Annotated in this window: 30 protein-coding genes and 1 tRNA gene; 18 read left to right on the forward strand and 13 right to left on the reverse strand. The window is 36.1% G+C overall.

The window, feature by feature from the left end:
- The first annotated feature begins 225 nt into the window (after positions 1 to 225).
- Genes ABIZ51_11955 through ABIZ51_11975 form a run of 5 tightly spaced genes read left to right on the forward strand, consistent with a single transcriptional unit; the run spans position 226 to position 5,108 of the window.
- Positions 226 to 1,275 (forward strand): FAD-binding oxidoreductase, encoded by a 1,050-nt coding sequence (locus ABIZ51_11955; protein ID MEO7089499.1) that lies wholly within the window; start codon positions 226 to 228, stop codon positions 1,273 to 1,275.
- A 36-nt stretch (positions 1,276 to 1,311) separates the two neighbouring features.
- The gene (gene purT, locus ABIZ51_11960) at positions 1,312 to 2,481 is read left to right on the forward strand and encodes a formate-dependent phosphoribosylglycinamide formyltransferase (protein ID MEO7089500.1); all 1,170 of its coding nucleotides are present in this window, start codon (positions 1,312 to 1,314) and stop codon (positions 2,479 to 2,481) included.
- A complete protein-coding gene (gene mnmH / locus ABIZ51_11965; GenBank protein MEO7089501.1) occupies positions 2,482 to 3,507 on the forward strand; it encodes a tRNA 2-selenouridine(34) synthase MnmH in 1,026 nt (341 codons plus the stop codon).
- A gap of 3 nt (positions 3,508 to 3,510) precedes the next feature.
- Entirely contained in the window at positions 3,511 to 4,557 is a 1,047-nt protein-coding gene (gene selD / locus ABIZ51_11970; GenBank protein ID MEO7089502.1) for a selenide, water dikinase SelD, read from the forward strand.
- Positions 4,558 to 4,577: 20 nt separating this feature from the next.
- Complete coding sequence (locus ABIZ51_11975; GenBank protein MEO7089503.1) at positions 4,578 to 5,108, forward strand: RNA methyltransferase; 531 nt, start codon at positions 4,578 to 4,580, stop codon at positions 5,106 to 5,108.
- Between the two features lies 1 nt (position 5,109).
- Here ABIZ51_11975 and can read toward each other — a convergent pair whose 3' ends face one another.
- Together can and kbl are read right to left on the reverse strand one after the other, a co-directional pair.
- Positions 5,110 to 5,745 carry a carbonate dehydratase gene (can, locus tag ABIZ51_11980; GenBank protein ID MEO7089504.1) on the reverse strand — a complete coding sequence of 212 codons (636 nt, stop codon included), beginning with the start codon at positions 5,743 to 5,745 and terminating at the stop codon, positions 5,110 to 5,112.
- A gap of 8 nt (positions 5,746 to 5,753) precedes the next feature.
- A complete protein-coding gene (gene kbl, locus ABIZ51_11985; GenBank protein ID MEO7089505.1) occupies positions 5,754 to 6,950 on the reverse strand; it encodes a glycine C-acetyltransferase in 1,197 nt (398 codons plus the stop codon).
- 154 nt (positions 6,951 to 7,104) lie between these two features.
- On the opposite strand from kbl, the gene dcm reads away from it, so the two are divergent.
- Positions 7,105 to 8,340, forward strand: coding sequence for a DNA (cytosine-5-)-methyltransferase (gene dcm, locus ABIZ51_11990; protein ID MEO7089506.1), 1,236 nt, complete (start codon positions 7,105 to 7,107; stop codon positions 8,338 to 8,340).
- Here dcm and ABIZ51_11995 read toward each other — a convergent pair.
- On the reverse strand, positions 8,316 to 9,080 hold the full coding sequence (locus ABIZ51_11995) for an Eco47II family restriction endonuclease (GenBank protein MEO7089507.1): 765 nt from the start codon (positions 9,078 to 9,080) through the stop codon (positions 8,316 to 8,318). The two genes, dcm and ABIZ51_11995, sit on opposite strands and share 25 nt — an antisense overlap.
- A gap of 136 nt (positions 9,081 to 9,216) precedes the next feature.
- On the opposite strand from ABIZ51_11995, the gene rnr reads away from it, so the two are divergent.
- The gene (gene rnr, locus ABIZ51_12000) at positions 9,217 to 11,370 is read left to right on the forward strand and encodes a ribonuclease R (protein ID MEO7089508.1); all 2,154 of its coding nucleotides are present in this window, start codon (positions 9,217 to 9,219) and stop codon (positions 11,368 to 11,370) included.
- A gap of 51 nt (positions 11,371 to 11,421) precedes the next feature.
- On the opposite strand, the gene ABIZ51_12005 is transcribed toward rnr, so the two are convergent.
- On the reverse strand, positions 11,422 to 11,952 hold the full coding sequence (locus ABIZ51_12005; GenBank protein ID MEO7089509.1) for a hypothetical protein: 531 nt from the start codon (positions 11,950 to 11,952) through the stop codon (positions 11,422 to 11,424).
- 72 nt (positions 11,953 to 12,024) lie between these two features.
- Here ABIZ51_12005 and ABIZ51_12010 point away from each other — a divergent pair, with 72 nt between their 5' ends.
- Complete coding sequence (locus ABIZ51_12010; GenBank protein ID MEO7089510.1) at positions 12,025 to 13,002, forward strand: acyl transferase; 978 nt, start codon at positions 12,025 to 12,027, stop codon at positions 13,000 to 13,002.
- Positions 13,003 to 13,083: 81 nt separating this feature from the next.
- On the opposite strand, the gene ABIZ51_12015 is transcribed toward ABIZ51_12010, so the two are convergent.
- Both ABIZ51_12015 and ABIZ51_12020 read right to left on the reverse strand, forming a co-directional pair.
- Positions 13,084 to 13,575 (reverse strand): hypothetical protein, encoded by a 492-nt coding sequence (locus tag ABIZ51_12015; GenBank protein MEO7089511.1) that lies wholly within the window; start codon positions 13,573 to 13,575, stop codon positions 13,084 to 13,086.
- 82 nt (positions 13,576 to 13,657) lie between these two features.
- Positions 13,658 to 14,521 carry a class I SAM-dependent methyltransferase gene (locus ABIZ51_12020; protein ID MEO7089512.1) on the reverse strand — a complete coding sequence of 288 codons (864 nt, stop codon included), beginning with the start codon at positions 14,519 to 14,521 and terminating at the stop codon, positions 13,658 to 13,660.
- A 151-nt stretch (positions 14,522 to 14,672) separates the two neighbouring features.
- Between ABIZ51_12020 and ABIZ51_12025 the strand changes: the two genes are divergently transcribed.
- Positions 14,673 to 16,226 carry an aldehyde dehydrogenase family protein gene (locus tag ABIZ51_12025; protein MEO7089513.1) on the forward strand — a complete coding sequence of 518 codons (1,554 nt, stop codon included), beginning with the start codon at positions 14,673 to 14,675 and terminating at the stop codon, positions 16,224 to 16,226.
- A 468-nt stretch (positions 16,227 to 16,694) separates the two neighbouring features.
- Complete coding sequence (locus ABIZ51_12030) at positions 16,695 to 19,253, forward strand: adenosylcobalamin-dependent ribonucleoside-diphosphate reductase (protein ID MEO7089514.1); 2,559 nt, start codon at positions 16,695 to 16,697, stop codon at positions 19,251 to 19,253.
- A gap of 20 nt (positions 19,254 to 19,273) precedes the next feature.
- On the opposite strand, the gene hemN is transcribed toward ABIZ51_12030, so the two are convergent.
- The 3 genes from hemN to gltX are packed head-to-tail and all read right to left on the reverse strand — an operon-like array spanning position 19,274 to position 22,627.
- On the reverse strand, positions 19,274 to 20,632 hold the full coding sequence (gene hemN, locus ABIZ51_12035; GenBank protein ID MEO7089515.1) for an oxygen-independent coproporphyrinogen III oxidase: 1,359 nt from the start codon (positions 20,630 to 20,632) through the stop codon (positions 19,274 to 19,276).
- 33 nt (positions 20,633 to 20,665) lie between these two features.
- Positions 20,666 to 21,016: a dihydroneopterin aldolase gene (gene folB, locus ABIZ51_12040; GenBank protein MEO7089516.1), complete on the reverse strand. Its 351-nt coding sequence runs from the start codon at positions 21,014 to 21,016 to the stop codon at positions 20,666 to 20,668.
- A 60-nt stretch (positions 21,017 to 21,076) separates the two neighbouring features.
- On the reverse strand, positions 21,077 to 22,627 hold the full coding sequence (gene gltX / locus ABIZ51_12045) for a glutamate--tRNA ligase (GenBank protein ID MEO7089517.1): 1,551 nt from the start codon (positions 22,625 to 22,627) through the stop codon (positions 21,077 to 21,079).
- 1,030 nt (positions 22,628 to 23,657) lie between these two features.
- Between gltX and ABIZ51_12050 the strand changes: the two genes are divergently transcribed.
- Complete coding sequence (locus tag ABIZ51_12050) at positions 23,658 to 26,291, forward strand: tetratricopeptide repeat protein (protein ID MEO7089518.1); 2,634 nt, start codon at positions 23,658 to 23,660, stop codon at positions 26,289 to 26,291.
- Between the two features lie 106 nt (positions 26,292 to 26,397).
- Here ABIZ51_12050 and ABIZ51_12055 read toward each other — a convergent pair whose 3' ends face one another.
- The gene (locus tag ABIZ51_12055) at positions 26,398 to 27,228 is read right to left on the reverse strand and encodes an anti-sigma factor (protein MEO7089519.1); all 831 of its coding nucleotides are present in this window, start codon (positions 27,226 to 27,228) and stop codon (positions 26,398 to 26,400) included.
- Positions 27,225 to 27,818, reverse strand: a complete 594-nt coding sequence (locus tag ABIZ51_12060; GenBank protein MEO7089520.1) for a sigma-70 family RNA polymerase sigma factor — start codon at positions 27,816 to 27,818, stop codon at positions 27,225 to 27,227. Before ABIZ51_12060 ends, ABIZ51_12055 begins: the two co-directional genes overlap by 4 nt.
- Positions 27,819 to 27,908: 90 nt before the next feature.
- Between ABIZ51_12060 and ABIZ51_12065 the strand changes: the two genes are divergently transcribed.
- Genes ABIZ51_12065 through ABIZ51_12090 form a run of 6 tightly spaced genes read left to right on the forward strand, consistent with a single transcriptional unit; the run spans position 27,909 to position 37,992 of the window.
- Positions 27,909 to 28,520 carry a TetR/AcrR family transcriptional regulator gene (locus tag ABIZ51_12065; GenBank protein MEO7089521.1) on the forward strand — a complete coding sequence of 204 codons (612 nt, stop codon included), beginning with the start codon at positions 27,909 to 27,911 and terminating at the stop codon, positions 28,518 to 28,520.
- 28 nt (positions 28,521 to 28,548) lie between these two features.
- Positions 28,549 to 29,910 (forward strand): TolC family protein, encoded by a 1,362-nt coding sequence (locus tag ABIZ51_12070; protein MEO7089522.1) that lies wholly within the window; start codon positions 28,549 to 28,551, stop codon positions 29,908 to 29,910.
- A 24-nt stretch (positions 29,911 to 29,934) separates the two neighbouring features.
- Positions 29,935 to 31,068 carry an efflux RND transporter periplasmic adaptor subunit gene (locus tag ABIZ51_12075; GenBank protein MEO7089523.1) on the forward strand — a complete coding sequence of 378 codons (1,134 nt, stop codon included), beginning with the start codon at positions 29,935 to 29,937 and terminating at the stop codon, positions 31,066 to 31,068.
- 30 nt (positions 31,069 to 31,098) lie between these two features.
- Complete coding sequence (locus ABIZ51_12080) at positions 31,099 to 34,485, forward strand: efflux RND transporter permease subunit (GenBank protein ID MEO7089524.1); 3,387 nt, start codon at positions 31,099 to 31,101, stop codon at positions 34,483 to 34,485.
- A gap of 2 nt (positions 34,486 to 34,487) precedes the next feature.
- A complete protein-coding gene (locus tag ABIZ51_12085; GenBank protein ID MEO7089525.1) occupies positions 34,488 to 36,236 on the forward strand; it encodes an ABC transporter ATP-binding protein in 1,749 nt (582 codons plus the stop codon).
- Positions 36,226 to 37,992 carry an ABC transporter ATP-binding protein gene (locus tag ABIZ51_12090; GenBank protein MEO7089526.1) on the forward strand — a complete coding sequence of 589 codons (1,767 nt, stop codon included), beginning with the start codon at positions 36,226 to 36,228 and terminating at the stop codon, positions 37,990 to 37,992. Before ABIZ51_12085 ends, ABIZ51_12090 begins: the two co-directional genes overlap by 11 nt.
- Before the next feature lie 113 nt (positions 37,993 to 38,105).
- Here ABIZ51_12090 and ABIZ51_12095 read toward each other — a convergent pair.
- A tRNA-Ser gene (locus tag ABIZ51_12095) sits at positions 38,106 to 38,192 on the reverse strand.
- A 41-nt stretch (positions 38,193 to 38,233) separates the two neighbouring features.
- A complete protein-coding gene (locus ABIZ51_12100; protein MEO7089527.1) occupies positions 38,234 to 39,181 on the reverse strand; it encodes a CPBP family intramembrane glutamic endopeptidase in 948 nt (315 codons plus the stop codon).
- Between the two features lie 54 nt (positions 39,182 to 39,235).
- Here ABIZ51_12100 and dusB point away from each other — a divergent pair, with 54 nt between their 5' ends.
- A complete protein-coding gene (gene dusB, locus ABIZ51_12105) occupies positions 39,236 to 40,228 on the forward strand; it encodes a tRNA dihydrouridine synthase DusB (GenBank protein ID MEO7089528.1) in 993 nt (330 codons plus the stop codon).
- Positions 40,229 to 40,415 lie beyond the last annotated feature (187 nt).

Below are 40,415 nucleotides of genomic sequence, written 5' to 3' on the forward strand. Positions count from 1 at the left end.
GCTTCAAAAAATTAATTTTTTGAAGCCGATTTTTCAAATTATTAAATGAATTTATTCTCGTTGCGTTTGTTTTTGCTTTATCTCATCCATTTCCATCCTCTTATTTGTTATTTTACAGCAACTAAATTTCCATTTTATCCTGAGATGATTCAGCACCTAACTAATTTATAATACTTTTGGCTCTTCCTTTGACCGCTTTCTCAGCTAAAATGTAAATTCTCTTAAATGAAAAAATACGATTACATCATCATCGGACAAGGTATTGCAGGCACATCGTTGGCATATTTATTACTGAAAAATAAAAAAAATATTTTAGTGATGGACGCGCCAAATACCACGTCTGCGTCCGAAATTGCAGCAGGAATGTTTAATCCTGTTGTGTTTAAACGTTTGGTGAAAAGTTGGAAAGCGGATGAGTTTTTACCCTTCGCGAAAAAATTTTTTTCAGAAGCAGAAATACTACTCGGCGAAAAAATTTTTTTTGAAAAACCCATCGTAAAATTATTTTCCGAAGAGCAAGAAAAAACACTTTGGCAAAAAAAACAATCCACTGAAATCGGAATGTATCTTTCTGATATTTCTGAAAAATTATTTTTCCCAGAACACATTGAAAATCCTTTAGGATACGCTGAAGTAAAACATTCTGGTAACGTTGATATTTCCCTTTTTTTGAAATTGTTTCGAGAAAAACTAATTACAGAAAATATTTTTCTTTCTGAAAAAATGGAATATGATTTATTGAAAATTTCGGATGAGAAATGTGAATACAAAAATGTCTGCGCTAAAAAAATAATTTTTTGCGAAGGCTCCAAAAGCACTGAGAATCCTTATTTTAATTGGCTTCCTTTTAAACTCACCAAAGGCGAGCTTTTAACGGTTCGCATTAAAAATTTCAACACAGAAAAAATTGTGAATAAAGGCGTTTTTATTTTACCGATTGGAAATGAATTGTTCAAAGTTGGCGCTACGTACGAGTGGAACGACTTAACGGAAATTCAGACCGAGAAAGGGAAAAATGAATTGATTCAAAAATTCGAAAAAATAATAAAAATACCTTATATAATTGTCAATCACCAAGCAGGCATTCGCCCCACGGTACTCGACCGCAGACCGTTTATCGGCACGCATCCAAAACATCCGCAATTATCTATTTTCAACGGAATGGGTACCAAAGGTGCTTTGATGGCTCCTTTTTTCGCGCAACATTTTATTGAGCATTTAGAACACGGAAATCCGCTGGATTCGGAAGTAGACATTGCGCGTTTTCCGCTGTAAGATTTTCGCTATTTTTACATCTCACACGATTAAAATATGCGAAAGAAAATCTTATTATTAGGTTCCGGAGAACTCGGAAAAGAATTGACCATCGCGCTGAAACGCTTGGGACACTTCGTAATTGCAGTTGATTCGTACAACGATGCGCCAGCGCAACAAATGGCGGATGAGCGCGAAATTATCAATATGTTGGATGGAAAAGAGTTGGATAGAATTGTGGCGAAACATCAACCCAATATTATTATTCCAGAAATTGAAGCCATTCGCACCGAGCGTTTTTACGATTACGAACAACAAGGAATTCAAGTTGTACCAAGTGCAAAAGCGGCTCATTTTACAATGAATCGAAAAGCAATTCGTGATTTGGCTGCAAAAGAATTGAATTTAAAAACGGCAAAATATCAATATGCAAATAGCTTAGCCGAATTAAAATCGGCTGTTGCAAACATTGGAATTCCTTGTGTGGTAAAGCCTTTGATGAGCTCCTCTGGAAAAGGACAATCCTATATTAAAACAGAAAATGAAATTGTAAAAGCTTGGGATTATGCACAAACAGGCAAACGTGGCGATCAAACAGAAGTAATTGTAGAAGCTTTTCTAAAATTTAATTCGGAAATAACACTCCTTACTGTAACACAAAAAAATGGCAATACATTATTTTGCACACCCATCGGACACCGCCAGGAGCGCGGTGATTACCGCGAGAGTTGGCAACCAGCCGAAATAAAACCAGCGCAATTAAAAGAAGCGCAGCGTATGGCAAATGAAGTAACAAAAGCCTTAACAGGATTTGGAATTTTTGGAGTCGAATTTTTTCTGGCAGATGACGGAGTTTATTTCTCAGAACTCTCGCCACGACCACACGATACTGGTATGGTAACGCTTGCCGGCACACAAAATTTTTCGGAATTTGAATTGCACGCACGCGCTGTTTTAGGTTTGCCAATTCCTGAAATTACATTGGAACGCGTTGGCGTGAGTGCCGTTATTTTGGCGGATAAAGAAGGAAAGAATCCTGTTTATAAAGGAATGGAAAAAGCACTTAATTTTCCTAAAAGTGATGTTCGAATTTTCGGAAAGCCATTTACCCGACCTTATCGAAGAATGGCTGTAGCATTGGCTTACGATACTATTGGAACAGATATCGAACTTGTGAAAAAGCGTGCTATCGAAATAGCTCAACAAATAACAGTGGAAACCGATTAAATGCCGCAAATTATTTCCATATCCGAATTTCTCACCCACGCTGAAAGCCTCCCAATTATTGATGTGCGCAGCGAAGCAGAATTTGAACACAGCCACATTCCGAATGCAATAAATATTCCTTTATTTAACAACGAAGAGCGAAAAATAGTTGGAACGATTTATAAACAAAATGGTCGACAAGCTGCCATTTTAAAAGGCTTGGAACTGGTTGGCCCGAAAATGAAATCACTTGTAGAATCCGCCAACGAAATAAAAAACAACGGACCTTTTTTAATGTATTGCTGGCGCGGAGGAATGCGCAGTGGCAGCGTTGCGTGGTTATTGGAAACATACGGGTATAAAATTTTTGTATTGAAAGGTGGATACAAAACTTTTCGAAAAGAGATTTTAAAAAGTTTTGAATTGCCTTTGAAATTGATGATTCTGGGGGGAAAAACAGGTTCTGGAAAAACATTAATTTTAGAAAACCTCGCAGAAAAAAATCAACAAATAATTAATTTAGAAAGCTTGGCTTGCCACAAGGGCTCTGCATTTGGCGCACTTGGAGAAAAAAATCAACCATCTCAAGAACAATTTGAAAATTTACTTGGACTTGAAATCCTAGCTCAAAAAAATAATTTTTTGACCTGGATAGAAGACGAAAGTCGGATGATTGGGAAAAAAGTAATTCCGGCAGTTTTTTGGGAACAGATGCGCCAATCAAGCCTTTTATACATCGATGTTTCGTTTGAACTACGAACGAAATTTTTAATGGAAAGCTATGGAAAATTTTCTTCCGAAGAATTAAAAAACTCTGTCTTAAAAATTAAAAAACGGTTGGGAGGTTTACAAACAAAGCTCGCCATCGAAGCCATCGAAAAAAACGAATTGGAAACAGTCTGTAAAATTTGTTTGGACTATTACGATAAAACCTATGATTTCGGACTCCATCAGCGAGAAAAAAAACCAGTTGAAAAAATAATTTTTCAAGAGCAAATTATTTCTGCGATGGCAGATGAGTTGATAAAAAGAACGCAAGAAAAATAATTTATGGAAAAAATAAAATTGACGCATTACACGCAGGGAGCAGGATGTGGCTGCAAAATGGCTCCGAAAGAATTGGAAAAAATTTTACAATCCAATATTGTTTTTCCAAAAAATTCAAATTTGATTGTCGGAAATAATACAAAAGATGATGCCGCAGTGTACGATATGGGCAATGGCAACGGTCTTATCAGCACAACTGATTTTTTTACGCCCATCGTGGACGATCCTTTTATTTTCGGAAAAATTGCGGCGGCAAATGCCATTAGCGATGTCTATGCAATGGGCGGAAAACCTTTATTGGCATTGGCGATTTTGGCTTGGCCGCTTCAAAAAATTCCAATCGAAATGGCTCAAAAAGTAATGGAAGGTGCGCAAACTATTTGCTTAGAAGCGGGAATTACTCTCGCCGGAGGACACAGCATTGACAGCCAAGAGCCGATTTTTGGATTGGTAGTAAACGGGACAATTGAACTGAACAATTTAAAGCGAAACAATACTGCTGAAGCAGAAAATCTGATTTACATCACAAAAAAAATTGGCGTAGGAATACTGAGTACCGCTGAGAAACGCGGAATTTTAAAAGAGGAAGATAAATTATTGGGCGTCGAACAAATGTTGAAATTAAATAAAATCGGAACGCAACTTGGCGAACTAAAAGGCGTAACCGCAATGACCGACATTACCGGTTTCGGGTTACTTGGGCATTTAATTGAAATGGCTGAAGGCAGTAACTTACAAGCGGAAATTAATTATTCAAAAATTCCTTTGATAAACGGGTTAGCTTTTTACACTTCGCAAATGTGCGTGCCAGATAATACGTTTAGAAATTGGAATGGATATGAGCAAAAAGTGGACGGAATTACTGGCGAATCGTTGCTCTCACTTTGCGATCCGCAAACAAACGGAGGCTTATTAATTTCCGTAAATCCGGCAGCAAAAAACGAGCTCGAAAAATTATTTTTTCAAAACGATTTACAGGAATTTATCACGCCCATCGGTAGTTTTAAGGCTTTCGATGAAAATAAAAAAAGAATTCGAATCATCGATTAACAAAATTTATTTTTTCAAAAATGAGAAAATTAAAAAACGAAGAACTCGATCGTAAATCGGTAGAAGAATTTAAAAATTCAGCCAAAACGCCCATTATTGTTGTGTTAGACAATGTTCGGAGTTTAAATAATATTGGTTCTGTGTTTCGTACTGCCGATGCTTTTTTGCTGGAAGCCGTTTATTTATGCGGTATTACGGCAAGTCCTCCTCACAAAGACATTCACAAAACAGCATTGGGCGCAACAGATTCTGTGAACTGGATTTATTTTCCGAGTACGTTGGAGGCGCTTGAAAAATTGAAAAAAGAAAATCGAAAAATTTACGCCATCGAACAAGCCGAAAAAAGTATTTATTTGAATGATTTTCATCCTGATAAAAAAGAAAAATTAGCACTGATTTTCGGCAACGAAATAAACGGCGTGGAACAAGATGTAATCGAGCAATGCAATGCTTGTATTGAGATTCCTCAATTGGGCACAAAACATTCGTTGAACATCGCGGTAAGCGTTGGCGTAGTGGTTTGGGATATTTTCGCGAAGTTGAAGCAATAACTTATTTATCGAAGCGATAAATTTTTGACATTTCATCGTTGTTAGTTACGCTCACTTTTAAATCTTTGATAATTCCGTTTCCAATATCGTACACCCAGCCGTGGATGTGCGGAGAATTCGAATCTCTCCACGCATTTTGGATGGTAGATGTTTTACATAAATTCGAAACTTGTTCGATTACATTTAATTCCACCAAACGATTTTTTCGTTCGTGTTCGTCCGGAATGGCGTCCAATTCTGTTTGATGCAAACGATAAATATCTTTGATACTGCGCAACCAATTGTCAATTAAACCATATTCTTTATTGCTCATGGCAGCTACAATTCCGCCGCAACCGTAATGCCCGCAAACAATTACGTGTTTCACTTTTAAAATCTGCACGGCAAAATCCAGTACACTCAACATATTCATATCGGTATGAATAACCATATTGGAAATATTGCGATGCACAAAAACCTCTCCCGGTCTGGTATTGGTAATTTGATTTGCTGGCACGCGACTGTCGGAACAGCCAATCCACAAAAGCGGCGGCGATTGTCCGTTGGCTAATTTGTGAAAATAATCCGGATCTTCTTTCAACATGTTGGCAACAAATTCTTTATTGCCGTCCAATAATTTTTTATACAATTCGTCCATTCGAAAAATTATTTTTTTAAAACACCTAATTCTTTTCCCACTTTCGTGAAGGCTGCAATGGCTTTATCTAAATGTTGTTTTTCATGCGCAGCAGAAAGTTGCACACGAATCCGTGCCAAATCTTTCGGCACCACGGGATAAAAAAATCCGATTACATAAATACCTTCTTTCAATAATTTACTTGCCATTTCTTGTGCGATTTTCGCATCGTATAACATTACTGGTACAATAGGATGTATTCCAGAGCGAATATCAAAACCGGCTTTGCTCATTCCTTCGCGGAAATACAACGCATTTTCCATCACCTTATCGCGTAAAGTAGTCGTTTCACTCAGTAAATCCATTACCGCAATCGTAGCACCAACAATAGATGGCGCTAAAGAATTGGAAAATAAATACGGACGAGAACGTTGGCGCAACATATCAATAATTTCTTTTCTGCCCGAAGTAAATCCGCCCATTGCGCCGCCCAGCGCCTTGCCCAGTGTGCTGGTAATAATATCAATTTTGCCGATTACGTTGTTGTGTTCGTGTGTGCCGCGTCCCGTTTTTCCTACAAATCCAGTAGCATGGCTGTCGTCCACCATTACCAACGCATCGTATTTTTCAGCCAGTTTACAAATCTCATCTAATTTCGCGATGTAACCGTCCATCGAAAAAACGCCATCGGTAACAATTATTTTGAAACGATTGGCTTGCGCCGCTTTTAGTTGTTCTTCCAAATCCGCCATGTCGCTATTTTTATAACGATAACGTTTTGCTTTACACAAACGCACGCCATCAATAATGGAAGCATGATTTAATTCGTCCGAAATAATGGCATCCTCTTCTCCGAAAAGTGGTTCGAAAACACCGCCGTTTGCATCAAAAGCTGCAGCATACAAAATGGTATCTTCTGTTCCGAGAAACGTGGAAATTTTTTTCTCTAATTCTTTGTGAATGTCTTGCGTTCCGCAGATAAATCGTACCGATGACATTCCGTAGCCGTGCGAGTCTAACGCTTTTTTAGCAGCATTTACAACCGTTGGGTGAGAAGACAATCCGAGATAGTTATTGGCGCAAAAATTCAAAACTTCTTCGCCTGTATTTACTTTTATGACTGCGTTTTGTGGCGTAACAATAATGCGTTCGCGCTTGAAAAGACCAGCAGCATCAATGTTTTTTAATTCATTGGAAAGCTGTTCTTGAAATTTTTTCGTGTACATATTTAACCTTGATTTTGGAGAAGCAAATGTACTAAACTGTTTTTGTTTCGCTTAAAATAATTGTTAAGAAAAAACGCCTTCAAAAAAATAATTTTTCGAAGTGTATTATTTCTTGTAAATTTGTAACCATTGTATAAGGTTAATCAATTTGGTTATGAGTGAATATTTAACATTGTCGGAAGCCTCGGAACTAATTGGGAAGAGCAAGGAAACGTTGAGAAGATGGGATCGAGAAGGGAAACTTTGTGCTGTTCGGGAACCAATGAGTAATTATCGTGTTTACCGAAAAACGGAAGTCCAAACGCTCTTTTCGGATTTTTTAGTTGATAAAATAGATACTGTTTCCAATTACGTTGAGGCAGAGAATGATTATACCGTTTTGGAATTATTTGCAGGTGCGGGAGGTTTAGCCGCTGGCATGGAAAAAGCAGGATTAAAATGTGTTGGATTGAATGAAATAGATAAATGGGCTTGTCAGACATTGCGCAAAAATCGTCCAGCTTGGAACGTTTTAGAAGGCGATATTAAATCCTATAAATTTTCAAAATATCATAACAAAGTAGATGTTGTTACTGGAGGTTTTCCTTGCCAAGCGTTTAGTTATGCAGGTAAAAAATTAGGACTTGCTGATGCGCGAGGAACGCTTTTTTATGAATTTGCACGAGTTGTAAAAGAGGTAAATCCTCTCATCTGTATTGGAGAAAATGTTCGTGGTTTGTTGAGCCACGAAAATGGGAAAACGCTGCAAGGTATGATTTCAATATTAGATGAAATTGGCTACAATGTTGTACCTGTGCAGGTTTTAAAAGCTATTCACTACAAAGTCCCACAAAAGAGAGAGCGAATAATTTTAGTTGGAATTAGAAAAGATATTGATTTAACGTATGAATATCCAAAACCATATAAGAAAATATACAATTTAAAAGATGCTTTAAAAAAAGGAGAATTATTCGCTTGTAATGTTCCAAAATCAAATGGTTCGAAATATCCAAAAAGTAAAATTGACGTGTTGGATTTAGTTCCTCCAAAAGGCTACTGGAGAGATTTACCTTTAGCAATCCAAAAAAAATTTATGGGTGGAAGTTTTCACTTGGGTGGCGGAAAAACAGGTATTGCAAGAAGAATAGGTTGGGACGAACCTTGTCTGACCCTTACGTGCAGCCCAGCACAAAAACAAACAGAAAGGTGTCATCCCGATGAAACTCGTCCGTTTACAGTTCGCGAATATGCCCGTATTCAAACTTTTCCAGATGATTGGAAATTTGAAGGATCTACAGCCCAACAATACAAGCAAATTGGGAATGCCGTTCCAGTAAATTTAGGCAGAGAAGTTGGCTATTCTATCGTTAAATTTTTGAATCAATATTACAGTTTATCGAAACCTAAATAATAGCTGTAATTTTCAAAAGTAATTTGGTCTAAGATACTTCGTTTCGTATTTTGTGTTTCAGATTTTATTTCTTCTAAAGCAGAATTTTCTTTGAGTTTTTCACTTTGTCCAATCGAATTTAGATATTCCTTTATGGCCATTGGTAAAACTTTGTATAATTGAAAAAGAGCATCGTCTTGTCTCGAAAGCAAAGCGTAGAATCGATCTCCTGAAATTTTAAAAACTCTACTGTGGCTATATTCTTTCCCATTTATTTCACCTTTCCACAATTCACAAAAACTGGTTTTTGCTAAAATTTGAACCCAATAACAATTTGCTTTTTTGTACGTATCGGCATAATGCGCTAATTTTTGAAACAAAGCTTCCGCCGAACTGCTATTCATTGTGTTGTGTTTATTTTTTATATCAGCAAACAAGGTATCGTCTTTTGCTTTGATGTCAAATCCACTCAACTTACCAACTGAAAAGTTTTTTATTCCGCCTAAAATTTCTTCGTGAAATGTGCCAATGGAATTATTAATGGATTTATCTATTTGCCTCAAAATCTCTGCTTGAATAAGGTTTTCCTCATTAATATTATTGAATTTTGCATCAAAAACCAATTTAACAGTATCCACTTTGTTACTGTAAAAGCTCTTTTTCGAAACATTGTTTTTTGCTTTTAAATAGGCCTTGTGAAGCTTCGATATGCAATCAAGTAAATGCTTGTCTGAAATGAAGCCTACGTATTTATTTTTCATACAATTTTATATTATGATAACTGCTCAAAATTACTCAATAAAAAACGCCTTCAAAAAAATAATTTTTCGAAACCGAAAATCTGCTTCTTTTTTTTATTTGTACTTTTAAGAAAAAATTCCCCGATAAAAAGAGTACATGTCGAAGAAAAAATCAAAAAAAGGAAAACATTTTTTAGTAGATGAGGTGATTGGAATCCTCAGTAAAAATAGTGGAAAGCCGCTCAATTACAAACAAGTGGCAGCACAAATGAATATCGAAGATCATTCCCAAAAATTATTAATCAATAATATTCTGGAAGAATTAAACGAGCGCGGAACAATTACAGAACCGGAGCGCGGAAAATTTTTAATGAAAACATCCGAACGTTTTATAATCGGAAAAGTGGACATGACTTCCGGCGGCGATGCGTATATCGTTTCCGACGAAATGGAGGACGATGTTTTTGTGTCAGAGAAAAAGACGGCGCGCGCTTTTCATGGCGATACCGTGAAAGTGCGTGTACGTGCGGCACGTGGCAGTAGAAAACCAGATGGAGAAATTGTAGAAATTATTTCGCGCGGAAAAACAGAATTTGTTGGAGTCGTAAAAATTTCTCCACGCTTTGCTTTTTTTGTGGCGGATAATGCGCGTATGCAAACGGATATTTTTATTCCCTTGGAAAATTTGCTGGGCGCGAAAGATGGACAAAAGGCGATTGCGAAAATTTTAGAATGGCCCGAAAAAGAACGCAACCCAATTGGCGAAATCACAGAAGTGCTGGGCGATCCGGGAAATAACGAAACAGAAATGCACGCGATACTTGCCGAATTTGGCTTGCCGTATGCATTCCCGAAAGACGTAGAAAAAATAGCAGATCAAATTCCGACGATTATTACTGCGGAGGAAATTGCGTCGCGAAAAGATTTTAGAAGAATAACCACATTTACGATTGATCCATTAGATGCGAAAGACTTTGACGACGCACTTTCCATTCGAAAAATGGAAAACGGAAATTGGGAAATCGGCGTGCACATTGCAGACGTTTCTCATTATTTAAAAACGGATTCTATTTTAGACAAAGAAGCGGCAAGTCGCGCTACATCTGTGTATTTGGTGGATCGTGTGGTGCCGATGTTGCCCGAAATTCTTTCCAACAATGTGTGTTCGCTTCGTCCAAAAGAAGAAAAATTATGTTTTTCTGCGGTGTTTGAATTAGACGAAAACGCCAATGTTTTAGCGGAATGGTTTGGACGAACAGTGATATTTTCCGACCGTCGTTTTACGTACGAAGAAGTGCAAATTATTTTAGAAACAGAACAAGGCGATTTTTACGATGAACTGAAAACATTGGATGGATTGGCAAAAAAATTACGCGTCGAACGTTTCAAAAAAGGCTCTATCGCTTTTGATCGTCAAGAAGTAAAATTTAATTTGGACGAAAAAGGGAATCCAATCGGTGTATTTTTTAAAGAACAAAAAGATGCGCATAAATTAATTGAAGACTTTATGTTGCTTGCCAATCGTAAGGTTGCGGAGTATGTCGGAAAAAGAAAAACGAATAAGCAAAAAACATTTGTGTACCGAATTCACGATTCGCCAGATCCTGAAAAATTGAAAAACTTTTCTGCTTTTGTTTCGCGTTTCGGTTATAAAATAGATACAAAATCGGACAAAGATATTGCGGTTTCGATGAATAAATTATTGCACGATTCGAAATCAAAACCCGAAGAAAATATCATCGAACAATTAGCGATTCGTACCATGTCGAAAGCAATTTATACCACGCAAAACATCGGTCATTACGGATTGGCATTTGATTATTACACGCATTTTACTTCGCCCATTCGCCGTTATCCGGATGTGTTGGTGCACCGTTTATTGCAACGTTATTTGGATGAAGCCGCTGGAAAAAATGTTTTGTCCATCAACGATAAACAATTGGAAGACGAATGCAAACACTCGTCGGAGATGGAAAAATTAGCTGCCGAAGCCGAACGCGCTTCTGTCAAATACAAACAAGTAGAATTTTTAGAAGATAAAATCGGACAAAAATTTGACGGAATTGTATCGGGCGTTACCGAGTGGGGAATGTTTGTGGAAATCATTGAAAACAAATGCGAAGGCATGATTCGTTTGCGCGATTTAGCAGATGATTTTTATTTCTTCGATCAAGAAAATTATTGCATCAAAGGCAGACGTAGCGGAAAAACTTTTTCCTTGGGAGATAAATTGAGAATCGTTGTAAAACGTGCTGATTTAGTGAGAAAGCAATTGGATTTCGGCTTGGCTGGAAAATCATTTGACTACTAAAAAAGGTCTTCAAAAAAATAATTTTTCAAAGCAAAATAAAACTTGAAAAAGTTATGGTACAGGGATGATGGGCGTGTATATCACGTTGCTTTGATGCAAAGCCCGATCATAAATATAAACGCGAAATTCAATTTCGTTGTGTCCAGGATAATAATACGGGGCATGCAACATCACTTGTATTTTTCCACTCAAAACCTTCACTTTTCCCGCAGGTGTAATATTCGGAAGACGGTATGGAAAATAAATTGTATCGTTAAACAAAGAGTCTCCACCAGCTTGATAAAACGGCTTGAAAGAGCCATCCGAAGTCTTGTATAAATACTCTAAAAAACAATCGTAATAATATTTATTTTTATCTTTTCTGAAATCGTAAGGCGCTAATGTATCGCCGGGATTCAGCCCAATATCGCCGTCTCCATCTTTAAAATTGAAAATAAGTGCGGCAGAATCCGTTCCATATTTTATAAAATTATTAAACGTAATTGCTGGAATGTCCGAATAATTGGGCGCTTTGATACAACCCGAAAAAATAATTCCAGAAACCATCATTATCAAAAAAATATTTTTTACAGCGCTTTTCATTTTAGTGTTTGAAAGGTTAAAATTAAGGAATATTTTTGTTTTCGCATATTTGCGCTTTTTAATTGCTAAAAAATGTTTCGTAAAATCCCACTTTCGCAGATAAATAAAGATAATTTCAAGGAATATGCCTTGGATGTTTTTCGCTTTCAAGCGGAAGAAAATCCGATTTACAAAACGTATTTGAAGCAATTAAACATTAATTTTAAAACGATTTCGGAACTGGAAAAAATTCCTTTTTTACCAATTGAATTTTTCAAAACGCATGAAATTATTTCTGAAAAAAAAATTTCGGAAACTGTTTTTACGAGCAGCGCCACAACAGGAACTATTCCGAGCAAACATTACGTGGCAGAACTTTCCTTGTATCGCGAAAGTTTTACAAAAGCATTTCAACTTTTTTATGGAAAAATTACAGATTATTGTGTGCTTGCATTATTACCTTCTTACCTAGAAAGAGAGGGATCTTCGTTGATTTTGATGGTAGAAGAATTAATACAAAAATCACAAAATAAAAACAGCGGATTTTATCTTCACAACCAACAAGAGCTCGCTGAAAAAATAATTTTTCTGGAGCAAAAAAAACAAAAAATAATTTTGATTGGCGTTACGTATGCTTTGTTAGAATTGGCGGAAACACAAGTCTTTTCAGTCAAAAATACCATTGTAATGGAAACTGGCGGCATGAAAGGAAAACGCAAAGAAATGCTGCGCGAAGAGTTGCATCTTTTTTTGTGCGAACGTTTCGGCGTAAAAAAAATTCATTCAGAATACGGAATGACGGAATTGCTCTCTCAGGCATATTCTAAAGGTGATGGCGTGTTTGAATGTCCGCCTTGGATGCGCGTTTTAGTGCGCGATGTAAACGATCCTTTTTCAATTGTTGCACACGAAAAATCAGGTGGTATCAACGTTATAGATCTTGCCAATATTTATTCTTGCGCGTTTATCGCAACGCAAGATTTAGGAAAATTGCATTCAGAAAATAATTTTGAAGTACTCGGAAGGTTTGATAACAGCGATATTCGCGGATGTAATTTGATGATGCAGTAAAAAATTATTTTTTTGAACGCTCGAAAAATTATTTTTTCAAAGCCTTTTTTTACCCAAAAAATTCAAATGGAAATTAGGCAACTACTCTTTCTGAACACTAACTAAATTTTCGTATAATTCTTTAATTTTATTTTTATTCCAATCAGTTTCAAAAACAGTATTACTATACTGCGTTATAGATAAGTTATCTTGCTTAAATGTTAATTGAAATTTTTGAAATAAACTTACAGATGGAACGCGTTCCAGTTCTATGTTTACTTGCCTTTTATTAAAAATGATTTTCTTTTCCTTGTTATATGACAGATAGTTAATTGTAATAAATTCCGCGTCATAATATATTTGATATACGAATATTTTATTCCACCTTATAGTGATTCTAATCGCATATAAATATATTAGAAACACAGTTCCAAACGCAATACCATCCGAAGAAAAAGAACTTAGCCCTTCACCATCAAAATACAATAGAAATATATATGCAAATAAGTACAATATTGTGTTACTCAATAAGATTTTCGAATATCTTTTCCACATTGATTGTTTCTCAAATTCAAGTAAAGTTATTTTTCCCATTTAATTATTTATTGAAATTTTGCGTCAGAAAACACGCTCGAAAAATTATTTTTTCAAAGCCTTTTTTTTTAAAATTTTACGCTTAAATATTATACAATCGCCCGAAGACGCCCAAAGGCAGCTTCACTCCGCTCGTAGCTTGTAAAAAAAGTTCTCCTGTTTCTTTTTTCGAATCTGGAAAATTATTTTTCAAAAGGTTTTCAATAATAATAGAGGAAAAGCCCAAGGAATAAGCATTCAGAATCAAAAAATGCTCTTTCGGATCCAAAATATTCAAAACGGATTTCATCATTTCATTGATGTGATCTTCCAATTTCCATTTCTCTCCGTTCGGTCCGTGGCCGAAAGCAGGCGGATCTAAAATAATTCCGTTGTATTTATTTCCTCTTTTTTCTTCGCGTTTTACAAATTTCAAAGCATCTTCCACTACCCAACGAATGTCGCGCAAGCCTGATAAATCCATGTTTTCCTTCGCCCAGGTAATTACTTGTTTGATGGAATCCACGTGCGTAACATCCGCACCAGCGCTTTTTGCCGCCAAAGATGCACCGCCAGTGTAAGCGAATAAATTCAACACTTTTGGTGCAGGATTTTGTATTTTTTTTACTGATTGCTGAATAAAATCCCAATTAGAACCTTGCTCCGGAAAAACGCCCACGTGTTTGAAAGCCGTTAATCCCAAACGAAAGCGAATATCTTGTTGATACGAAATCGTCCATTGATCGGGCGCAGGTTTTAGTTTTTTCCATTCACCAGCAGAACTCGATTTCGGCATAAAAAGCAAGTGCGCTTTTTTCTCCCATTCCTGATTGCTCCAAGCTTTATCCCACACTGCTTGCGGCTCTGGGCGAATGGTAATGTATTGCCCGAAACGTTCCAATTTCTCAAAATTGCCGCAATCCAGCAATTCGTAATCTTTCCAATTTTCGGGTTTTAGTAACAGCATTTTATTTTTTTCTTGATTGCAAAAATGCTGATTTTTATTTTCTGTTTTAGGAAAATGTTTTAAGCAGTATTCAAAAAATAGTTTTTCAAGAAACAAAAACCTGTTTTATAAATCCCTTTTCTCTCTTATCTTTGCAGGAAAAATATACAACATGGTAGAAACTGCAAAATCGGCAATTGCCGAAACACTCGCACACTTAGGAATAAAGGAAATAAATAACGGTGCTTGCACTGGAACCAAATGGATAACGACTTCCGGTGATTTACTGGAATCTTATTCTCCGGCTGATGGAACATTAATCGGTTCTATAAAACAAGCTACTTGGGATAATTACGAAACCGTTATCGCGCAAGCGCAAAAAGCGTTTAAAGAATGGCAAATGGTGCCTGCTCCGAAACGTGGCGAAGTGGTGCGACAAATAGGAAATGCGCTTCGTGAAAACAAAGAACATTTGGGAAAATTAGTGTCGTACGAAATGGGGAAAATTTATCAAGAAGGTTTAGGCGAAGTGCAGGAAATGATTGATATCTGTGATTTTGCTGTCGGACTTTCGCGTCAATTATATGGATTTACAATGCACTCGGAACGCGAAAAACACCGCATGTACGATCAATATCATCCGCTCGGAATTGTAGGCGTGGTGAGCGCTTTTAATTTTCCAGTTGCCGTTTGGTCGTGGAATGCCATGTTGGCAATGGTTTGCGGAGATGTAGCTGTTTGGAAACCAAGTTCGAAAACAATGTTATGCGCACTTGCAGTACATCATATTATTGAAAAAGTATTGAAAGAAAACAATGTTCCAGAAGGTGTTTTAACCTTGGTGGCTGCTGGTTCTAAATATGTAGGTGATGATTTTTTAGCCGATAAACGTATTCCTTTAATCTCTGCAACAGGCTCTACGCGCGTTGGAAAGAAAGTTGGGAAAATAGTAGGTGAACGTTTGGGCAGAAGTTTATTGGAATTAGGCGGTAACAATGCCATCATTATCAGCGAACATGCAAACATGGAAATGGCTTTGCGCGCCACTGTTTTCGGAGCTGTTGGAACAGCAGGACAACGTTGTACTTCTACTCGCAGATTGATTATTAAAGATTCTATTTACGAAGCTTTTAAAACAAAATTAATTGCCGCGTATCAACACATTCGCATCGGAAATCCTTTACATGTGGATACTTTGGTTGGTCCGTTAATTGATAAAAATGCGGTAAAAGATTTTGTAAACGCTATTGCTGAAATTAAAAAAGAAGGTGGAAAAATTATTTTCGGAGGCAATGTGTTAGACGGAAAAGGCTACGAATCGGGCTGCTACGTTAATCCGTGCATCGCGGAAGTAAAAAATAGTTATAAAATTGTTCAAGAAGAAACCTTCGCTCCCATTTTATATTTGATAAAATATTCGACTATCGAAGAAGCAATTGAATTGCAAAACGATGTGCCACAAGGTTTGTCGTCTTCTATATTTTCAAACAACATGTTGGAAACAGAAAAATTTCTTTCGCACGAAGGTTCTGATTGCGGAATTGCTAACGTAAACATCGGAACTTCTGGTGCTGAAATTGGTGGCGCTTTTGGTGGCGAAAAAGAAACAGGTGGCGGACGTGAATCTGGCTCTGATGCTTGGAAAATTTATATGCGCAGACAAACTAACACGATTAATTACGGTAGCAGTTTACCTTTAGCGCAAGGCATTAAATTTGATTTGTAAAAGAATTTTTATTCTTAAAAATCCTTCTCCAAAAGAGAGGGATTTTTTTTGCTTTAATTTTAGTGAGCATCTCGCTTACCCACTAATTTCTGCTACTTTTTTTACTTCGATATCGAAATAAAAAAACTTTGAAAGTTCTCTGAAATTCGAGAGTGGGAAATATATTAATTACGCATCGACTAAGAATAGATTACAAACGTTATAATATTCTTAAGTTATCTTGAACCATAAATTATTTAAGGATGAAACATCTTCTAAATAAAATTAAGAACTTATTAAAAAAATAGCATGAAATTGTTAGTATGATTTTAATCATAAAATTCTAAATAATTATTTCGTATAATGGACATAACTTATTTTATATTAACAAGTTATGAGCATGTAATTTGTTTGAAAGTTTTAAAAAAGGGATTCAAAATGAGCAAAATATTATAATAATTTAGCCTCATAAATTTAACTTAATAGAGTATGGAAATGACAGCAGCAAAACAGGAACATACAAACGCAAAAGAAACCTATTCATTTAATGAAGTGTTTAAAAAATCAATCAACTATTTTAATGGAGATGAGTTGGCGGCGACAACTTGGATGAACAAATATGCGCTTAAAAATAATGATGGAGATTTTATGGAAAAAACTCCAGACGAAATGCATAAAAGAATGGCTATCGAATTTGCTAGAATAGAAAAAAAACATGAAAATAGTTTAGTTGGAAGCGCTCAAAAAATATCTGATTACGGTAAGAAGAGGGCATTCTTAAGTGAGGAGAGGATTTATAATTATTTCAAAGATTTTAAATACATTATTCCTCAAGGAAGTGTGATGAGCGGATTGGGTAATCCCTACATGTTGGCATCATTGTCTAATTGTGTAGTAATGCCTGAAATTTATGATTCGTATGGTGGAATTTTAAAAACAGATCAACAACTTGTTCAACTTTTTAAAAGAAGATGTGGCGTAGGCGTTGATTTATCTACTTTACGACCAGCAAATACAAAAGTATCCAATGCTGCAGGTACAACTTCGGGAGCTGTTTCTTTTATGGAGCGTTTCTCAAATACTACACGTGAAGTTGCTCAAAATGGAAGAAGAGGAGCTTTAATGTTAACAATGGATATCGCTCATCCAGACATTGAAAATTTTATTACCATTAAACAAGATTTAACCAAGGTTACTGGTGCTAATATTTCCATTCGTTTGTCGGATGAGTTCATGAAAGCGGTCCAAACTGATGGAGAATATACACACAGGTGGCCAATAGATTCTAAAAATCCGACTGTTACTAAAACTATTAGAGCAAAAGATTTGTGGAATAAAATTATTGATTGCGCACACGCTACTGCAGAGCCAGGTTTGATTTTTTGGGATAGGCAACATTATTATTCAACATCTTCGGTTTATCCGGGTTATAAAAATGTTTCTACAAATCCTTGTTCTGAAATTGCCATGCAAGGTGGAGATAGTTGTCGTTTAGTAGCGATTAACTTGTACAATTTTGTAGATAATCCTTTCACGCCAAAAGCAAAATTTAATTTGAAAAAATTCTATGAAGTAACCTACGAATCTCAACGACTAATGGATGATTTAGTTGATTTAGAGTTAGAAGCGATTACACGAATTTTAGATAAAGTAAAAAGTGATCCAGAACCTGATGACGTAAAATCAGAAGAAATAAAAACGTGGGAATTACTTTACAATGCTGGAAAAAAAGGGAGAAGAACTGGTTTAGGATTTACAGCTTTAGCAGATACAATCGCAGCACTTGGATATTCTTTTGATTCAAATGAAGCAATTGCTGAAATTGAAATAATGATGAAGGAAAAATGTCGTGCAGAATTTGATAGTTCTATTGATATGTCCATTGAAAGAGGAAGTTTTGAAGGCTTTTCTCCTGAAATTGAAGATACTTCAGAATTTGTTCAAATGCTGAAAAAAGAATTGCCTAAATTGTACATTAGAATGATGGAAAATGGGAGAAGAAATATTTCTATCAGCACAGTTGCACCAACTGGAACGCTAAGTATGTTAGCGCAAACTTCTTCTGGAATTGAACCTGTCTTTTTGTTATCGTATAAAAGACGAAGAAAGATAAATGCACAAAATAAAAAAGTAAAGATTGATTTTATAGATGAAATGGGCGATGAATGGGAAGAATTTGATGTTTATCACCAAAAGTTAAAAGATTGGATGTCAATAACAGGTGAAAAAGATATTTCAAAAAATCCATATATAGGTTCTACAGCATCAGAGATTAATTGGAAAAAGAGAATTGAAATTCAATCTGTTGTACAGAAATATGTGACGCATTCTATCAGTTCTACCATTAATTTACCGAATGATGTAACGAAAGAGCGAGTAGGAGAAATTTATTTAGAATCTTGGTTAGGTGGATTAAAAGGAATAACAGTTTACAGAGATGGTTCAAGAAATGGAGTGTTAATTTCTAATGATACAACTGTTGATGAGAAAATTATAGAAACAGTTGCGCCAAAACGACCAAAAGTGTTAGAAGCTGAAATCTTGCGTTTCCTGAATAATAATGAAAAATGGATTGCTGTTGTTGGATTATTAAACGGTAAACCGTACGAAATTTTTACGGGTAAAGCAGAAGATTCTTTTTTCTTATCACTTTGGGTTGAAAAAGGATATATCATTAAAAATAAAAACGAAAATGGTAAATCGAGATATGATTTCCAATATTGCGATAAAGAATCTTATAAAGTAACTATTGAAGGTTTGTCACGCTCTTTTGATAAAGAGTATTGGAATTATGCAAAACTAATTTCTGGCGTGTTAAGACATGGAATGCCTTTGCCTTACGTGGTAGATTTAGTAAGTAATTTAGATTTTCACCATGAAAATATCAACGATTGGAAAGGTGGAGTTACCAGAGCACTCAAAAAATATATTACTGATGGAACAAAAGCTCCTGATCACAAATGTATGGAATGTGGTGATATTGATGGATTGATTTACGAAGAAGGATGCCTTAAATGCAAAAGCTGCGGACATTCAAAATGCGGGTAATAATTTTTAGTTTATTATTCCTAAATCGTCATTGAGAAAATTCGGGTTTCAGGTTTATTACGGATCAATCGTAAATCAAAAGCCATTGCTACATTTCTCGTAAATACGCGACCTTTTTCAGTGATTTTCAGCTTGTTTTCAGAAATTTCTACTAAGCCATCGCTTTGCATTTCTTGTAAAACTTTCAATACATTTTCTATTTCAGGGAAAGTAGTTTGCGCATCCCAAGAGGTTTCTAAACGACACATAATATTCAGAATATGTCTTCTGATAATCAAATCTTCATCGTTCAGAATATGTCCGTGCATAACTGGAATTCTACCTTCTTCCACTATTTGTTGATATTCTTCTACACTTTTATCATTTTGTGCAAATCCATACCACGAATCAGAAATGGCAGACATTCCCAAACCTATCATTAACTGCGTTTTACTGGAAGTATAACCCATAAAATTACGGTGAATTTTTCCTGAAATCATTGATTGATACAAATCGTCATGCTCTAACGCAAAATGATCCATTCCAACTTCAATATAGCCTAATTCTTGCAAAAGCTTTTTTCCGTTTTCGTAGAGTTTACGCTTTTCTTCACCACTTGGCAAATCATTTTCATCAAAACCTCTTTGTCCAACACCTTTTACCCACGGAACATGCGCATAGGAATAAAATGCTAAACGATCGGGTTTTAACTCCAAGGTTTTACGGATAGTTGACTCCATTTTTTCCCAATTGTGAAAAGGCAAACCAAAAACTAAATCGTGTGAAACGCTTTTATAACCAATTTCTCTTGCTAATTCTGTTACCTTTTTTACATTTTCAAAAGGTTGAATGCGATTGATAGCTTTTTGAACGATTGGATCGTAATCTTGTACGCCAAAACTACATCTGCGGAAACCTAAATCATACAAAGTTTGTAAATGATTTCTGGTTGTATTATTTGGATGTCCTTCAAAAGAAAACTCTGGAGTTATGTCAATTTCAGCTTTTTCAAAGATTCCTTCTAATAATATTTTAAGATTTTCTGGTGAGAAAAATGTAGGAGTTCCACCACCTAAATGGATTTCTTTTATTTTCGGCTTTCTACCAAATAACTTTACATATAAATTCCACTCTTTCAGAATAGATTCCAAATAAGGAGTTTCAACAGAATGCCGTTTTGTAATTCTTTTATGACAAGCGCAAAAAGTACACAATTGTTCACAAAAAGGCAGATGGATGTAGATGGAAATTCCCTCAGAATCATTGGTTGCGTTAAATGTTTTAATGACAGATTGTTGCCATAAATCACTTGTAAAATCTTTATTATTCCAAAACGGAACAGTAGGATAAGAAGTGTAGCGCGGTCCAGGAATATTATATTTATCTATTAAAGAACTCATTTGAAAATTTGAGGATTTAGGTAGAGCTGTTTTTTAAAAAGAAACAACCACACTTACGCGCGACACGTTTCCATTCATCGGAGGATTTACTTTCGTGATTTTTATTTCGGCATGAAGAAGCATTGAAAAATTATTTTTCAACGCGTCCGAAATACGTTGCGCAACATGTTCAATTAATTTGGAACGTTGCGCCATTTCTTTTTTTACAATTTCGTAAACAGCAACGTAATCAATAGTTTCAGAAAGATTATCATTTATAGCTGCTTTCGAAAAATCTGTATCCAACGTTACATCAATTAAATATTCTCCGCCAATTTTTGCTTCCTCTTCCAAGCAACCGTGAAAGGCATAAATTTTTATTTCTTCGAGAATTATTTTGTGCATTTTTCAGATTTTACTTTTATTTTTTATCGTTCAAAAAATTAATTTTTCAAACATGAAAATTTATTTTATTGAATTGACTGCTGTTTCCAAACGTTTTACCACTTCTTCTTTTCCGAGTAATTCGGTCATTTCAAACAATGCCGGTCCACCTGCAACACCACTCAAACACACGCGAAATAATTGCATGACCGAACCTGGATTAATACCTAATTTTTCAGCAGTTTCCTTAAATATTTTTTCCGTTTCAACGGAATTAAAATCAGTGAGCGATTTAAAAACTTCGGCAACTTGTTTTATAAATTCAACAGATTGTTCGTTCCAACGTTTTTTAATTACGTCTGCATCGTATGTTTTTGGAGCTTCGAAAAAATAATTTCCGGAAGTCCAAAATTCATTTACAAAATGGGCCTTCTCTTTCACCAAGCGACAAACACCTTCGATATATTTTTCATCTTTCAAACGTTTATCTTCAATCGTATTTAATTTTTCTACGAAAGTTTCCGAAAATAATTTCGTTAATTCTACATCCGATTTTTTGCGCAAATATTGTTGATTGAACCATTTTGTTTTGTCGGGATCAAATTTGGCGCCTGATTTATTAACACGTTCAAACGAAAATACTTGAATTAATTCGTCCATCGAAAAAATTTCTTGCGTCGTTCCCGGATTCCAACCCAGCATGGCGAGCATGTTTACAAAGGCTTCCGGAAAAAATCCGCTTTCGCGATATCCTACATATTTTTCGCTAGTGCGTTCATCGTACCAATCCAACGGAAACATCGGAATGCCCGATTTGTCGCGTTTAGAAAGCTTCCCGTTACCATCCGGTTTTAAAATTAAAGGCAAATGTACAAGCAAAGGCATTTTATTTTCCAATCCTAAATAACGGTAAATCAACACGTGTGCTGGTGCCGAAGGCAACCATTCTTCACCACGAATTACGTGCGACATTTCCATTTCAATATCGTCCACAATGTGCGCCAAATGGTACGTTGGCATTCCGTCCGATTTCAATAAAACTTTATCATCCACTTGCGTGGAATTCACAATAATCCATCCGCGAATAATATCGTTAAACCGAATCTCTTCGTTGCGCGGAACTTTCAAACGAATCACGTAAGGCGTTCCGGCATCCATTAATTTTTTCACTTCATCTTCCGATAAAGTCAAGGAATTACGCATGTTTTGGCGCGTGATGGAATTGTATTGCGGAGCAGTAACCTTCGCAATTTCCAAGCGTTTGCGCATCGCATCCAATTCTTCCGCAGTATCAAAAGCATAATATGCATGGCCGCTATCAATGAGTTGCTGCGCGTATTTCGCGTATATTCCTTTTTCTTTTCGTTCACTTTGGCGATACGGCGCATGCGGTCCGTCACCGAAACCAACACCTTCGTTTGGCTCAATGCCACACCATTTCAGCGCGTTTATAATATATTCCTCCGCGCCATTTACATAACGTGTTTGATCGGTATCTTCGATACGTAAAATAAAATCGCCCTTGTGTTTTTTAGCGAATAAATATCCGAATAAAGCGGTACGAACGCCGCCCATGTGTAAGCCTCCCGTAGGACTTGGCGCGAAACGAACGCGCACTTTTCTGTTCTCCATAATTTTAAAATGAGGACAAAGATAAAATATAATTTTTGAGAAGATTTAATCGAATTTTTTTCACGAAAATTGATTTGAAAAATTATTTTTTTGAAGCCTTTTTTTTGCTTCAGAAAAACACGTTCGAAAAAATAATTTTTCGAACGATTGCAATTGAGAAAATGTAGAATTAAAAAATCAATTAATGATAAACGGCACTGTGTTACTATTATCATTCGATAAAATTTTACAGAAATACGTTCCTTTTTTTAAGTTTTACAAATGTAAAGGCAAGGTTTGTATTCCACTTTTCAGAAAAAGATTTTGGTAATTATATATAACTTTACACTAAACTAAAATGTTAAAAATAGTACGAGAAATAAATCCTAAAAACGGAAATGAACAATGGGTTATCTATTATATATTTGACATCAAAATTTTAACTAAAACAATTTGCGATAGTTATTAATGATTTTCAAGATTTATATACCCAAAAAACAGAACAGCAGTTCGATTCTCTGCCCAAAGTATTTGTTGATATGCTCTTTACTTGATAGCCAACTTTTTATAATTCAGAAATAATTTCATCTAATGACTTTATATTTTTGAGTCCCAATCTTTGGTATATACCATTAATTTGTTTTCTTTTTCATTTGAAAGGACATAGGAGGCACTTTAAAAGAAAGAAATCTTGAATTTGCCATAGCTAATAAAGTTTAAGAGTTATTAATTGTGGCCCAAACACAGGAACTTGTAATTCCTGTGTTTTGCTTTTGTAAAGATAACGATTTTATTTCTCAATAGATACCTGCAATGGGTAGTCGAGATATACTCCGCTTATACCTACAATATTAACATCCATTTCGTCATCTTTATTAAATTTTACGTTAATAGAGCCGTCAGAATTAACTGGAACTAATGCCTTTAGTTGCAATCACAAATATAATTTTAAGGTAATTAGTGGTTAAATTAAATTATTTAACGATTTTGTTTCGAAAAATAAAATATTTTTGTGATTATAGAGTTAGTGTAACTTGTATTTATCAGAGATTTGAAACGAGGTTCAAAAAAATATTTTTTTATCCCTACTATTGGCGCATTTTTGCTGATGGCTGCGTGTTCTACCAAAAAGAACACGCTTGTTACGCGCACATTTCACAACATTACTTCCCGTTTCAACGGCTATTATTACTCGAAATTGAATGTGAATGAAGGCGTGGATAAAATAGCCGAAAATCACAAAGAAGATTACACAAAATTACTTCCTTTATTTGTTTACGCGGATCCGAAAAGTGCACAAAGCACGTATGAGAATTTTGATAAGTCCATTGAAAAATCATCCCTTGTCGTTCAGCGCCACACGATTACAACCAAAAAAGGAATCGAAATTCCTTATGCTGTAAAATGGATCAAGTACAATTATTTGCTTATTGGAGAAGCTCATTTTTACAAGCGCGATTTTTTTTCGGCACTTGAATCATTTGATTATGTAGCGAAAGAATACAAAAAATCACCACTTAAATACGAAGCGATGATGTGGGAAGTGCGTACCTACAACGAAATGGAAATGCCTTCGTCGGCAGGTGATTTACTCGATTTTTTATACAACGAACCAAAATTTCCAAAAAAATATAAACGTGATTTGGCACTTGTTTCGGCTGATTTTTGCATGCACTTGGGCAACGATGCACAAGCAATTAAGTGGCTCACAAAAGCCATCGTGCTAACACATAAAAAACGTGTGAAAGCCCGCTATGCCTTTATTTTAGGACAATTGTATGCCCGACAAAAAAACACCAAAAAGGCGGTACAATTGTTTAAAGATTGCATCAAATGGCATCCGAGTTACGATATGGTTTTTAATGCGCGAATGAACATTGCGGGTCTATTTGATATCAGCGATGAGAAAAACGCAAAATTGATTAAAAAGCAATTGGAAAAAATGCTAACGGATAGTAAAAATAATGAATACCGCGATCAAATTTATTATGCCTTGGCTGAAATTGCCGAAAGAGAACAGAATATTCCGCTTACGATTAATTATTTGAAACTTTCTGTGCGAGCCAGTTTTTCGAATAACAATCAGAAAGCTCGGTCCTATTTAAAATTGGCAGATATTTTTTTCGATGCTCCCGAATATAAATTAGCACAAGCTTATTACGACAGTACGGTTACCTTGCTTCCAAAAGATTATCCGAATTACGAACTCATTGTCAATAAAAAAGAAAATTTAACCGTTCTGGTAAAAAATTTGGATATTATTTCTCGCCAAGACAGTTTATTAAAATTAGCGCGTATGTCCGAAAAAGACAGAGATGTTGCCATTGACACCGTTATTGCGCGCGTAAAACAAGAAGAAGAAAAGAAGGCAGAGGAAAAATTATATCAACAACAAAACAATAATTTTTTAAGTCAGAATAATCAACAAACATCGGGTCAGCAAGCAGATCCGACCATTTGGTATTTTTACAATCAAACAACTGTTGGTTTCGGAATTTCGGAATTTGTAAAAAAATGGGGAAACCGTCCGTTGGAAGACGATTGGCGCAGAAGTACCAAACAGCAACAAATGACAGCAGTAGCGAGCGAGGATTCTGTGAGTAGCGACTCCTCTAATACCAAAAATCCAACTGCAAAAGCGGCAAGAGACCCTAAAAACAGAGCGTATTATTTGAAAGACATTCCGCTTACGGAACCAGAGCAGAAAAAGGCAACAGATGAAATTATTGAAGCCTATTTTAACTTGGGATCCATTTACAAAGAACAATTGGAGAACGATGAAAAAGCTATCAGCGCCTTTGAAACATTGAATAGCCGATTTCAAAAAAATAAATATGAAGTGCCGGTTTATTATCGATTATACCGACTTTATTTGGATGAAAACAATACCGAAAAAGCCGATTACTACAAAAACATTTTGCTGAATAATTATCCCCAAACGGAATATGCAAAAATTATTAAAAATCCAGAATATGAAAAAGAGAATGCCCTCGTTGCATCGGAAGTAGACAGCTTTTACGTAGGCACTTATAAAACGTACCAAATGGCTAATTATTCGGAAACCCTTAACCGTTGTCGAAAAGCGGATTCCTTGTATTCAAAGAGTATATTGATGCCGAAATTTTCTTTCTTGGAAGCCCTTTGTATCGGACGAACACAAGACGTTAATGCCTTCCAAAATGCACTTCAAAAAGTAACCATTAAATATCCGAAAGATCCAGTATCAAAAGAAGCTCAAAATATGTTAAATGCTATCCAGTTATCGCAACATCCTGAAAAAGCGAAAGCTGCCGCAGACAGTTTATCAAAAGCAGATACCTATACTTTTGATAAAGATGCAGATTATTACTGGGTAATTGTGGTAAATGTCGATAAATTTGATGAAAATAAATTCAAATCAGCCGTATCCGACATGAATAATAATTCCTTCAGCTCTCAACAATTGGGTCTAACTTCTATTCTGATGGGAGAGAGTCAATTAATTTATGTGAAAAAATTTAGCGGTATGGCGCCCGCAATGAATTATTACAATTTTATAAATGAAGACAAAGATATTTTGGCGCTTCTCACTAAAAATAAGTACAACGATTTTATGATTTCGGAAGCTAATTTCCGCATTTTATACGCTACTCACACGACTAAACAATATTCCGATTTTTTCACAAAAAATTTTCTACAGAAATAAAACGTCTCTAAAAATTATTTTTTGAACGTAAATAAAGAGAATCGAAAAATTATTTTTTCGGCACCCTTTTTTAGTGTGTGTTTTGTCTTTTAAAAAAATTTGAAAACTATACTTTCCCCAGCACGTACATTGCGCTCATTGTAGGTGTTGGACTTCCGCCTTTTTTCTCGAGTGTAACAGCAAAAGCTTGTGCGTTGGATACTTTTTGCATCATTTGAACGGTTTTATTTCCCATCTCAAAAACGCCTTCGCTCACTGGTTTCCCATCTACAATTGCCCATAATTGATATTGTTTATCGGATGGTGGCATCGGTAAATTATTCACGTCAATTGCAACAGTTTGAGAAATTGGATTCCAATAAATCGTTGCCATTGCTTGCGGAGCAATAGCCATTCCTTTCATTTTAATAATTTTATTGGCTGTATCTGTAAGCAAAGCCATTGTTTTCGAGGTCTCTTCGAAATTTGTTTTTTGAACTTGCATTTGCATCGCGTAACCGTCCTTTTCTCCGTTTACAGAAACCAATTGCGTTTCGGTATTTTTCCAATTCGTGTAAAACACATAATTGAAAACAGCACTGGTAACTAACAAAGCAAGCGATGCAGCCACCAATAAATTTTTAATGAATTGCGATTTATTTTCGGATTTATTGAAATCCGGATTCAGCGGAATTACTTTTGCGTCTTTCGAAAAATTATTTTTTTGAAGGCTTTCTTTTTTGATTTCAGAAAATATTTTTTCTTTTAAATCAGCTGGAGGATTTTTTTCAGTACCAGAAATATAATTTTCCATCGCTTTGCGAATGGATTCAATTTCCGCTTTTATTTCAGCATGTTGTTGGGCAAAAGTTTCCACTTCGCGGGTTTCTTCCAGAGAAGTAACACCCATTACATACATTTCTAAAATGCCTGACGATATGTAATCTTTTGTGTTCAAATGCTTACTTTTAATAAACTTCGTAATTGATTAATTGCTGATCGTGCTCTTGTTTTTACTGTTCCCAATGGTAAATTTAATTTCTTCGCCGCTTCTTCTTGCGTATATCCGCCGAAATATAATAAATCAATTAATTCTTTGTATTCCTCTTTTAATGTTTCTACTACTTCTTTCAGTCCGATGTGATCCACTTTAGTGGTCGTATTCATCTGTCTGTTCACCCTATTTACGGAATCGTCTATGTTTTGGATTTGATGATTGTTTTTAAAATCTTTCGAACGAATCGTATCAATGGCTAAATTTCGAGTGATATTAAGCATCCACGTAAACAATCTGCCTTTGGAAACATCATACGTTTCGCCTTTGTTCCAAATTTTTACAAATGCTTCTTGCATCACATCGCGCGCTATTTCTTCCGAGTTTACAATCCGAAAAATAATACCGTACAAAGCAGTAGAATAATTATCGTAGATAACTTCAAAACCGCTCGCATCCTTCTTTTTAAGGAAGGCAACTAAATCTTCTTCGATATATTTTTGTGCAGCGATTTGTTGTAGAATTAAAAAAGAATAGGAGTCAAAAATAGAAATTAAAACGGAGCATTGTTAAGAATATTTTTTCAAAGGAAACTTGCAGAACAAAAATAGTTTCCGTAGTTTTGTCGCGAAATTTAAAAAGACATGAACCCCGAAGAAAAAATTTTGCAGACTGCCATCGAGCTTTTTTTCAAATACGGCATCAAAAGCGTTACGATGGATGACATTGCGAAACAACTTTCGATGTCGAAAAAAACCATTTACAATTATTACAGAAACAAAGACGAGATTGTTTTAGCGCTTACAACGGCACATTTTAAAGGCAATATTCTTGAATGTGAAGCGCTTGCAAAAAACTCCAAAGATGCCGTTTTTGAAATGGTGGGAATGATGCACCAACTTCGTGTGATGTTTGCTCGCATGAATCCGACGGTGGTGTACGATTTACAAAAATACCATCCGGAAGCGTGGCAATTGTTCAAAAATTTTAAGGAAAATCATATTTCTAAATTGGTGGAAGACAATCTGAAAAAAGGCATTGAACAAGGTTTATATAGAGAAGACATCGATGTAAAAATAATGGTGCGTTTGCGTTTGGAAGAAGTGGAAATGGCTTCAGTGCCTACGATTTTTAATCCGCAAAAATTTGATTTGAAAGAAGTACAAATGGAATTGCTAAATCATTTTTTACACGGAATTACTACCATCAAAGGACATAAACTCATCGAAAAATATAAAAAAATGATGGCAGAATAAAGCCTTCGAAAAAATAATTTTTTGACTCATGAAAAGAAAAAAAATAAAAATAATTGCTTTGTTGTTTGGTTTTGGAACTACCGTTTACGCACAACAAGCTGCCGATACAACCAGCCATGTTTTTTCCTTGCAACAATCGGTTGACTACGCACTGCAACATCAAACAAGTATTATTGATGCACAATACTCGGAACAAGCAGCGGAACAAAAAGTAAAAGAAATTCGAGGTATCGGATTACCCCAAATAACAGGCGATTTAGACGCAAAAGATTTTATTCAATTGCCAACACAATTAATTCCTGCAGAGTTTTTCGGTGGTCCTGCCGGAACATTTATCGGATTGAAATTTGGAACAAAATACAATGCCACTGGCGAGCTAGATGCATCACAAATTCTTTTTGACGGCAGCTATTTAGTGGGCTTGCAAGCAGCAAAAGTATATCGTGAGCTTTCGCAGAAAGCGACACAACGCACTAAAATTGAAGTGGCAGAAGCGGTAACAAAGGCTTATTATTCGGTATTAGTAAGTCAGGAGCAACTTAAATTAATTAGCGCCAATTTAGTTCGGTTGGAAACTTTGCAAAACGAAACTAAAACAATGCACGACAATGGTTTTGCAGAACAAATTGATTTGGACAGAATCATGGTAACATATAATAACACGGCGGTAGAAAGAGAAAAAATAGAACGATTGATTCAATTAAGCGATGCGCTATTGAAATACCAAATGGGGATGACACAAGACCAACAATTGACCCTTACAGATAGTTTGGGAGCAGTTGATTTTACACCTATTGCAGAATCTTCCGGAAAATTTAATTACAGCAACCGAATCGAATATTCTTTGCTGCAAACGCAATTGAAAGCAGCACAATTGGAATTGAAAAAAAATCGATTTGATTATTTACCTTCTGTTGCACTTTACGGAAGCGTTTCTGAACAGGCGCAGCGCAATGAGTTTGATGTTTTTGAGCCCAATAAAACTTGGTTTGCCACGCAATTAATCGGACTCAAAGTAGGAATTCCTATTTTTGATGGGTTTCAAAAACATTTTCGTGTGCAAGAGTCCGCAATTGGTGTGTTGCAAGCCAAAAATAATCTCCACGCTTTAGAACAAAGCATTGATTTCCAACTCTCGAATGCAGAAATAAATTTACAAAATGCTACTGCCAGCTTGGGAATCCAGAAAAAAAATATTTCGTTGGCACAAAATGTGGACGATGTTGCGAAGAAAAAATACGAACAAGGGGTTGGCTCTAATATTGAAATGATTACTGCGGAAACTTCTTTGAAAGAAGCGCAAACCAACTATTATAGCGCCTTGTACGATGCGCTCATCGCAAAAATAGAATTCGAAAAATCAGAAGGAACTTTAGTAAAACAGAAATAATTCAACACGTATATACTTTAAAAAATGAAAAAAATAATTTTCGCAATCGCAGGAATATCCATTTTAGCTGCTTGTTCATCTGGACAGAAAAATAAATCCTTGGATAAACAAAAAGCCGATTTAGCAAAACTTCAAAAACAGGAAGCTGTGATTCAAACAAAAATAGATTCTTTGCAAACGTCTATCCATTTGGCAGAAGGAGATTCAACAAATTCAAAACAAAAATTTGTTTCTGTTACAACTGTTCAACCGGGCTTATTTACCCATTTCATTGAAGTACAAGCCAGCGTGGATGGAAAACAAGACATCAACGTAAGTTCGCAAACAATGGGTGTAGTTAGTAAAATAATGGTTAGCGAAGGCGATGAAGTAAAAACTGGACAATTGTTGGCGCAATTGGATGATGGAGTCATCCGACAAAGCATGCAAGAAGTACAAACAGCTAAAGACTTCGCTAACACCATATATCAGAAACAAAAAAATTTATGGAATCAAAAAATCGGAACAGAAGTACAATATTTAAGCGCGAAAAATAATTATGAATCACTCATAAAAAAGCAAGCAACCTTGCAACAACAATTGGATATGACACAGCTAAAATCGCCGATTGACGGAATAGTGGATGAAATTGACATTAAACTCGGACAATCTGTTGCACCTGGGATGCCGACGATTCGTGTGGTTAATTTTTCCGAATTAAAAGTAGAAGGAAATGTGGCGGAAAGTTATATTTCTAAAGTACATAAAGGCGATAGCGTACTCGTTTTATTTCCAGATTTAAAAACGCAATTAAAAAGTACCATCAACTATGTATCAAAGGTAATCAACGTGCTTAATCGCTCATTTGCGGTGGATGTGAAATTACCTTCTGATAACATTAATTACCATCCGAATATGATAGCGATTTTAAAAATTTCAGATTACAGTTCTGCTAACGCGATTTCGGTTCCTGTAAACACCGTTCAATCTTCGCAAGACGGAGATTTTGTGTACATCGCAACTACTAAAAACGGCAAAACGATTGCCGAAAAACAAGCCATCGTTGTTGGAAGAATTTACAACGGAACAGTAGAAGTATTACAAGGATTGAATGCTGGAGATAAGTTGATTACAGTAGGTTACGAAGGATTGAATCCGGGAGATGTGGTGAAATTTTAAAAATAGAAGTGTCGAAAAAATAATTTTCAGATGAAAGATTTAGAAAAAGAATTTAAACCAACTACGTGGTCTATAAATAATCGCACCAGCATATTTATTGTAACCATTATTATCACTTTGGCAGGGATTGCTTCTTACATTGGTTTACCAAAAGAAAAATTTCCAGACATTGTTATTCCGACTATTTACGTAACCACCATTTATCCAGGAACTTCTCCAACGGACATGGAAAATTTGGTAACTAAACAAATCGAAAAGCAAATCAAAGGAATTTCGGGAATAAAAAAATTCACCAGTAATTCGGTGCAAGATTATTCTAGTATCGTAGTCGAATTTAACACCGGCGTGGACGTAAATGTTGCCAAACAAGAAGTGAAAGATGCAGTGGACAAAGCGCGTACCGACTTGCCAAGTGATTTACCGCATGATCCAGAAGTGATACAAGCGGATATATCACAAATGCCAATTATTTACGTCAATCTTTCCGGTAATTACGATCTCAATAAATTGAAAAAATATGCCGATGATATAAAAGATCAAATCGAGGCAATGCCCGAAATTACACGTGTGGATGAAGTTGGAGCCCTGGATAGGGAAATACAAATCAACGTGAATTTGTTTAAAATGGAAGCCGCGCAAATTTCCATGAACGACATTTCCAATGCTGTTGCCAACGAAAACATTACTATTTCGGGCGGAACGGTTAAAATGGATGGCATGAATCGTTCCTTGAGTGTGAACGGACAATTCACAAATGTAGATCAAATAAAAAATATTGTAGTGCGCTCAATGGCTGGCGGAACGGTTTATATAAAAGATATTGCCGATGTTAAAGATACGTTTGCAGACCAAATAAGTTATGCGCGTTTAGATCGTAAAAATGTAATTACCTTAAATGTTGTTAAGCGTGCTGGAGAAAATTTAATTGAAGCTTCGGATAAAGTCAGAGATATTGTAGCGACACTCCAAAAAACAACTTTCCCGAAAGATTTAAAAATTACACTTACCGGAGATCAATCTTCGCAAACGCGCTCTACACTTCACGATTTAATAAATACCATTATCATCGGATTTATTTTAGTAACTATTATTCTGATGTTTTTTATGGGTGGAACAAATGCTTTATTTGTTGCTATGTCGGTTCCACTTTCCATGTTCATCGCGTTTTTAATTTTACCGAGTATTGGTTTTGCTTTAAACATGATTGTGTTGTTCGCCTTTTTATTAGCGCTCGGTATTGTGGTGGATGATGCCATTGTGGTAATTGAAAACACGCATCGTATTTTTGATAATGGAAAAGTGCCGATTGCGAAAGCTGCAAAAATGGCTGCTGGAGAAATATTTTTGCCTGTTCTTGCCGGAACGCTTACTACGCTTGCACCTTTTGTTCCACTTGCTTTTTGGGGCGGCATCATTGGTAAGTTTATGTTTTATTTACCCGTTACACTTATCATCACATTAACGGCTTCTTTGGTAGTTGCCTATATTATCAATCCGGTGTTTGCAGTAGCATTTATGAAACCGCATCCGCCTGAAACAGGCGAGAAAAAAAGCCACAAAGGATTAAAAATTACGAGTATTATTTTTCTGGCACTCGCGTTATTATTTTATGCGACACATTCTTTTGGAATGGGAAATTTCCTTGTTTTTTTACTATTGATAAATATTTTTTATCGATTGGTTTTAATGAGTGCAATCAAAAAATTCCAAACAAAAACCTGGCCCTCTATTCAACAGAAGTATAAAAATATTTTAGCGAAAGCGTTGAAATATCCTAAATCTGTACTTGGCGGAACTTTCCTACTTTTTGTTTTAGCTATTTTTCTTTTTGCGGTGCGAACTCCGAACGTGGTTTTTTTCCCACAGTCGGATCCTAATTTTGTGTACGTGTATCTCAATTTACCTGTCGGAACAAATCAAGAATACACCGATTCCATCACGAAAATAGTAGAAAGTGAAGTATATAATGTAATTGGAGAAGGTAAACCTGGCGAATACAATCCGGTTGTAGAATCCGTTATTTCTAACGTTGCAGTTGGTGCTACCGATCCGCAAGAAAATGATCAAGGAACGTATTCTAATAAATCAAAAATAAGTGTTTCGTTTGTGGAATTCGGGAAACGGAACGGAGTTTCTACGCGCTTGTATCTGAATAAAATTCGCGCAGCAGTAAAAGATATGCCAGGCGTTCAGATTTCGGTAGATCAAGAAGCAAGCGGACCGCCAACACCAAAGCCTATTGACATAGAAATAAGTGGCGATAATTTTGAGGATTTGGTGAGCACTTCTACCAAATTAAAACATTACATAGATTCTTTGCAAATTGGCGGAATAGAAGATTTGCGCTCTGATTTAGAAAATCATAAACCAGAAATTATTTTTGATATTGATCGCGAACGCGCCAACAGAGAAGGCATTTCAACGGCACAAATCGGAATGGAAATTCGGAATGCCGTTTTCGGAAAAGAAGTTTCTAAATTTCGTGATGCGAATGATGAATATCCAATTGAGCTGCGTTATGAAAGAAATCAACGTGATAATATTGATGCCTTAAACAATTTAGAAATTACGTATCGTGATATGAATATGGGCGGAAAAATTCGCCAAGTTCCAATGTCCGCTTTTGTGAAAATTCACTATTCCTCTTCTTACGGAGGTATCAAACGCAAAAACAATAAACCGCTCATTTCGCTTACATCCAATGTGCTTAGCGGATTTAACCCCAACAAAGTAGTCGCGGATATTCAGGCGAACTTAATTAATTTCAAAGCATCGGATGGCGTAACAATAAAAATGGGTGGAGAACAAGAAGACCAACAAGAAACGGCTTCGTTTTTAGGTCACGCGATGCTCATTTCACTCATGTTAATTTTATTGATTTTGGTTACGCAATTTAATTCCATCAGCAAACCAATTATTATTTTGAGCGAAATTATTTTTAGCTTGATTGGAGTGATGCTCGGATTCGCTATTTTTAAAATGGATATGTCTATTGTGATGACGGGCGTTGGTTTTATTGCCTTAGCGGGAATTGTCGTTCGCAACGGAATATTATTAGTGGAATTTACTGACCTTTTGAGAGAACAAGGGGTTAGTACATTGGATGCTATTATTGAAGCCGGAAAAACGCGGATGACTCCCGTAATTTTAACTGCTACCGCAACTATACTAGGCTTGATTCCCTTGGCTATTGGCTTTAATATTGATTTCGTTACGATGTTCACAGAATTAAATCCGCACATTTATTTTGGTGGCGACAGCGTTGCATTTTGGGGACCACTTTCGTGGACAATGATTTTTGGTTTGTCGTTTGCCACTGTCATCACCTTAATTGTGGTTCCGATAATGTATTTGCTTGCCGATAATGCAAAAATAAAATCAAAAAGATTAATTGAAAAATTTTCAGCAATAAAGTAAAAATGCTTGAAACGGAAAAAATAATTTCTGCAAAAAAAGCTCGAAAGCCAAGTATGTTAAGCTTACTCAAACCTTATTCTGGTTTGATAATTTGGCTTATTGTATTGACTTTTTTTAGCAATGGAATTAGTTTAGTTATTCCAAAAATTATTGCCAATGGCATTGATAGTTTTTCCGCTGGACATTTAATTTTCAAAAAAATAATTTTTGAATTTGGTATTGCCGCTGTTTCGATATTTATTTTTACGTACTTACAAAGCATTGTGCAAACCTACGCTTCTGAGCGCGTTGCGCGCGATTTGCGTCAAAAACTTTCTGCTAAAATTTCGCAACAATCGTATGCGTATGTAGAGAAAATTTCGCCTTCACGCTTGCTTACCAATCTTACTTCTGATGTAGATGCCATCAAAACATTTGTTTCGCAAGCCATCGTTTCTATTGCGTCTTCGCTTTTTATCATAATCGGAGCGAGTGCTTTATTAATAAGTATTAATTGGCGATTGGCTTTAGCAGTACTCACTATTATTCCAATTATAGGAGCGGTATTTTATTTTGTGTTAGTAAAAGTACGCGTACTTTTTAAAAGAAGTCAAGGTGTTATTGATTGGCTCAACAAAGTAATTAACGAAAGTGTTCTGGGCGCTGCACTCATTCGTGTTTTAAATTCGCAACAGCCGGAATACGATAAATTTATTTCTGCAAATAAGGAAGCATTGGGTATTGGACTTTCCATCTTACGGCTTTTTGCAACGCTTATTCCCTTAGTTACGTTTGTTTCCAATTTGGCGATGCTCACCGTTTTAGCATTGGGCGGACATTTTGTTATTGGCGGAACAATGACACTGGGCGATTTTGCCGCATTCAACAGTTATATCGCATTACTTATTTTTCCAATTATTATGATTGGTTTTATGAGCAACGTAATTGCAATGGCAAGTGCTTCGTACCAACGAATTCAAAATGTGTTGGAAATAAAAGAAGTAGAGGATAAAGGAAGCATTAAAAATTCGCTGAAAGGAAACATTGAACTGGAAAACATTACAGTAACGTATGGTGATATACCGGCATTAAAAGAAATTTCTTTTTCAGTAAAAGCTGGAACGAAAACAGCTATTATCGGACCAACTGCTGCCGGAAAAACTCAATTATTTTATTTGCTCACAGGATTAATTCAACCCGAAAAAGGTTCGATAAAATTTGATAACAACAACATTGCCGATTACAACAAAGAAAGCTTTTACAGTCAAATTGGTTTTGTTTTTCAGGACAGTATTATTTTTAATATGAGCATGCGCGAAAACATTGCATTTAACAAAGCGGTTACCGATGAAGCGATGCAAAAAGCGATTGCTACTGCCGAGTTGGATATCTTTATTGAAGCGCTACCAGAAAAAATGGATACGGTAATTTCTGAACGAGGTAACAGTCTTTCAGGCGGACAAAAACAGCGTGTCATGTTGGCGCGGGCTTTGGCAATCAATCCTAAAATATTATTGTTGGATGATTTTACAGCTCGTGTAGATGCGCAAACCGAAAAAAAGATTTTAGCAAACGTTCGAAAAAATTATCCTGATATCACATTACTTTCCATTACGCAGCAAATAGATCCTGTAAAAGAGTACGATCAAATTATTTTATTGATGCAAGGCGAACTTGTCGCAAAAGGAACGCATGAAACATTACTGAAAACAAGTCCAGAATACGTTCAAATTTATCAATCACAAAGAAGTACGAGCAGCTATGAAGTATAATCTCTACGACATACAAGCTGCACAGCCCAAGAAAACAAATACGTGGGTAACTCTCAAAAAACTATTTGCATTTATTGTTGATGAGAAAAAAAACGTCATCATTGCTGTCATCGCTATCGTCATTAATGCAGTGCTTAATTTATTAGGTCCTTTGCTAATTGGATATACGATTGACCATTACATCGAAACAAAACAAATGCACGGAGTGTTGGTCAATTCGGCTATTTTGCTTGTGATATACATTGTCGCGGTTATCGCCAATTATCTGCAAACACAATTAATGGGAAGTATTGGTCAGCGCATGTTATACACCTTGCGAAATGCGGTTTTTACGAAGTTGCAGGAATTACCTGTTTCGTTTTTTAATCAAAATAAAGCAGGCGATTTAATTTCGCGTATCAATAACGACACCGATAAATTGAATCAGTTTTTTTCGCAATCGTTGATGCGTTTTTTAAGCAGCATTATGTTGATGATTGGCGCAGGAATTTTCCTGTTGAGTATTCAACCTAAATTAGGTGCAGCTTCTTTACTTCCAGCATTATTTATTTTCATTTTTACAAAAATAATTTCAGTTTGGGTAAAACGGAAAAATGCGGCTAACCTAAAAACAGTTGGCGGAATGAGCGCGGAAATTCAGGAAAGTTTAAATAATTTTAAAACAATTATTGCTTTTAATCGCAGAGATTATTTCAGAGATCGTTTCAGCAAAGTAAATCACGAAAATTATAAAACCGCTATTGGTGCTGGATTGGCGAATAATTTATTAATGCCTGTTTACGGATTGTTTACCAATATGGCACAACTTATTTTGTTGGTGTACGGTATTTATTTAATTGCAGCGGGAAGTTTTACTGTTGGTTTGCTCATCAGTTTTTTAGCGTATTCCAACAGCTTTTACCGACCATTGCAACAATTGGCAGTTTTGTGGGCGAGTTTCCAAACCGCGCTGGCAGCTTGGGACAGAGTTTCTACTATTTTAAATTTAGATTCTGATTTGAAAATAGAAGAAATAAAAACTTACGAAAATTCTACTTCCGCTTTGCTCGAATTTAAAGATGTTTATTTTAGTTATGCCGACAGCAAGGAAATTTTACATGATATTAATTTTAAATTGGAACGCGGAAAAACTTACGCTTTTATTGGTCCTACTGGTGGCGGAAAAACAACAAGTGCCTCTTTAATTGCGCGTTTGTACGATCCTGTAAAAGGAACCGTATTGCTAAACGGAAAAGATATTCGCTCTTATTCTCCCGCAGAACGCAGTCAAAAAATAGGTTTTATTTTACAAGATCCATTTTTGTTTACTGGTTCTGTGAAAGAAAATATTTTGTATGGCAATGCGCTCTATACAGATTATTCCAACGAAGCATTGCAGCAATTACTTGCGGATGCTCATCTAACAGTATTGTTAGATAAATTTGAAAAAGGATTAGACACGCCAATATCTTCTGGTGGCGATACACTTAGCTTAGGACAAAAACAACTCATTGCTTTTATTCGTGCTGTTTTGCGAAATCCTGAATTATTAATTTTAGACGAAGCTACTGCCAATATAGATACTGTTACAGAACAATTGTTAGAAGAAATATTGAAAAACCTTCCTTCCTCAACTACGCGTGTAATAATTGCTCATCGCTTAAATACAATTGAAAATGCAGACGAAATATTTTTTGTGAACGCTGGCGAAGTTACCGCAGCCGGCTCGATGCAACACGCCATGCAAATGCTTTTGCAAGAAGAACGCAAAAGTTAAGAGCTGCAAAGAAGAGGTTGAAAAATAATTTTTCAAAGCCTTCTTTTGATAGTTAAATTGCGTAAGGCAAAACTGAAAAAAGACGTGACTAATCTAATTCTATTCTCTTTCAGCGGAGAGGGAGGGATTCGAACCCTCGATACCCTTGCGAGTATACAAACTTTCCAGGCTTGCTCGTTCGGCCACTCTGACACCTCTCCGAAAAAAATGTTTGCAAATGTAAACAAAAATAATAGCCGATTTATGTGAGCGGAATAGATTCCGGCTTTTCTTTCTTTTTCATCCATTTGTAGAAAACAAAAGTGCCTACTCCTATTAGTAAAACACTCGCTACTACTTGCCACCAATCGTTCGTAGCGGTTCCTAATTGATCAATATTTTTTGGTACTTTATTCCGTTGTTCTAAAAAAGTAAGCAATACATCCATCCCGTTATTTACAAAATGAGCAAACATGGGTATCCAAATAGATTTACTCCAAACATAGATATAACCCAAAAAAACGCCCATCATCATACGTGGCACAAAACCATAAAATTCGAAATGAAACGCGCTAAACACAATGGCGGCAATCCAAATTCCGGAGTGGGTACTTTTAGTCCAAGCAATGAGTATCTTTTGCAGCACTCCTCTGAAAAAGATTTCTTCGGAAACTGCCGCCAGAAAAGCAATAACAAATAAATTTAAAAACAATCCGTGTATACTCTTATCGTTAAGGAACGCTTGCACAAGTGCGCCCGCCTTCGCCTCACTGTCTTTCATCCAATGTTCTAATCCGGATAAAGAAGCCGGCAACACCAATCGGCTGTTTAAATCTGCCATCCAATTGATAAAAGGCATGGCAGCCAACATAATTATTCCGACTAAAAGCATTGCCCCAAAGTTGGGCGGAATTTTTAATCCGAGGTATTCTAATTTACTTCTGGAAGCCAACACCGAAAACAAAAAGGCTGGAACAATAAACGAACCCACAGCACTTACAACTTGTGCCATTTTTAAACCCATTACTACATCTGGGTCGCCATAATTGGATAGTTTCCCGATGTCGTTAATTCCGCTGATATGTGCAAAAGGCATCGCTGCAATTATCGCCAAGACAGAGAAAACAACCAAGCAAACTAAAAAAAGTCCCATCAAAATAAAGAATTGAGAAGCAGGGGAATTTTTTTCCAAAGGAGCCAGAGTGTTCATGTGTCTGCGTTTTTGATTATTTTTGTAAAAGTAACGAAATAAATATATTCTGAAATGCTGAAGATTGGAGACATTGAATTACCGGATTTCCCTTTGTTGCTCGCGCCGATGGAAGACGTGAGCGATCCACCATTTCGTGCCGTTTGCAAACAAAACGGTGCCGATTTGATGTACACCGAATTTATTTCGTCCGAAGGTTTGATTCGCGATGCTGCAAAAAGTGTACATAAATTAGATATCTTCGAGTACGAACGTCCAATCGGCATTCAACTTTTCGGCAGCGACATTGATTCCATGCGAGAAGCAGCCATTATTGCCGACAAAGCACATCCTGATTTAATAGATATTAATTACGGTTGTCCCGTTAAAAACGTGGCGTGTAAAGGTGCGGGAGCCGCGCTGTTGCAAGACATTCCCAAAATGGTAAAGATGACTTCCGAGATGGTGAAATGCACCAAACTTCCTGTTACGGTGAAAACCCGCTTGGGCTGGGACGAGCAAACTAAAAATGTAATGGAAGTAGCGGAACGCTTGCAGGACATCGGCATCAAAGCATTAACCATTCACGGACGCACGCGCAAACAAATGTACAAAGGCGAGGCAGATTGGACATTGATTGGAGAAATCAAAAATAATCCGCGGATAAAGATTCCCATTTTCGGAAATGGCGATGCTGATAGTCCGGAGAAAGTGGTGGAAATGCGTACTAAATATGGTATTGACGGAATTATGATTGGACGTGCCAGCATTGGATATCCTTGGATTTTTAATGAAATAAAATACTTTTTGAAAACCGGATTACATCTTCCGAAACCAACCATTGAAAACAGAATTAGTGTTTGTCGCGAGCATCTGGAAAAGTCCATTCAGTGGAAAGGCGATGTGCTCGGCATCCTCGAAATGCGCCGTCATTACTCCAATTATTTTAAAGGCTTGAGCCATTTTAAAGAGTATCGTTTAAAATTGGTAACCAGCAATTCCATCCATGAAATTAATGATTTGCTAAACGAAATTGGCGAACGTTACGAAGAACTAATTTCCGCTTAACGCGATTCCTTTTTATTTTAAGAAGCTAAAATTTACCTAAACGGTAGATACGTTTAGCTTATCGCATGACACGTTTACATGAACGTGAGGCAAGTTCAGCTGTGCGTGAGGCAAGTTCAGCTGTGCGTGAGGTAAGTTCAGATAAACGTATGACATGTTCAGCTGTGCGTGAGGCAAGTTCAGCTGT

The sequence above is a fragment of the Bacteroidia bacterium genome (assembly GCA_039924845.1).
Lineage (GTDB): Bacteria > Bacteroidota > Bacteroidia > DATLTG01 > DATLTG01 > DATLTG01.

Coding starts and splice junctions, on each gene's coding strand:
- ABIZ51_11955 (MEO7089499.1), top strand. CDS start 226: ATGAAAAAATACGATTACATCATCATCGGACAAGGTATTGCAGGCACA.
- purT (MEO7089500.1), top strand. CDS start 1,312: ATGCGAAAGAAAATCTTATTATTAGGTTCCGGAGAACTCGGAAAAGAA.
- mnmH (MEO7089501.1), top strand. CDS start 2,482: ATGCCGCAAATTATTTCCATATCCGAATTTCTCACCCACGCTGAAAGC.
- selD (MEO7089502.1), top strand. CDS start 3,511: ATGGAAAAAATAAAATTGACGCATTACACGCAGGGAGCAGGATGTGGC.
- ABIZ51_11975 (MEO7089503.1), top strand. CDS start 4,578: ATGAGAAAATTAAAAAACGAAGAACTCGATCGTAAATCGGTAGAAGAA.
- can (MEO7089504.1), bottom strand. CDS start 5,745: ATGGACGAATTGTATAAAAAATTATTGGACGGCAATAAAGAATTTGTT.
- kbl (MEO7089505.1), bottom strand. CDS start 6,950: ATGTACACGAAAAAATTTCAAGAACAGCTTTCCAATGAATTAAAAAAC.
- dcm (MEO7089506.1), top strand. CDS start 7,105: ATGAGTGAATATTTAACATTGTCGGAAGCCTCGGAACTAATTGGGAAG.
- ABIZ51_11995 (MEO7089507.1), bottom strand. CDS start 9,080: ATGAAAAATAAATACGTAGGCTTCATTTCAGACAAGCATTTACTTGAT.
- rnr (MEO7089508.1), top strand. CDS start 9,217: ATGTCGAAGAAAAAATCAAAAAAAGGAAAACATTTTTTAGTAGATGAG.
- ABIZ51_12005 (MEO7089509.1), bottom strand. CDS start 11,952: ATGAAAAGCGCTGTAAAAAATATTTTTTTGATAATGATGGTTTCTGGA.
- ABIZ51_12010 (MEO7089510.1), top strand. CDS start 12,025: ATGTTTCGTAAAATCCCACTTTCGCAGATAAATAAAGATAATTTCAAG.
- ABIZ51_12015 (MEO7089511.1), bottom strand. CDS start 13,575: ATGGGAAAAATAACTTTACTTGAATTTGAGAAACAATCAATGTGGAAA.
- ABIZ51_12020 (MEO7089512.1), bottom strand. CDS start 14,521: ATGCTGTTACTAAAACCCGAAAATTGGAAAGATTACGAATTGCTGGAT.
- ABIZ51_12025 (MEO7089513.1), top strand. CDS start 14,673: ATGGTAGAAACTGCAAAATCGGCAATTGCCGAAACACTCGCACACTTA.
- ABIZ51_12030 (MEO7089514.1), top strand. CDS start 16,695: ATGGAAATGACAGCAGCAAAACAGGAACATACAAACGCAAAAGAAACC.
- hemN (MEO7089515.1), bottom strand. CDS start 20,632: ATGAGTTCTTTAATAGATAAATATAATATTCCTGGACCGCGCTACACT.
- folB (MEO7089516.1), bottom strand. CDS start 21,016: ATGCACAAAATAATTCTCGAAGAAATAAAAATTTATGCCTTTCACGGT.
- gltX (MEO7089517.1), bottom strand. CDS start 22,627: ATGGAGAACAGAAAAGTGCGCGTTCGTTTCGCGCCAAGTCCTACGGGA.
- ABIZ51_12065 (MEO7089521.1), top strand. CDS start 27,909: ATGAACCCCGAAGAAAAAATTTTGCAGACTGCCATCGAGCTTTTTTTC.
- ABIZ51_12070 (MEO7089522.1), top strand. CDS start 28,549: ATGAAAAGAAAAAAAATAAAAATAATTGCTTTGTTGTTTGGTTTTGGA.
- ABIZ51_12075 (MEO7089523.1), top strand. CDS start 29,935: ATGAAAAAAATAATTTTCGCAATCGCAGGAATATCCATTTTAGCTGCT.
- ABIZ51_12080 (MEO7089524.1), top strand. CDS start 31,099: ATGAAAGATTTAGAAAAAGAATTTAAACCAACTACGTGGTCTATAAAT.
- ABIZ51_12085 (MEO7089525.1), top strand. CDS start 34,488: ATGCTTGAAACGGAAAAAATAATTTCTGCAAAAAAAGCTCGAAAGCCA.
- ABIZ51_12090 (MEO7089526.1), top strand. CDS start 36,226: ATGAAGTATAATCTCTACGACATACAAGCTGCACAGCCCAAGAAAACA.
- ABIZ51_12100 (MEO7089527.1), bottom strand. CDS start 39,181: ATGAACACTCTGGCTCCTTTGGAAAAAAATTCCCCTGCTTCTCAATTC.
- dusB (MEO7089528.1), top strand. CDS start 39,236: ATGCTGAAGATTGGAGACATTGAATTACCGGATTTCCCTTTGTTGCTC.